56 protein-coding genes are annotated in these 46,167 nt (G+C 50.1%); 8 read left to right on the top strand and 48 right to left on the bottom strand.

The window, feature by feature from the left end; genetic code table 11:
• Window positions 1-151: 151 nt before the first annotated feature.
• The gene (locus INF73_RS21695; RefSeq protein ID WP_063944168.1) at window positions 152-1,420 is read right to left on the bottom strand and encodes a Y-family DNA polymerase; all 1,269 of its coding nucleotides are present in this window, start codon (window positions 1,418-1,420) and stop codon (window positions 152-154) included.
• A gap of 2 nt (window positions 1,421-1,422) precedes the next feature.
• Window positions 1,423-1,842, bottom strand: a complete 420-nt coding sequence (locus INF73_RS21690; RefSeq protein ID WP_063944169.1) for a translesion error-prone DNA polymerase V autoproteolytic subunit — start codon at window positions 1,840-1,842, stop codon at window positions 1,423-1,425.
• A 731-nt stretch (window positions 1,843-2,573) separates the two neighbouring features.
• On the opposite strand from INF73_RS21690, the gene INF73_RS21685 reads away from it, so the two are divergent.
• Complete coding sequence (locus tag INF73_RS21685; protein WP_063944170.1) at window positions 2,574-3,485, top strand: hypothetical protein; 912 nt, start codon at window positions 2,574-2,576, stop codon at window positions 3,483-3,485.
• A gap of 139 nt (window positions 3,486-3,624) precedes the next feature.
• Here the strand turns inward: INF73_RS21685 and INF73_RS21680 are convergent, their stop codons facing one another.
• The 26 genes from INF73_RS21680 to INF73_RS21560 form a co-directional block, all read right to left on the bottom strand.
• Entirely contained in the window at window positions 3,625-5,184 is a 1,560-nt protein-coding gene (locus INF73_RS21680; protein ID WP_080472204.1) for a tail fiber domain-containing protein, read from the bottom strand.
• 58 nt (window positions 5,185-5,242) lie between these two features.
• Window positions 5,243-5,476 carry a hypothetical protein gene (locus INF73_RS22180; protein ID WP_022648875.1) on the bottom strand — a complete coding sequence of 78 codons (234 nt, stop codon included), beginning with the start codon at window positions 5,474-5,476 and terminating at the stop codon, window positions 5,243-5,245.
• Between the two features lie 111 nt (window positions 5,477-5,587).
• Entirely contained in the window at window positions 5,588-6,268 is a 681-nt protein-coding gene (locus INF73_RS21675) for a hypothetical protein (RefSeq protein WP_226857659.1), read from the bottom strand.
• On the bottom strand, window positions 6,265-6,567 hold the full coding sequence (locus INF73_RS21670; RefSeq protein WP_016063576.1) for a hypothetical protein: 303 nt from the start codon (window positions 6,565-6,567) through the stop codon (window positions 6,265-6,267). Before INF73_RS21670 ends, INF73_RS21675 begins: the two co-directional genes overlap by 4 nt.
• A complete protein-coding gene (locus INF73_RS21665) occupies window positions 6,567-10,016 on the bottom strand; it encodes a host specificity protein J (RefSeq protein ID WP_182033728.1) in 3,450 nt (1,149 codons plus the stop codon). The genes INF73_RS21670 and INF73_RS21665 overlap by 1 nt, the downstream gene beginning before the upstream one ends.
• Window positions 10,017-10,066: 50 nt before the next feature.
• Window positions 10,067-10,669, bottom strand: coding sequence for a tail assembly protein (locus INF73_RS21660; protein ID WP_049136375.1), 603 nt, complete (start codon window positions 10,667-10,669; stop codon window positions 10,067-10,069).
• A gap of 94 nt (window positions 10,670-10,763) precedes the next feature.
• Window positions 10,764-11,375, bottom strand: coding sequence for a hypothetical protein (locus INF73_RS21655; protein ID WP_154819683.1), 612 nt, complete (start codon window positions 11,373-11,375; stop codon window positions 10,764-10,766).
• 36 nt (window positions 11,376-11,411) lie between these two features.
• Entirely contained in the window at window positions 11,412-12,125 is a 714-nt protein-coding gene (locus INF73_RS21650) for a C40 family peptidase (RefSeq protein WP_063944172.1), read from the bottom strand.
• A 1-nt stretch (window position 12,126) separates the two neighbouring features.
• Window positions 12,127-12,882, bottom strand: a complete 756-nt coding sequence (locus tag INF73_RS21645) for a phage minor tail protein L (protein WP_193542454.1) — start codon at window positions 12,880-12,882, stop codon at window positions 12,127-12,129.
• Window positions 12,879-13,226, bottom strand: a complete 348-nt coding sequence (locus INF73_RS21640; protein ID WP_136343376.1) for a phage tail protein — start codon at window positions 13,224-13,226, stop codon at window positions 12,879-12,881. Before INF73_RS21640 ends, INF73_RS21645 begins: the two co-directional genes overlap by 4 nt.
• 56 nt (window positions 13,227-13,282) lie before the next feature.
• Window positions 13,283-13,636 (bottom strand): hypothetical protein, encoded by a 354-nt coding sequence (locus INF73_RS21635; protein WP_023617196.1) that lies wholly within the window; start codon window positions 13,634-13,636, stop codon window positions 13,283-13,285.
• A gap of 76 nt (window positions 13,637-13,712) precedes the next feature.
• A complete protein-coding gene (locus INF73_RS21630; RefSeq protein WP_193542456.1) occupies window positions 13,713-16,625 on the bottom strand; it encodes a phage tail tape measure protein in 2,913 nt (970 codons plus the stop codon).
• Window positions 16,622-16,885: a DUF1799 domain-containing protein gene (locus INF73_RS21625; protein WP_050583638.1), complete on the bottom strand. Its 264-nt coding sequence runs from the start codon at window positions 16,883-16,885 to the stop codon at window positions 16,622-16,624. Before INF73_RS21625 ends, INF73_RS21630 begins: the two co-directional genes overlap by 4 nt.
• A gap of 47 nt (window positions 16,886-16,932) precedes the next feature.
• The gene (locus INF73_RS21620; protein ID WP_193542458.1) at window positions 16,933-17,244 is read right to left on the bottom strand and encodes a phage tail assembly chaperone; all 312 of its coding nucleotides are present in this window, start codon (window positions 17,242-17,244) and stop codon (window positions 16,933-16,935) included.
• Between the two features lie 64 nt (window positions 17,245-17,308).
• On the bottom strand, window positions 17,309-17,980 hold the full coding sequence (locus INF73_RS21615) for a phage tail protein (RefSeq protein ID WP_046092062.1): 672 nt from the start codon (window positions 17,978-17,980) through the stop codon (window positions 17,309-17,311).
• Between the two features lie 66 nt (window positions 17,981-18,046).
• Window positions 18,047-18,457 carry a DUF4128 domain-containing protein gene (locus INF73_RS21610; protein WP_193542460.1) on the bottom strand — a complete coding sequence of 137 codons (411 nt, stop codon included), beginning with the start codon at window positions 18,455-18,457 and terminating at the stop codon, window positions 18,047-18,049.
• Complete coding sequence (locus tag INF73_RS21605; protein WP_148400785.1) at window positions 18,454-19,038, bottom strand: hypothetical protein; 585 nt, start codon at window positions 19,036-19,038, stop codon at window positions 18,454-18,456. Before INF73_RS21605 ends, INF73_RS21610 begins: the two co-directional genes overlap by 4 nt.
• Window position 19,039: 1 nt before the next feature.
• Window positions 19,040-19,390, bottom strand: a complete 351-nt coding sequence (locus INF73_RS21600) for a hypothetical protein (RefSeq protein ID WP_193542462.1) — start codon at window positions 19,388-19,390, stop codon at window positions 19,040-19,042.
• 1 nt (window position 19,391) lies between these two features.
• Window positions 19,392-19,874: a DnaT-like ssDNA-binding protein gene (locus INF73_RS21595; RefSeq protein WP_111965030.1), complete on the bottom strand. Its 483-nt coding sequence runs from the start codon at window positions 19,872-19,874 to the stop codon at window positions 19,392-19,394.
• A gap of 36 nt (window positions 19,875-19,910) precedes the next feature.
• The gene (locus INF73_RS21590; protein WP_218834434.1) at window positions 19,911-20,189 is read right to left on the bottom strand and encodes an Ig-like domain-containing protein; all 279 of its coding nucleotides are present in this window, start codon (window positions 20,187-20,189) and stop codon (window positions 19,911-19,913) included.
• Between the two features lie 2 nt (window positions 20,190-20,191).
• The gene (locus INF73_RS21585) at window positions 20,192-21,145 is read right to left on the bottom strand and encodes a major capsid protein (RefSeq protein WP_193542464.1); all 954 of its coding nucleotides are present in this window, start codon (window positions 21,143-21,145) and stop codon (window positions 20,192-20,194) included.
• Window positions 21,146-21,156: 11 nt separating this feature from the next.
• Window positions 21,157-21,927: a hypothetical protein gene (locus INF73_RS21580; protein WP_193542466.1), complete on the bottom strand. Its 771-nt coding sequence runs from the start codon at window positions 21,925-21,927 to the stop codon at window positions 21,157-21,159.
• Between the two features lie 80 nt (window positions 21,928-22,007).
• Window positions 22,008-23,105, bottom strand: coding sequence for a hypothetical protein (locus INF73_RS21575; RefSeq protein WP_193542468.1), 1,098 nt, complete (start codon window positions 23,103-23,105; stop codon window positions 22,008-22,010).
• Between the two features lies 1 nt (window position 23,106).
• A complete protein-coding gene (locus tag INF73_RS21570) occupies window positions 23,107-24,495 on the bottom strand; it encodes a DUF4055 domain-containing protein (protein ID WP_193542470.1) in 1,389 nt (462 codons plus the stop codon).
• A 1-nt stretch (window position 24,496) separates the two neighbouring features.
• The gene (locus INF73_RS21565) at window positions 24,497-25,804 is read right to left on the bottom strand and encodes a terminase large subunit domain-containing protein (RefSeq protein ID WP_193542472.1); all 1,308 of its coding nucleotides are present in this window, start codon (window positions 25,802-25,804) and stop codon (window positions 24,497-24,499) included.
• Complete coding sequence (locus tag INF73_RS21560) at window positions 25,782-26,756, bottom strand: terminase small subunit (RefSeq protein WP_193542474.1); 975 nt, start codon at window positions 26,754-26,756, stop codon at window positions 25,782-25,784. The genes INF73_RS21565 and INF73_RS21560 overlap by 23 nt, the downstream gene beginning before the upstream one ends.
• Before the next feature lie 70 nt (window positions 26,757-26,826).
• Here INF73_RS21560 and INF73_RS21555 point away from each other — a divergent pair, with 70 nt between their 5' ends.
• The gene (locus tag INF73_RS21555) at window positions 26,827-27,279 is read left to right on the top strand and encodes a hypothetical protein (protein WP_193542476.1); all 453 of its coding nucleotides are present in this window, start codon (window positions 26,827-26,829) and stop codon (window positions 27,277-27,279) included.
• Window positions 27,280-27,362: 83 nt separating this feature from the next.
• Here the strand turns inward: INF73_RS21555 and INF73_RS21550 are convergent, their stop codons facing one another.
• The 14 genes from INF73_RS21550 to INF73_RS21490 all read right to left on the bottom strand — a co-directional run bounded on the left by INF73_RS21550 (window position 27,363) and on the right by INF73_RS21490 (window position 35,855).
• A complete protein-coding gene (locus INF73_RS21550) occupies window positions 27,363-27,842 on the bottom strand; it encodes a hypothetical protein (RefSeq protein ID WP_106504038.1) in 480 nt (159 codons plus the stop codon).
• Between the two features lie 136 nt (window positions 27,843-27,978).
• Window positions 27,979-28,440, bottom strand: coding sequence for a lysis protein (locus INF73_RS21545; RefSeq protein ID WP_193542478.1), 462 nt, complete (start codon window positions 28,438-28,440; stop codon window positions 27,979-27,981).
• A complete protein-coding gene (locus INF73_RS21540; protein WP_193542480.1) occupies window positions 28,437-28,931 on the bottom strand; it encodes a lysozyme in 495 nt (164 codons plus the stop codon). The genes INF73_RS21545 and INF73_RS21540 overlap by 4 nt, the downstream gene beginning before the upstream one ends.
• Window positions 28,909-29,133, bottom strand: coding sequence for a class II holin family protein (locus INF73_RS21535; RefSeq protein WP_095451517.1), 225 nt, complete (start codon window positions 29,131-29,133; stop codon window positions 28,909-28,911). Before INF73_RS21535 ends, INF73_RS21540 begins: the two co-directional genes overlap by 23 nt.
• Before the next feature lie 515 nt (window positions 29,134-29,648).
• Window positions 29,649-30,434 (bottom strand): hypothetical protein, encoded by a 786-nt coding sequence (locus tag INF73_RS21530; protein ID WP_193547317.1) that lies wholly within the window; start codon window positions 30,432-30,434, stop codon window positions 29,649-29,651.
• Between the two features lie 201 nt (window positions 30,435-30,635).
• Entirely contained in the window at window positions 30,636-31,418 is a 783-nt protein-coding gene (locus INF73_RS21525) for an antitermination protein (RefSeq protein WP_193542481.1), read from the bottom strand.
• The gene (locus INF73_RS21520; RefSeq protein WP_095451515.1) at window positions 31,415-31,552 is read right to left on the bottom strand and encodes a YlcG family protein; all 138 of its coding nucleotides are present in this window, start codon (window positions 31,550-31,552) and stop codon (window positions 31,415-31,417) included. Before INF73_RS21520 ends, INF73_RS21525 begins: the two co-directional genes overlap by 4 nt.
• Window positions 31,549-31,905 (bottom strand): RusA family crossover junction endodeoxyribonuclease, encoded by a 357-nt coding sequence (locus INF73_RS21515; protein WP_193542483.1) that lies wholly within the window; start codon window positions 31,903-31,905, stop codon window positions 31,549-31,551. The genes INF73_RS21520 and INF73_RS21515 overlap by 4 nt, the downstream gene beginning before the upstream one ends.
• Window positions 31,902-32,195 carry a hypothetical protein gene (locus INF73_RS21510; protein ID WP_193542485.1) on the bottom strand — a complete coding sequence of 98 codons (294 nt, stop codon included), beginning with the start codon at window positions 32,193-32,195 and terminating at the stop codon, window positions 31,902-31,904. Before INF73_RS21510 ends, INF73_RS21515 begins: the two co-directional genes overlap by 4 nt.
• Window positions 32,186-32,392, bottom strand: coding sequence for a hypothetical protein (locus INF73_RS22175; RefSeq protein WP_227413070.1), 207 nt, complete (start codon window positions 32,390-32,392; stop codon window positions 32,186-32,188). Before INF73_RS22175 ends, INF73_RS21510 begins: the two co-directional genes overlap by 10 nt.
• Window positions 32,392-32,994 (bottom strand): DUF1367 family protein, encoded by a 603-nt coding sequence (locus INF73_RS21505; RefSeq protein ID WP_193542487.1) that lies wholly within the window; start codon window positions 32,992-32,994, stop codon window positions 32,392-32,394. Before INF73_RS21505 ends, INF73_RS22175 begins: the two co-directional genes overlap by 1 nt.
• A gap of 388 nt (window positions 32,995-33,382) precedes the next feature.
• The gene (locus INF73_RS21500) at window positions 33,383-33,607 is read right to left on the bottom strand and encodes a DinI family protein (protein ID WP_022651294.1); all 225 of its coding nucleotides are present in this window, start codon (window positions 33,605-33,607) and stop codon (window positions 33,383-33,385) included.
• Between the two features lie 366 nt (window positions 33,608-33,973).
• Complete coding sequence (locus INF73_RS21495; protein WP_193542489.1) at window positions 33,974-34,423, bottom strand: VOC family protein; 450 nt, start codon at window positions 34,421-34,423, stop codon at window positions 33,974-33,976.
• A 490-nt stretch (window positions 34,424-34,913) separates the two neighbouring features.
• On the bottom strand, window positions 34,914-35,855 hold the full coding sequence (locus INF73_RS21490) for a LysR family transcriptional regulator (protein ID WP_193542491.1): 942 nt from the start codon (window positions 35,853-35,855) through the stop codon (window positions 34,914-34,916).
• A 154-nt stretch (window positions 35,856-36,009) separates the two neighbouring features.
• On the opposite strand from INF73_RS21490, the gene INF73_RS21485 reads away from it, so the two are divergent.
• From INF73_RS21485 to INF73_RS21470, 4 genes are all read left to right on the top strand, one after another.
• A complete protein-coding gene (locus INF73_RS21485; protein ID WP_193542493.1) occupies window positions 36,010-37,149 on the top strand; it encodes a metallophosphoesterase in 1,140 nt (379 codons plus the stop codon).
• A 201-nt stretch (window positions 37,150-37,350) separates the two neighbouring features.
• Window positions 37,351-38,553 carry an MFS transporter gene (locus INF73_RS21480; protein WP_193542494.1) on the top strand — a complete coding sequence of 401 codons (1,203 nt, stop codon included), beginning with the start codon at window positions 37,351-37,353 and terminating at the stop codon, window positions 38,551-38,553.
• Entirely contained in the window at window positions 38,550-39,389 is an 840-nt protein-coding gene (locus INF73_RS21475) for an SDR family oxidoreductase (RefSeq protein WP_193542496.1), read from the top strand. Before INF73_RS21480 ends, INF73_RS21475 begins: the two co-directional genes overlap by 4 nt.
• 66 nt (window positions 39,390-39,455) lie before the next feature.
• A complete protein-coding gene (locus INF73_RS21470) occupies window positions 39,456-40,160 on the top strand; it encodes a dienelactone hydrolase family protein (RefSeq protein ID WP_190269370.1) in 705 nt (234 codons plus the stop codon).
• Window positions 40,161-40,179: 19 nt separating this feature from the next.
• Here the strand turns inward: INF73_RS21470 and INF73_RS21465 are convergent, their stop codons facing one another.
• The 6 genes from INF73_RS21465 to INF73_RS21440 form a co-directional block, all read right to left on the bottom strand.
• Window positions 40,180-40,983, bottom strand: coding sequence for an SDR family oxidoreductase (locus tag INF73_RS21465; protein WP_193542498.1), 804 nt, complete (start codon window positions 40,981-40,983; stop codon window positions 40,180-40,182).
• A 59-nt stretch (window positions 40,984-41,042) separates the two neighbouring features.
• Window positions 41,043-41,927, bottom strand: a complete 885-nt coding sequence (locus INF73_RS21460; RefSeq protein ID WP_193542500.1) for an NAD(P)-dependent oxidoreductase — start codon at window positions 41,925-41,927, stop codon at window positions 41,043-41,045.
• Between the two features lie 211 nt (window positions 41,928-42,138).
• Window positions 42,139-42,825, bottom strand: coding sequence for a replication protein P (locus INF73_RS21455; protein ID WP_063444233.1), 687 nt, complete (start codon window positions 42,823-42,825; stop codon window positions 42,139-42,141).
• On the bottom strand, window positions 42,822-43,739 hold the full coding sequence (locus INF73_RS21450) for a replication protein (RefSeq protein WP_193542502.1): 918 nt from the start codon (window positions 43,737-43,739) through the stop codon (window positions 42,822-42,824). Before INF73_RS21450 ends, INF73_RS21455 begins: the two co-directional genes overlap by 4 nt.
• A gap of 84 nt (window positions 43,740-43,823) precedes the next feature.
• The gene (locus INF73_RS21445) at window positions 43,824-44,375 is read right to left on the bottom strand and encodes a toxin YdaT family protein (RefSeq protein ID WP_193542504.1); all 552 of its coding nucleotides are present in this window, start codon (window positions 44,373-44,375) and stop codon (window positions 43,824-43,826) included.
• 2 nt (window positions 44,376-44,377) lie between these two features.
• On the bottom strand, window positions 44,378-44,605 hold the full coding sequence (locus INF73_RS21440) for a YdaS family helix-turn-helix protein (RefSeq protein ID WP_193542505.1): 228 nt from the start codon (window positions 44,603-44,605) through the stop codon (window positions 44,378-44,380).
• A 105-nt stretch (window positions 44,606-44,710) separates the two neighbouring features.
• On the opposite strand from INF73_RS21440, the gene INF73_RS21435 reads away from it, so the two are divergent.
• Both INF73_RS21435 and INF73_RS21430 read left to right on the top strand, forming a co-directional pair.
• Window positions 44,711-45,097: a helix-turn-helix domain-containing protein gene (locus tag INF73_RS21435; protein ID WP_111965839.1), complete on the top strand. Its 387-nt coding sequence runs from the start codon at window positions 44,711-44,713 to the stop codon at window positions 45,095-45,097.
• Between the two features lie 168 nt (window positions 45,098-45,265).
• The coding region (locus INF73_RS21430; RefSeq protein WP_193547316.1) for a hypothetical protein at window positions 45,266-46,167 on the top strand (902 nt) is incomplete at its 3' end.

Below are 46,167 nucleotides of genomic sequence, written 5' to 3'. Positions count from 1 at the left end.
CCCCTACCCCTACCACCAAAAATAAGTTCAGGAAAAAATAATGGAATGAGTTAATCAAAATAATCTAGATATATTAGCGCTCTCTAAAGCAGCTGTTACCTTGCTGAATAACCGCTGCTGATAATTAGCCGAACAAAGTGTCCGATTGAAACTATCTAACTCTTATAATGTCCGAATACCTTGTGGTGTAACGGGGGGATAGCATTTCACGTTTCATCTGCCAATGTTGCTGTATTCCCTGCCCGGCAAAGTAGAGTGTTCCTTTCCCGTCTTTCGCGTTTAGGTGATCGAGCACTTCCATCAACTTGTCGCTTCCGGCTCGCGGCGCGTTTTCATCGAACAGGTTCAACTGGGCCACCCCCTGGCTGAAGAAGTCTCCCAGCATGATTCCAGCCTTTTGATAGCGATGGCCGTCCTTCCAGATTTTGTCCAGGCACTTTACCGCGGCGTTAATGATGTCTCTGGAATCTTGGGTGGGGGTAAGAAGCTTCATGGACGCACTGTTACCGTAATACGGCTCGTTAAGCGCAAAGGGAGAGGTTTTCACGAACGCAGAGATAAAGCGGCAGTACTGATGTTCACCCCGCAGTTTTTCAGCACCACGGGCGGCATAGCTGCAGATAGCTTGGCGCATCTGTTCATAGTCCGTGACGCGCTCGCCGAACGACCGACTGCAGACGATTTCCTGCTTTGCCGGTGCAAACTCTTCAAGATCGAGACAAGGCTCGCCGCGCAGCTCCCGGACTGTCCGCTCGAGTACAACGTTAAAGTGCTTTCTGATTATCCACGTGCTCTGCTCCGAAAGGTCGAGAGCCGTTTTGATGCCCATGGCGTTCAGCTTCTTACTGATGCGCCTGCCGACGCCCCAGACGTCCTCCACCGGAACCAGAGAAAGCAGTCGGCGCTGGCGATCGATATTGGACAGGTCCACTACCCCGCCCGTCTGGCGCTGCCATTTCTTCGCGGCGTGGTTGGCCAGCTTCGCCAGTGTCTTCGTCTGGGCAATGCCAACACCAACGGTAAGGTGAGTACGCTTCAGAACCGTAGCTCGGATCTCTTTGCCGAACTCTGTAAGGTCCCGGCAGTTGCGAACACCAGTCAGATCGCAAAAGGCCTCGTCAATGCTGTAAATTTCTACTCTGGGGCTCATTTCTTCGAGCGTCGTCATTACACGGTTCGACATGTCCGCATAAAGCTCGTAGTTACTGCTGAAGCAAACAACGCCAGCACGCCGGAAAAGCTCTCTTTGTTTGAAGAAAGGCTCTCCCATGGTAATTCCAGCGGCCTTGGCCTCGGCGCTGCGCGCGATTACGCAGCCGTCATTGTTCGACAGAACAACCACTGGCCGCCCTTTCAAATCGGGCCGAAACACCGTCTCGCATGATGCGTAGAACGAATTCACATCACAGAGCGCAAACATACTTAGCTCGCAGATTTAACGATGAAAGTAACAACGCCGAAAACGTCCAGCGTATCTTCGCTGCCAACAACAATCGGGCTGTAGGCGCTGTTCATAGGATTGAGCTGCACCGTCGGGCGAAGCTGCAGACGCTTAACAGTAAATTCCCCTTCCACCGCGGCGATGACAATGTCACCGTGCTCTGCTGTGCGCGAACTGTCCACCACCAGCAGATCACCATCGCTGATCCCGGCTTCGATCATTGAATCACCTGCGGCTTTGACGAAATAGGTGGAGCTCGGATGAGCGACAAGTAACTCATTGAGATCGATACGCTGTTCAACGTAATCAGCTGCGGGGCTTGGGAAACCACACTGTACTAAGTCACTGAAAAGCGGAAGAGCGATAATCTCTCGCAGTTCTGTTGGCCTCATGAATTCCATTGCACTCACCTCAAATACTGTTTTTATATACAGTAGTTTTATTTGTAAGTGTCCGCAAGATGCAGGCCCTATCGTGACTGCTTAAATCTTCGCCGTTTCGTTTCTAAGTTTCTATGTCGCTTCGGATTATAAGTTTTGTAAATTTTCCAATAATGGCTCTGTTTGAGCAGAAATAAATCGGTTTGGGGGTAACAGGTTTGCTTTAGGAAGAAATCCCAGTTCTAAGGGGTGTGAATGAGGTAAAAGCGTTAGCGAGGGAGGTTGAACAATCTAAAGAGATCTCAGACCGCGAATGTTTGAACGGAATGCAACTGCGGCGCTCATATAGATCTGGCTTGAGTTTACAGCACACAATCGAGTCGAATAGTACGCTCTGAGCGAGGATTAGACATTGCAATCAATTAAAATCCATGAATATTCATAAATAATAAAAATTTAAATCTACAAATTTTACTTTAGGCTATTTAATGTTGTCATTTCATCCTCACCAAGATTCATGCCACAATCATCCATCCAACTCTCCTGCTTTCAAGCTCTGAACAAATTTCTTTTGATTATAAATTGCTCACGATATAGCAATCTGGATTTTCTTCACAATACTCAATGTATAGCAGAGGTGATGGAAATAGTGTTAATCTATCCGGATGGTTTTAATGAATAATTCTTGTATCTGAATGCGACAATTAACTACAAGAATCAAGAAGATTTGAACAAGTAAAGATGGTGAAAAGATGAGCAATAAAGATCACAACATACCAATTACCAAACAGGACCTGACAAACGATCCTGAGTTGATAGATTTATTTGGCGTTCCATGGGACATAATAAATCATCGCCACCCAAGCGTCACACCGGAGATAAAAAAAAGGATTTTGAAAGAGAAATATAAAAAAAGAGTAATTGCTGATGGAATTGAGTCTGGTCAATTAACCCTAAACGAGCATGGCTATGTATTTCGCTCCAAATTGAATAGTTCACAATTTGCTGGACTAGTATTTGAGGCTTTTCTTGTTGATCGTTTTAATTCCAATAGAAGTGAAGGCCTTCGAGCTTTTACATGGTGTACAGAAGATAATAGCACAGCTGCGACAAAGCATTTCGAAGAATTTCTTGCCGTTGGAACAGGATTGATATCTACCCAGCGGGAACACATAGGATTTTATGAACCCCATAGCAATGCAGATATTATTTTCCTAAGAAAAAATCATTCACGAAATGAAATGGAGAATGCCCTCGTAAAAGGAACAAACCTCCAAAGTGCCATCCAGGTTAAATGTATAAAATATAATATCATTGAGGAGGTTGTTAAGACTGTCATTTCTGGAAAATACCGAAATGTAATAACAATGTTAAGTGATACTCGAGGCATTCCCTCTTGGGTGACATGCCATTCAGCATTGGCCACTATGAAACGGCGAGGCACTATTACAACTGAACAATATGCTAAAGCAATCGCGGCGATTCATGGCCCAGAATATTTTGGCTTAGCTCAACATGATATAGACGATTATCACGAATATATTTTAGAGTTTTGGAAAGGGAATACAGAAGAGCAAACAAAAAATATAAATGACGCCATAGATCAAGAAATTAACGCCTATACACGCCGCAATGGTTTGCTTGTCCCACTCAGCTTAAAATAGAAACGCAAGTCTAGCGATGTTTATTTCATCGCCGGACTTGATTAAATCTCAAATTCCTTTCCTGCTACAGAGTAATTTATCAAATGAGGTTAGCATTATTATTGTAAGAATATCAAATAGATGTATGCAGCATTATATTTCATGACACTACTAGTCTTCGCTTAAGCTCTTCAAGTTCTTTCTGTGTTTCTTCCAGTTTCGTAATTACATATTTTAGCGCCAGCGTGGTATCAAGCAGCAGCACGTTACTATCCAGTGCTAAAGTACCCTCCCCTCGAATTATCTCACCTTCTTCATTTTCATACGGGCTACCCGGAACCTCTTTCACATAATCCGGATCGATCTGCATGACATCCTGCGCTATAACACCGCGACGTACTCTGCCTTCATCATCATTTTTATAAATGAACGTAGAAGGTTTCAGGGCTTTGATATTGCTATAGGACTGACGGCCATCATTGTAAGTGATCTCTTTTTTCAGCGAGGCATCTGATGTTGGCTGTTTAGAAAATATATAGTTACCAATAAAGCCGCCATTACCTGAGACAGCAATATCGCCTGTGGTCAGGCTGAAGGCAAAGATACGAGTACCTGCCGAGCCACCATCCCCATGAGTAACGATCTGTATCTCAGGCCAGTTCGACGTGCCGCCGCTGATTGACCCCATAGCGGTAGTGGCATGATAACCTCCTGAGCTATACGTACTCCAGCGCAGCGCTGGAACATACCCTGCATCGTTAGGTGTTACCAGGTTAGTACGGGAAAATGCATTATTAACATTGTTCTGGTCATTTATATCGAGATAACCGCCACCGCCACCGAGACCCGGAGCAAGGTGACAATTAGCCTGATATATACCACGAGGGGTCCAGCGGAAATCAGCATTTGAGCTTATACCGTCATAGAGATTCATTTGCACGCGAGATAAATCAGTTCCTGATCCACGTACAGCGCCAAGCCTCCATGTGCCAGCATAGTAGTTACCAGAAAGCCAGTTAACATAATTCTCAACCGGACCGTCTGAAGCAACGTTACCTAAAGTAATAGCCTTATTTCCGCCAGATCCTGAAGCAACTCCCACAATGTTTCCTGCAGATGCGACAACGCCACCAGTAACAGTCCCACCTGCTTTACCTTCTATTGTCTCAAGACGCTCATCGTCCCCTGCTGCCACCGTTCCGTCCGTTGTTCCAACGTTCCTGGTGGAGCTGTCTCCTAAACCGAGGTTTGTGCGACTGCCTTCTGCCGTTGTTGCCCCGGTACCACCCTGGTCAATCGGGAGAGCACCATTGGTACCTTTCTGAGCCAGCTTACCGATGCCCGGGATAGTTACGGAGGTGCCGTTAATCGTAACGTTAATATTCTGGTTGGCTGAGGTTGTGGCGAACGTCTCCCACGCGCCAATGTTCTCGTCATACTCTTTGATGAGCTGCGACATCGCCTGTGCCAGCCCGTCGACAGAGATATTGTCGGACACCAGGATTCCATACTTCTGGCCGCTCAACGCCGGGGAAGCAGCTGGCGTAACCGTCATTGACGTGGCGCTGTTCACGGATGAAATCTGGAACATCTGAACCGGGTTAGACATGACGATAATCGTCTGGCCAGCGCGAACCTGGCTGGCCGGTGCCGTCCAGTTCGTGCCCGTGCCGGTGGCGGTGTTTCCGTTAATGGCGATGGTGCCAGTGTTATAAAGCATATTTTCTCCAGGCAATAAAAAACCCCGCCGAGGCGAGGTTTGCATTCAAATTCGTGAGTTATTTACATGTCGTGCTTGTGAATGTGTTCGCACTTACCCAACGCCAGTTGAAGGGATATCCGGCCCGGTATTGAGTCTGGTTGTTTTGTTTTCTAACGCCGTAAATCATAACGGTATTCTCATGGTCACCCATATATGCCGTGCCGCTGCAAATAGGTTCCTGTTTCTCAAGTACACCAGCACAACCAGACAGCATTAAAGCGATCGCCATGCTGATAATTAGCCTTTTCATTTTGAAAGTATCCAGAGGAATTCAGTAGGTTCGAAGATATCAATACAAAATCGATGGGTATAATTGATTATGTAGATCAATTATTTGTTATTGATCGCTCAAAACGATCAATCAGTCATAGGCTGCGGTGTTGATGGCCGTCAATGCTATTCCTGTGGTTGTCCCTCCCGCTGCAGAACCAGTAGCTGTTGTCGAAGGCGCGGCATTTATCCTGGTCGACGAACCGTTAAAGCGGCAGCCTGCATAGGCTGTTATATTCACGATTGTTGGAGGCTTGGTATTGTTGTTCTGTACGATTTGTGAGCCCAGAATTGCAGGTGCTACCGCATAACTACCCTGCAACGTAACATCAATGTTAATCCCTCCCGTTGAGGCTCCTGGTGTTCCGACAGTAACGAGGTCAGTAAGCACGCGGCTTTCGTTTGTCAGTACCAGCTTTCCGGCTTCATCCCAGACAGCAAATCCCCAGTCGGGCAACGTTTGTGGAAAGATGGCAAAGATGTACGCCGTCAGAGTGTGTGACTGACCATAAGCGTTGCTTGAACCAACAAGAATGTTTCCTCCTGACCGGGTTGCCCCGACTGTAGTGGGCTGGGCTGTATCACTCGTTTTGCAAAAAACCATCGCCGGATAAGAAGCATCCAGAGCTACCGTCGCAGAAGCACCGTGGTATGCCCCATTTGCCACTGAGTTAACCACTACCTTTCTGTACAGACAAAACGGCGTTGACTGAGGAGTAATAAACGGATTTCCGCTTTCCAGCGCAATCAGTGCACCATAATCTGCCATCATGCATTCTCCACGAAGACCACCAGTTCACATTCCGAGGCCGGATAATTACCAATACCAACTTCGCTGGCAGTGCTGAGAGTGATGGTGTTCCCGTTAGCGATAATGCGTCGACCCACCGAGACCGCGCCTTTATCAAGGGACACCGCAAATCCGACCTTCATCCCCGCCGGAATGGTAAAGGACCAGTTGCCCGAGGTTTGCCCCTCGGAAAGCTGAATACGCCCTACCACTGATACGGGTTTGATACCGTAGTTGTTCGGGATGCCGTTGGCGTCCCAGGTCTGAATACCCCAGGCCATTAAAACACTCCTGTAAGTTTGCCTATCTGAACACGGAGCCTGTTAGCATCCCGAATGCTGATGGTGACGTTAGTCTGCTTCATGCCTCCGGAACTGTCGCTCCCGTAGTTCTGCATCGTTCCGTCTTTACCCCAGCGCCAGCCAGCGCTTCCGGCAACATAATTATTAGACTGCAGAGAATCCGTAATTTTGCCGAACTGGATACTCGCATCACGGAAGAACGCATCATTGATGAATGTCTGCCCGTTCTGGATAACAAATGGCAAAGAAACAGTGCTGCCAGCTTGGGAGGTAACGGCAAAACGGTCGGCCAGGAAGATAACCTGTGACTGCATCCCTGATGGCGTATTCTCCACCCCGATCCCCATTCCTGCAGCGTAATACTGGCCATTACTCGTTACCCCAACTTTGATGTTGTACATCGCGCTGAGCTGGCCGTTTACGTTCGCAATGGCCTGGGCGTTCGTGGTGATAGAGGCAGTATGTCCATTGACTGTCGCCGTAATAGCATTTATCTGCGTGGCTGTAGACTGCTGATAATTCGAAACCGTATCGCTCAGGCTGTTGATGGATGCCGTATTACCGTTGACGTTCGTTTGCAGACTCAGCAATGCGCGTGCCGTTGCCTCCCTGTCATTGACGATCACCTCATCAATGCGGTCTAGCTGCGCGCTGTTACCGGCAACCGAAGCCGACAGGGTTTTACGTGTGGCCACCTGAGCGAGGTTGGCCTGGATTATCGCAATTGCCGAGTTCTTCACGCCTCCTGTCATGCCGTCCATCGAAACAGAAATCTCGTCTATCTTCACTTCGGCCTGCGCCAGCCCGTCAGCGTTCTCCTGGATGTCTTTCGCCTGCTGCTCGAGCTCGTCGGCATGCTTTTTAATGTCATCCGCCATGCCTGCAACTTTTTCGTTGCTGTCCACTGCGTTCTCGATCAGGTCTTTGAAGGTATCAGAGTCTTTCATTCCCTCCAGAATCACATCGGTGATGTCAGAAACATCGATACTTGCCTGTCCTCGCACCCATTCTGTGTACCCTGATTCGTTGCCGCTGCGGTCCACCAGCTGCGCGCGGTACCAGAAAATCTGCCCAGCCTTAAGGCCCATCTGCTGATATTTGCGCTGCGGGTAAGGCACATCGGCCAGCAGCATCGCATCTTCTTCGGTACCAGTCAGGCTGTACTGAATTTCCGTCTTCAGCGTGTCGTCGGTATTCGCCGGGAATCCCCAGTTGAGCTCGATACCGAATACCACGCTTTCAGAAGCGATGAAGCCAACCGGCTTCGGTGGATTGCCCACTTTACCCGTCAGCGTTTTCTCTTCTGAATAGCCCCAGCCTGACGAAATTTCGGCAGCATTGATGGCGCGCACGCGCACCAGGTAGCGCCCGGCATAAATCCCCGGGACGTCGAATGATGTGGTGGAGCTGCGCGGCACGTTAACCCAGTTCCCGTCGTTGCGGCGCCATTGCGCTTCATAGGCGATAGCGTTCTGCGCCTGGTCCCAGCTCACGCGCATCGTTTCGACACTGATATTTTGCTGCACCACAGAAAACGAGCTGATGACGATGTTCGCAGGCGGCGACTGGTTGCCCGGCGGGATCACGCTCACCGGCCGCTGGTCAATGATGGCTCCGGTATCAATGCGATCGAATTTATCCGGATCGTGATTTGCACCGACGATTGTGAACGTGCCGTCATTATTATCAGTTACTGTAATAACGCGATACTGCTGTGCGTAGAGCTCATCAGACTCAATGACCCATACGGCCTCGGCCTGTGGAAGCTCGCTAAAGGCGGTTGTCACGGTAACCATTCCACCTGACAGGGACTGAATCGTCCGGGATTGGGTAATACCCGACGGCAGGTTTACCATTATCCTGTCACCGGCCTTAGCACTTGGCACCCGGTCAAGTTTGAGTACACGACCATTAACCGCGGATAATCGACCGCCTAAATCTCGGCCAGAGAGATTTCGGTCAGCGACAGCAATTATGTAGCCAGGCTGAGGAATATTGCCGTCCAGACCAACGTCAAACGTTACAATCCTATCTTTATTGTTGGTCAGGATCCCCCAGCGCCCTTTCCTGTTAGCCTCAGATTGCCGGGTGCATCCGATAGCGGTGATCTCAAGCTGGTTGAAACCATAGCGCGCCACCAGAGCCTGCTCGAAGACGGGCTCCATTGCGTCAGCATAGCCATTTGCCGGATCCGACCAGGAAACAAGAGCGTTTGTGTAGCGACTTTTAGTTGTGCTACTGGAATACACAAATTTGCCGTCAACTACGTTAGCGTGCGTGTAGGTAAAATCGACATCTCTGGGCATGTCTGCAAGGGCAACAATCTGGTCGTCTCCCCAGTAGGTCATACCTCGAAAAATGGCGGCAAAGTCTCGCAGCACAGTGTAAGCGTCATTTCGATCTTGAATGTATACGTTGCAGGTGTAACGCGGTTCAGTTCCGCTCCCCCCCTTACCATCCGGTACCAGTTGATCACAATACTGAGCGACCTGATAAAGGGTCCATTTATCAATATTGGCTGCTGTTAGCCGATTACCAAGGCCGAAGCGGTCAGTGACTACCAGATCGTAAAATATCCACGCAGGGTTATCCGTCCATGCCCACTTAAATGCTCCCGTCCAGGTGCCGCTGTACGTTCGTGTTTCTGGGTCATAGGTATCGGGCACACGAATAACACGCCCGCGGGGCTCGCAAGAAATTTGCGGAATTGAGCCATTGAACTGGCTCGAATCAAATTCGATGTACAGTAGCGCGGTGTTCGGATAGCGCAATTTGGCGTCGATTACTTCTGTGAAGCTTTGCAGCGTCATCGTGTCGCCAATCTTAGCGCTATTTGCGTCTGCGGTAATCTTGCGCAGCCTGATGGTCCAGGTGCTGCCCGCCTGAGGTAAATCAATACGGTGGCTGCGTTCATAACCAGAGGTGGTTTTCCCGGTCACGCTGGTATTTAGCACCGTCTGCCAGGTACCGCCATCTGTCTGCAGGTCAAATGCGTAGTTGACCGAATAGCCAACCAGATCGCCATCGTCCTCCTGTTTGAAGAGAGAAGGCCATTTTAGACGCAGGCGAACAGCTGAAAGCTGCGTATTGGTGAACGTGCGCGTCCACGCTGTAGAGCTGGAAACTTCGGAACCTACATTGATTTCATTTTCGGTACCTGGGATCCCTTGAATGTATTTTTGCGCCTGAGTTCCAGAACGAAACTCCCACGCCACGCCGCTGAAGTTCTGTGAACCATCTGCGTTCTCAAGTGCGGTGCCATCGAGATAAATATCGCGCGCAGTAAGTCCACCAGCAAACTCCCCCTCTCCCAGCGCGAGAAGGATTTTTGCCTTGGCAACTGACTGCAGGTCGTCTGGCTGTTCTGTAGGAGTTCTTGAGCTTGAACTGCCGCCCTTGCGGCCTTTAATAGCGGTTGCTATAGCCATATTGCGCCCATAAAAAAAGCCACCGGGAGGTGGCTTGTTGATAAATCTATTTACTGTTGGTCTTCTACATAGATACCGGCGGAGATGATCGCGCCACCTATACGGCGCCGTCCGTACAAGAGTGGTACCGGATTGCCCTGAGCTGTCGTATTTGTTACTCCACCAAAGGCATAACTGGCCTTGTTGTCTGCCGATTGCTTGCTGGCAAGTCCGGTTGTCTGTGGAGAAAGCATTTGAACGACACCGCCAAGGGCCATCGCAGCGCCAAATTGCATTAGAGGAACGCCGACAGCACCACCGCCAAAGTATGACGCCACAGCACCAACTGCGACCAAAGCCACACCTAAGATGGTCTGGAATACTCCACCACGTTTACTCCCGAGGATAACCGGCGCGATACGGATATCAGCGGTACTCTGATCCATAGAGAGTTCATCATCGTTCAGGTTACGCTTACCGCTGAATACAGCGTAAGTAAGCCCACGCTGCTTGCTGGTATTCAAAAACCGCTCGAAGCCTGGCACTATAACGCACAATGCACGGATGGCTTCTTTAGGCGAAGCAACAGAAAGTTTGAATTCACGACCAAATGTTGAGCCAAGTATTCCATAGAGGCGTATGGTTCTCATCGGCTGACCAGTTAAAAATGTCATACATGCCTCCAAAGTCTCTCTTGACTAAGAGAGACTATTAATGTTGATAGACTTTTTGATGTTTTTAACACGCAATCCAAGAATTCAAATCAACTTACTTATTTTTGGCTGACGGATTAGCAACTTCTGGGTGTTTTTTATTGAATTCTATAAAGCTACTTGGGCATTCCTTTGAAAGTAAATAATAATTTACTAAACATGCATCCGCCTTAGCTTCATCGCTCGAATGATACACACCATCTGCCAAAGATAATGTCGGAGCTAAATACCTGGCTTTAATCAACTCTTGCCCCAACGCCAAAGCATCCTTAGAAGTAGCTGCTGAACAAGACGTAACAGCACCGTCAAATAACGTCTTATTACCTTTGCAATTTAAGGACGCATCTAAGAAGGACTCGTGTAAATCGGTGCGCACTTGAATAAATGCAGGATCAGTAATATTTGAACCAGCCAAGATCCCTATCAGACCTAACCCACCTCCGATTGTAGCAATGGCTGAACCATTGGCGAGGTTCAAATCTCCCAATACCAACCATCGCAACAGGAAAAAACTCACTGCTACGGACGTTATCAAATATCCAAACCCAGTCCATAGATTGTGACTGTGCCCGAAGAAACTCAAGCATGCAAGCCCGACCCCAACGACAAATGGAACGCAGACAACGACCATTTTAATATAAAAAGTATTCAAGTTGACAAATGCCACATTAATATCCGTTAATGAAGTACCTTGGGCTCATTATTATCTAAACTTCGATTGATGGCGAAGGATTTTGTTTGTCCTCTCACGCCAATACCCACCATAGGGTACTCGCTGGCTAAGATGTCCATATAGATGATGCAGAAGCATGTTCCCCTCCAGTAAGATTCCTGAATGGTTCCACTTATTCGATTCCACCTGCATGATGATCAGATCGCCCGACATCGGTGATCCACTGAATTCACGGAAACCACACTCGTACCAGCAATCCTGATAGAAGTTGTCCGGGTAGTCGTTCTCCCACCAAGGATAATCTACACGGTAATCCTTAAGCTCGATCCCATGCTCCTGCCGGAAATAGCTCATCACTAGGCCCCAACAGTCGTAGTGTCCGAGCACAAACGGGCGCCCGAGCAACGGTAATTCACCGCGGGGAGTAATGGTGCGAAAGTCTCCTTCAGGCCAACTGACAATATGCCAGGGCAGCAACGTTGCATCGCATTGAGCCTTGTCCAGTTCGCTTGGTTGGGTCGTCGCGTCGGGGTGGCTATGTACGATTCCCGTTATCGTCCCCCAGTCTTCAGCAGCAGCGTAATCCTCTGGCGAAAGGTGAAACTGTTCCGTTGGTTCGGCAGCCAGATTACGGCATGGGAAATAGCGTTCCACCCGACTTTTCTGCGCTATTACACCACAGCATTCGCGGGGATATTCTTTCGCGGCATGCACCAGGATGTCCTGAATTGTTTTCTGACGCATGTTAACTCCTGATCAAAGATGTTCCAGGAAAACCACCGAAAGGAAGTTCATTGTGTTCACCAAACCGAAGCTTGCAGGCGGTGAGCGTGCCGTTACATTCATCCAATGAGGGATCGCTTACCGGATTGTTGTTTTTGTCGAAGTAAAGCGTGCCCGTATAATCGCACCCATCGCCGGTGCGGTACTTATTCCGGATGCACCAGGTACACAGGGAATGAAGCTGCCTGGTCGGGATCATCAACCCCTGCAGATCCATCGGGCTGGTAAGAACAAACTCGATACTTTCACCGGGAAGCTCGCTATTTTTACCGTCGATATAGAAAACCCGCTTTCTCACCTGCAAGGGATCTGCTGTTGGATTTCCATCCGGGAAATTGCGCTCATCCAGGTAATGCGCAAAAGTGTCATGAATCGTAACTTTGGCCTGCAGCATATCGTCATAGGCCAGACAGAGCGCAGTGATAGAACTGTCAATGTTGGCAACGGTGAGCGTCGGCTGGGCGCTACTGCCATCGGTTGAAGCTTCCAGTCCCTCGAGCTTATATGGCCAGGCACCATACTCTTCGCCCTGCCACCAGATACTCTTCGCCTTTAACTTTGATTCGTCGCCACCAGCAGCCGCAATCTCTTCTTCAGTATGCGGGAGGTTATAAGCGTGAAAGCGCAGAACGTCGTCCAGACCAAACGCAGAACCGTCTACTTCAAGAAGACGTATTTTTTCACCCGGTTCGAGGCGTTGATAATCTTCAGTAATCATGGTGCGTATGCCTGTTTGAAGGTTGCTTTTATGGTCATCACTTTGCTGGATAGCGGCTGGGCTTTAATGGAATCAGCTTCAATCCGGTATAAACCGGTTTCGCCAACAGGAGAGGTCCAGATAAAGGATTTTGTGATGTGCTTGCGGCAAAAACTCAGCGCATCGAGCATCTCTGCCTTTTTTCCCGTTAAGGTCATCGGCCATGACTGTTTTTCAGGGTTGATGCCTTCACCGGCGATCTGTTCAAAGCCGTCTCCAAAGGATGCAGAGCGTGTAGTGTAAGTGAGCTCCCCTTCCATTCCCGCCTGAATCTGGGTTCGCCAGGTGAACGTTTCTAAGGCCATGTTTGCTCCATAAAAAAAGCCACCCGAGGGTGGCTTGTGACAGTATGAGAAGGAAATTAGCGGGTTTCACAACCAAGCTGAGATTTGTCGATAATCTGCGTGCCTTCAACACGGTAACCATATGTGCCGAACAGAAATGCGTGGTTTAATTGATAAATAACAACGTCGCTTAAGCCTACGGAACACTTATCTTTTTCAATAGCCCGATCCATTGCAGTTTTAACGCTTGGAATGCCCAACGGGAAAATAACAATTGGAGCTTTGTCTTCACCAGTCACACGTTGACCTTTTTCAAACTTAGCTGCGTTCAGGTTGTAATTTTTGGTACTACCAACGGTCATATCAGCAACACGAACAGTACAGCCAGACAACATTAAAGCCCCAACAGCTAAAGCCACTACCTTCTTCATTTTGCGTTTCCTTTGATTGCAATCGGAAACATCTTAACATGATGAATAATATGATCAAAAAAAACACCGATTCGTCTTATCTTGATTTTGTTGCATTCCAGATGAGACCACCAGGCTGGAGCTGTTTGGCAATACCTGCGCGCACTGACTGATCAATGGTCTGCTTGTAGGCCCGCGAAATAGCGTCGTTGTCACCAGAAGTCTGCTGCTGAGTGTTCTGGTTATGAACGATCACGGAAGTTTGAACGGTTACGCCACCAGCTGCATTCGATTGCAGCCCATACATTGGGGCTGTGCCAACATAACCGCCGTTTGCATACCCCTGAGCTCCACGCATAAGCGCATAGAGATTGCCGACACCCAGCGCACTGGTCGCTTCCTTCGTAAAGACAAACTCACCACCGTGAACTACGCCTTTCGGTTGGTATTTACCGCCACCACCGGTGTAACCGCCGCTATCGAATCTCGGCACCAGACCGCCACCAGAGAAACCAAAAAACGCCCCGATACCCGTTCCACCAAAGGCTGACTTCATTCCATTAACCAGAGCCAGTTGCGTCAGCATCTGGGCGATGCCCTTCAGGAAGGTAGTCAGAAAATCTGAGAAGTTAGATTTACCAGTAGTAAAAAAGTCAGTAAGTGTGCTGGCCATCCCGGTGAACGCATTGCTGGTAATCGTCTGCACCTGCGAGTAAACATTAGTCGCGCTGTCCTCAAATTCAGCCCAGCCCTTTTTCGCGCCGGTCAACCAGTCGTCACGCAACCTGTCCTCTGCATCATAGTAATCATTCGCCGCTTTGAGCTGCTTCTGGTATCCCTCATCATCAAGCGAACCTCCAGCATTCTTCCAGCCAGCGGCAAGCTGACTTTTCGCGAGTTCACGTTGTGCCTGACGGTCACTCATCCCGGCACCGTTCACTAATGAAGCCTGCTTCTCTGCCATCTGAGTGACGTATTTCTGTGAGGTATCCATTCGCTTGTTCAGCTGTTCCTGTGCGGTAATCTGATCACCTAGCAGTGCTTTCTGCCGTGCCAACTGAAGCACCAGGTCTTTACTCGCCAGCAGGGATTTCTCCTGCTTTGTCAGTGAACGTGAACGCGTGGCCTCCTCCAGCACCTGAAATTTTGCTTCAGTCGTCCACAGATCTTTGCGCTGCTGGCTGATAGTGTCGTTCAGCCCTTTATGCTGCTGCAGCGCGCGTAATTGTGCCTGAAGCGCCAGCAGCTCGGCCTGGGCAGCATCCGTGCTGCGATCGCCAGCCGATAATGTGCCCTGCTTTCCGGTTTTGGTCTTTTTACCAAAAGAAGCGACTCCTTCCCGATCCTTCTGGGTGGTTGCGGTACTTATCTTTATGGTCGTATCGAGGTATTTACCTGCACTTATATCAGCCGCATCCCAGTCTTTTTTCAGCTGAGAAATGCTGTCGCCATAAGCGCCGGCCATTTGTTCGTTGTAGTCCTGCCATCCCTGCAAGGTATCTGTTTTCGCCCAGTCGGGAACGAGGTTAATCGCGGCAGCGATAGAGGAAGAAATGATCTGGTTCAGCTTCTGGAAAACGATCGCAACGCTGTAATAAATTGCGTTGAATTCCTTCAGTGTGTTTGATGCCAGCTCTGCTACCCACTGACCGATACTCTGCATGGCCTCAGACGCCCAGCCCTTGATATCCAGCCACAGGCGGCCAAACGGCGTCAGCGATTCGTAAGCCTGCTCTCCGCGTTTTGCCATCGTATCGCCAAACAGGTCCATAGCGTGCGTAACGGCCGCGGTCTGGTCCTTTTGCTTGATCAGATCGTCAACATGCTTAAGTTGTGAAACTGTCAGGAAATTATATTGTTCGTTGAGACTTTGCAGCGCTTTAACAGGGTCTTTTTCGATGTCCTTATAGGCTTTGGTGATGTCCTGCGCCGAGACTATACCGGTCTGAACCGCCAGCGCCGTGGAGCCCGCTGCTTTTTCAAGTTGCTTCTGTGTCAGCGATCCCATGCCAACCAGCTCAGTCATCAAACTTTGAACGGTTCCTACAGTCGCGCCAGTAGAGGCAGCAATAGACTGAGAGGAAGCCAAAACCTGAAGCGCTGACGTGCCGGCAATGTTGCCAGTCCTGATAATGGCCTTGTTGATTTCGTCGTAGGCGGTGAAGTAGTCCGACCCCGCTTTCGCCGCAATCAGTACAGCACCGGCCAGGCCGCCAATTGCCACTCGTGCAGGGGTCACCATCGACAACATCGCTTTCAGCGCATTGCCTACACCGCCAAACGAGTCACGGAGCTGACCGCCCTGCTGAATAGCAACCATATAAACCGGCATACCGGAAGCCAGTGAAGTCACAATGTCGGTCATTTGCATCGGTAGATAACGCATAGCATTGCGATATTGGCCCGCGCTGATAGCCCCAGACTTCCATGCTTCTTCCTGCTCTTTCAGCTTTGCGATCATTGGTGCAGCACGATCGGATACGCCGAGTTGGGCTGCTTTTAGCTCTAACAGTTCTGCGCGAGTTTTTCCGATTGCTGTGACCTGCTCTTCCAGCGAATCGATAAAGGTTTTGCCCGCCGCAGCGGCACGCTGCGCTGCCTGAGCCTGCTCAATGCGAGCCCGCCCCTCTGCGGTCTCAGACTCCATGACCTGCGCCAGTTTAGCTCGGGTCGTCTCAAGCACGCTGTTGTAGCGAGTAAAGTCTTCATCCCCTACCAGCCCTTTGCTGCGAAACTTCGCCAGGCTCTCTTGGATAGTGTCCAGTTCATCCAGTGCCTTGTTTACCGGGCTGATTTTATTCAGCAGGTTCTGCAATTCCTGACGCTGCTGCTTCAGGCTTTCGCTGTTTTTCTTCTGGTTATCGATACCGGTGCGGAACGTGCTGTTCAGGTCATCCGCTTTGCCTGCCGCGGCGGACGCGGTCTCCTGAAAGCGATCCAGTGCCTGGTTACCGCGCTCCAGCTCAGTGGTATTTACGCGCAGGGAAATCGTGGCGATATCGTTACTCATTCCGCCCTCTCTTTATGCATAACTTTTAGTGCGGCGCTCTCCATGATTCGGATGTCCGAAAGTGCGGTTGCCTCGTCCTCGACGTGGTGCAGGCGCATTACCCAGGGCAGCACGTTGTAATCAAGCCCTGATGCACCACCCATGCCCGTGCGCCACTGCGTACTGACAGCCTGAAACACCAGGAATGAAGGCCATACATCTGGCCAGACATCTACGAAATGATCGTCATAGTCATCCGGCGTAAGCCCGTAAGGCGCCAGGTCTGCCGCTGTGGGTTCAGGCGTATAGAACGCAGAGGCAACCGCTATCAGTTTTTTTCGCGCTGCCCCATCAGCTCGCGGTAGTAGGTTTCCGGGATTGCCTTCATTGCCGCCGGATAGTTTTCCAGCAGCACCGACAGGTTTTCCGCGTTGAAAGCATCGGGAAGTGCCCAGCCTGAAATGATTTCCATCAGAAAATCAGTGGCGGTTTTGCCTTCGAGTTTTTCCAGGTCAGCCAGATCTTTAAGTGGTTTGTGATTAAACGTGAACGTCAGCACGCCATCCTCATCGCCGGCCCGGGGGATCGAGACATTGGCCTTAAATGTTGGTTTGGGCTGAAGAGTGAATTTGGTCGCCATCGATACCTCTTAACGGAAAAAAGCCTCCACAATGGGAGGCATGGAATAGTAAAAGCTCTGACGGCTAGGCGGCAGCGTCAGTCACCTTGTAGAACGTCATCGCCGGTGACTGCAGGTTCAGTACCACACTTACTGTCTCTACCTCGTTAACCGCAGTAGTTGGCGTATCGTCAAAGGACGCCGTGGCCGCCCAGTAACGGTTTTCCTTCGCCTTCGGCACGTACATGTAAGCCGCAACCGTCTCTTCGTCTTCGTCCAGTTGGCGCAGCAACGGATATACCGGGAGAGTTGAGTCGTGAGCGATCGAGTAGGTCTGAGAGACAGCGGATTTATAAGTATTCAGGTTGCGCTGGCGATCATCGCTCAGGAACTGAATCTGTGTGGTGTTCTGATCGCCACCAGATTTCGAGACCTCAGTAATTTGCGGCAGTTCGGTCCATTCAAGCACCTTGCGGATCGAACCGGTACCGCCACCAGCGGCATATTTGTTTTTGTTGGTGGTATTGATATTGCGAAGAGTTACGGCGCTTTCGGCAATCGCATCAATTTTTGCAATGACGTTATCAACACCGGACCAGTTGCAGTTCACATGAACAATATCACCCACCTTGAGTGCGTCCGCTTCACTCACGGTGATCACCATATTTTCGGCGTTCGTCGCCCCGGTGAAAGTAATGGCTGGGCCATAACCCGATGCCAGATAGACGTGAGCGCCGTTAGGCAATGCAAAGCCCATATTGGTTACTCCTTTAGAAACGGGAAAACCGGCAAAGTGCCGGTCAGGTTTAGAAGGTTGCAAGGATTAGCTGGAGATATCAGCTCGATAATTGAGACTCACGGGAACAGTATAAGAGACAGATGTAGTGATCCCGCGGAAAACACCAGGCGTTTGATCTATCCAGCATGCAAAACCCCTGCCTTCAATCTCCTGCCCCTCGGGGAACAATTCAGCCACGCGATCAGCCAGGGCCACAACATCGGTACGGCCTGTACCGGCTGGGGCCACAACGTTAATCTGGTATACACCTGAATAAATGCGGCAGCGCAACCCAAGGTCTACCGTACGCGGCGTGGCGGGCATGTCATGGACAGCAAGATAGAGCCCATCAGATGGCGGTGTGAAAGGCACGTTTTCCCAGGCAACTGGGATCCCTTCAGCATCAGCCCACTCGCCGAGCCTGGCGGCCAGCGCCGTCGCGATATCGGGGATCATTTAGTCACCTCCCTTACTGCATCCTCAAAAAATCGCTGAAACTCAGCTGCAGTTATGCGGACCATGCCGCCCGGAGCCTGTGTGGAATGCCCCATTTCAAGCGGGTAGGCATAGGGCACGTTGTTGCAGAAATAAATGGCCTTCATCCCGACTTTGAAGAGCGACAGCGTGTAGTTCCCGGCCGCTTTGGTCAGGTCGCCGGTCTTGTCTATTCGCCCTGTTTCGTCAGTTGTCGGAGCATCAAACGATATCTGCCAGTTACCGCGAAAGCGTCCGCCCGTATACCCCGGCGGTGCTTTGATATCCATCCCATCCACCACCCGGGCTTTTTTCTTCAGTCGCCCGGTTTTGGTCAGGTTGTCGGGATTGGCGCGCTGCGCCTCGTTGTGGTCGAAAACAGCGCGATTATAGGAAACGGATGTCTGGTTAACTTCCCACAACTCCGGGTTGCCCACTGGAGACATCACCACCAGCTGGTTAAGAATTTTGATTCCGACGGCGCGCACCACTGCTTCCTGATTCGTTTTCGCCTTGTTAACGAAAGCCGTGATTTCAGCCAGGAAAGCCGCGTTCTCGCCCATGCTAAGCCCTCAGTTGCACTTTGTAGCAGAGCACCAGCACGGCAGGTTTTACCGGATTCGGTTTGACAACACGGTAGGCTGTGCCGTCAATATCAACCACATCGCCGATTTTAATTTCCTGCTCTGACGTAAAAACAATCTGCACGTCGCCGTTAACGATGACCGTTCCATCAATTTCGCCCGGCGCGTATTCGGTCTTCACGCCCACAGCAGTAAAACGGACCGCTTCAGTTTTATGCTCAACGCCGCCGATAACCGTTACCGAGCCTTTACGGTTGACGTTGTACGTCGCGCCGTTCTGCCTGAGCATGCGGGTCGTTCTGGCCTGCATACGTTGGTAATCAATCGCCATATCAGGCCCTCTCAGCAAATGCATTGATGGCGTAACCACGACCACCAGCGAGGTCGCCCAGCAGCGCCATAACGGCAGGATAGGACGGCGTGAAGACTTCACCATCTGCGACCGCATAGGTCATGGTGACAGCACCTTCCACACGTTCAGTTTTCACAGCGGCTTCGCGCACGCTGGAGAGTAAATCGCCGTCGATTGCCTCTACCGCCAGCATGCACTGTGCGGTTATAACCTGCCGTGGAACTTCATCCGGCGGGAAATCATGTTCATCCAGAACGACATTCACGCGTGGCCATGCCAGAGCCTGTCTCGGGTCAGCTTTTGAGCCAACCCAGTCCAGACCGTCCAGGTAATCCATGGCCTTAATCAACAAAGGTGTGAGCTTGTCAGGCAGTTCAATGCCGCGTATTTCCGCAAATGAGGCAAGATCCTCTTCACTGGCGTAGCTGTTGGCATCAGGAGAGGTGATATCGGTATTGACCATCGAATCATCCTGTTTATGGGGCTTTCGCCCCATTCGTTATTCCCCGGAAGGCGCAGTGAAGGTGATCTCTTCAGTGGTTTTCGCCACTCCATCTACAGTACCGGTTACCGTGAAGGTTCCAGCTGCGTCTGATGTGAGTTTCACCGTTGCACCACCAGCTGATCCAGTCTGAGAACTGGCCGTGCTAAGCGTGCCACCTGTGGACGTCCACGCGACGGTTTTACCGGATACACCGGAGCCATTCAGCGTGTACTTTAGAGAAACAGTTACCGCGTCTGTGCTGTCAGCAGTTGCGGAGGTTTTATCCGCTGACAGCGTTACTCCCCCACCGCGGATTCCAGTTTGATCAGCACGCCTGCCGTAGATTTGTTGCTGGTGAAGTGTTTCTTCCAGTTGCCAGCAGTGCCGATGGCGGTCAGGTCAGGGTTATCACCTTTGGCGGTATCCCAGCTGTAGCCCAGCAGATCAACGTTCACCACGCCTTCAGCACGATAGCCAACCGCAAGGTTTTCCTGATCGTTGATATCGTAGGAACGGAAGCCCGGCGCCTGAGACTCGGTGACGGTAACCGCACCAGCCACCAGCCCAAGGATCGCATCAGCGTCCATGGTGTCGGTCACCAGCACAGGTTTACCCAGCGTGCCTGGCTGCCCGCCGTAAACCACCACGCCCGCTTCTTCGTAGATTTTGTTGGCAATCGCCTCATCAACAATGTCGAAGTAGGTGGCAGAGTGCATAACGAACAGGACCACGCGGTTAAACTTGTCCCCGTATTTGCGCAGGCCGCGTGTCAGGGTCTTTTTACCGTCGGTCTCAATATCGGCGGTTACGACCATGTCGGCGTTAGCACCAATCGCCGCAGTCAGCGCTTTCAGGCCGTATTTCACGTAGCCCTCCAGCGTTGCATCTGCGACATCCACGCCGATCACTTCGGAGAACTCATCAACGGAGCGGCCGCGGCGTTTAAAGGCCTCTTCCGTGGTTTCATATGGGCCGTATTTCCATGGCGCCTTAACGGATACCGCTTCACCGGCACCGATTTTTTTACCTGTGACTTTATCGACAGAGTTCACATTGCGCGATTCAATAGAGCCGCCCACCTTGTAGAACGCTCGCTTGCGGAAATCGCCTTCAATCAGCTCGTTATCCAGAAGGATCGCTCCGTTGGAGGACGCGTTGAAAATTGCCAAGTTGTCCTGGCGGCGCTCAAGGAAAGCGGTCTGCGCCAGGTCGTCATAAATAATCAGGTCGGTATTAACAGTGGTAGACATGGGTTAATCCCTTATTTCGGAAGTTTGAGGAAGGCCTGCTGGCCGTGTTTGCGGATGTAGTCCGCTTTATCGCTGGCGCTCATTTCGGAACGTTTGAGGCTGCCACCACTGTTTGGTTTGTGTCCGCCCGCGCCGGTACCTTCTGCGCGTGGGAACAGATGCGGAGCCGTCTCCTTAAGGGACTCCGCCCACTCAAGCGGGCTCAGTGGGGTTTTGCCGTCTTTACCGAACAGAACATCGCCATTTGCATCAACTGCTACGGCCTCGCCTTCGTCGTTGAGCTGGAATGTGCCTTTGGCACGCAGAATCAGATCGTCCGATGCTTCCGGCAGCGCGCCAGCTTTTGACGCTGCTGCACGGATTGCATCGCCCAGAACTCGATCCCGGAATTTGTTGGAGAACGCTTCGGCTTTGTCCGCGCGTTCATTTGCGGCTTTAATCTGCTTATCAACGTCAGCACGCAGACGCTCGGTGCGCTTATCGAGCACCTCATCGATTTTTCCGGCGGCAATCAGCTTTGCCTCTTCGTCGTCGGAAAAACGCTGGAGAATGCCGCGCACAGCGTCTGGATCGATACCTTCAAAGCGGGACAGGTTTTCTTTCTGCTGTTTAATGGTGCCCAGCAGTTCACTATTTTTCGTTTTGAGGCCAGTGACTTCGCTGGTCACGCGCTCATCAATCAGCTTCTGGATTTCAGGAGTGATTTCGATACCACCGCCACCGCCGCCCTCACCGCCGCTTTCAGGTGCGTAATATTTCAGAAGCATGTTTCGGATTAACATAATTTCCCCTCGGGATTTTGCCGGGCCTCGCCCATAAAAAAGCCCCGGCGGATGCCAGGGCGTGAAGTAAGATGTGATTATTAGTTGTCTGTGCCTGAGAGCTGCTTCAGACGTTCCAGGCTAATCCATTCGCCTTTGTCAGTGAACATATCAGCCAGGTCGATTTCACCCGCGCGGAACAGACGGCCACGCTCGGCACCCAGAACCTGATCCTGGCGTTGTGCCGACTGGCGTGCGAGCCATTCCAGATACGAGGTTTTCCCCGGTACCTGTCCATCCATGCTGGCACGAGTCCCCTCGTCCATCTCGTCGATATCGATGCCGAGTTCTCGCCATGACTTGAGGATCAGGGTTTCAGTAGAACGGCAGCAGAAATGAATCTTCCCGGGTCCCTGTAGATAAGGCACCTTATGCCCGACCGGTTTGTTATCGAGGGTGTAGCGCAGCAGGTCACGAATAATGCAGTCATGGCTTGTTTTATTGTCCAGCGTAGATAGCCACTGTTTACCTTTCACAATATCGCTGTTGGCACTGGTGAAGCTGTTGCGTGCTGTGGCAGCCAGATGATTCACGGCTGTTTTAGCGATGCTGGCGGCATTTGCCCTGCTTATCTGCAGTGCGCCGTCGCGATAATCTTTATTGGCGTGGCCGCGAACACTGCGCGCGATAGTCTCTACCGTGTCGCCGGCAAGATACCCCCGACGTACGGCATTCACGATCCGCGCCAGCCTGTCCGATTCCAGATTATCCGCCCACTCACTCAGCAGTCGCCCCTGAAAGGGCTGCGCCATCGCTGCGGCATACACCATATCGGCGGTGATGCCCTGCAGCGGGTAGTGAGACAGGACCTGTGATGGCAGAAGGGAATCGAACAGGCTCAGCTGATAACTGGCCTCGCTCTTTGCCAGCGCCACCAGCTCATTCTCGAGCCCTGACTGCATTGTGGCTACGGCCTGATGGTTAAGCTCGCGCACGCTGCCCAGTAAACTCTGCAAACGGCTAACGGTGAAGCTCTCAAGAGGCAATCTGTCCAGCGCATCGAGCAGACGTGCCGACAGGTCAGCATCCGTCTCGTTAAGCGACTTCACCATCCGGTTTGCCACGCCCGTAGCGTAGCGGCTAATCCAGACGGAATGAGCAATAGCCTCATCCCGCAGGCTTTCGTTCACGGTTGCCATATTAGCCCTCGGTCAGCGTTGGTGCCTGATTGCGAAGCGTATCAATAACCTCGTCAGGACTGTCGGCCGGGTCAATGAGATCGAGCTTCTGTAATGCTCGAATCATATCGCTATCGCGCAGCGCACCGGACTGCCAGGCATTGACGATTGCCGTCACCATGCCTGACTCGGCTACTTTCGCGATGAATTCCTGGTTGATCGTGTAGCTCGTCGATTCACCCTTGATGCCGAGATATTTTGCACACAAGCCAAGCGCCAGCGTGTAGGCCTCAGAAACGTTTGAAACGCAGATACCGAGCACGGATGTTGATGATGTTTGCTCACCGCTTGCCTGGGTGGCAGTCTTCGCCGTGGCGTTCTGCTCAATCAGGCGGGCGCCAAGCTGCACCATGTAATCGCGCTTGCTGTCCATGGCCTCTTTAGCCAGCATGTTGGGCTGCGCCTGGGCATAGCCAAACGAGCCCTCCTTGGGAAGCAAAAGCGGTGATCGGGAACCAATTTTCACGCCCTTCTTCTCGAGGTGATCGCGCCAGTTGGTATCAAGCCCGGTCATGTACGGCTGCACCTGGCCACAGAACCACACGCTGTCTTCATAGTCAGCACTGTTACGGTAATGACCGTGGTTTATTTCCACCAGCGCAGCCAGCGGAGAGTCATCAATAGTGGGATCGTTGTTCTGGGCGCCGACAAAGGTGAACGGGATTTCATCCCAGAAGTCATTTCCTTTCGGCTTAGGGTGGTACTCACTATCAACGGTGTAGGTTCCGCTTGCGGTGCCACCAGCCCGGCGCCATACGCGGCATATGAACCGCCCTTCTTCCAGCGCCAGCTCGCGGTACTGTATTTCATCCTTGTAAGCATAACCATCCGGCTCTTCTACGCATTCGCGCAGGACCACCAGCACCAGTTGATCGCGCCCGTTGATACGCTTCGTCCGCCAGTTAATGATGTTCTCTGCCGGGTAGCGAAGGATGATTGCTTCATCGGATTCTGCAGCGTAATCGACATAAAGCCCCTCACGCGCAACTTCCAGCACGTTCTCGGCCACCAGCTGTGACTGCTGATAGATGCTGGTTCCGGCCCCGTCAGCGTTGTCCAGCAGGTACTTCAGCTTGTCCGGACCGTTAAACGTGGGGTCCTTGCGATACGCCATCCCAAGCATGCCGATCTTCGTATTACCTGCAATGGCGTAGAACACCGCACGGCTTAGATAGTCCTCATTGCGCTTGCGATTGCGTGTGGATTTATCGGTTGGGTCGAGATAAGGCAGATACTTATTACCCGCCGCTTTTACGGCCTCAGCTCCTTTGCAGAAGTCCCTGTATTTCCTCCAGGCAGCAGAAGCCGCCCGGTGTTCTGGTCGAACCCAGGTGATGTCGTCGTTTGCCATATCAGAAAGTGGTATCCATGGTGATTGAGTATGCCGGTTTCACGATGGGGTAATCCTTCACGATGAAGTACCCACCAGCATCATTGGGGTGATCGTTATCAGCTGATTTGTCTGGTTCGCCATTGGCCGCCCAGATTTGCTGCTCGAGGCTCTCGGTGTAAACCGGGCAGTTCTGAACGTTCACCAGATAGCGGCGTTCTCCGTTGGCGTTGCAGAACATGGCGTTCATTGAGTTGATACGGTCTTTAACCGGCGGGTTGGCATCATCAACAATGACGCTAAACCCGGCATCATTAAGCTGGGCAATATCGGTCTTGCTGGCGTTCTGCGATTTGCGTGAGTCGCCAGAGGCATCCGGATAGATGTAAATCTCCCTGCTTTTAACGTAGCGACCATCCTCGTAGCGCCAGAACTCTTCCTGAATGCGCTTAATCATCGCCGGCGTGTCGTAGACCTTCACCAGCTCACGAACCGCACGCGGCAGACCGTTACGCTTAACGTGAACAATCGCGGCCATTTTTCCCACGTTGAAGTCCATACCAATGAACAGCGGATCCACATCCTGAATCTCGTCAGAACAGTTATTCAGTTTACGGTTGAATGTGTGGTAAATGGTCCCGCTATTAAGGTTCGTGAACTTCCCGCGCAGATACGCCTGAATCAGTTCATCTGGATAAGAGCTCAGCAGCGACGGGATGTAATCAGGTGGTAAATTCTTCGCATTGTCGAACGTGCTGGCCTGAATCAGACCGTACAGAGCAGAAAGCTCAGGTTTTTCACGCACCGCCTTTACGAACTGCTGGTAGACGAACTTGAACCCTTCCGGCGTTGTCGTTACGTCAATTCCATTTCTTAGACCGGGAATGTTGTAACGCATTCGAGCGATGATTTTTCGCCACGCCTGCTGCGCTTTGGCAGCTGCCATGACGTCCAGCTCATCCACCATCGCGTTACCGATTTTGAAACCGACTATCGAGCCGGGTTTCTCCATCGAGCGGCAGATTGTGGTCCCGCGGAATCGTCGCCCCTCGTAGAAGTGAACCTCTTTGTTCCCCTCGTTGATTTTGACGTTTAAGCCCCAGTCAAAGGCCACCTCTTCAATCGTCGGGTAGAAGATGTCACGAATCTGCGGGTACGTCGGCGCGAAATAACCCTGGTTTATTTTAGGGTGTTCCCACATCCCCTTACAGATGCCGCCACAACCCACCCACGTCTTACCGGAACCGAACCCGGCAACATAGGCTTTGAATTTGTGCTGCATCGCGAGGAAACGCGCCTGAGGAATGTTAAGTGTCGGGCTGATCCCCATCTTCCGCCCTCGCGTCCACTACGTTGATATTGATTTGAACTGGGGTTGGTTCGTCGTCGTCACTATCACCGGCCAGCTCTTTACGGAGTTTCTCAATCTCCAGCTGCCGGCGCTCGATTTCAATCTGCTGCAGGCGCTGGGCGAACTCGCTATCGGCCAGGCCAAGGCGCTTCATTACCGCTTCGAACATCCGCTCGCGGCTGATTGCTGTGATTTCGACGCCGTTTTTGCCAACCTTCACGCCGGAGTAAGCGAGCCGTGAGACTTGAGGGAGTTTCCGGGTGTCCGGGAAGTAAGGCTGGCCAATACCATCGCCGTTGCAGCGCGGGCATTCAGGGTTAGGCTCTCTGTTGTGGTCGTAGCCGTAACCGCCAGAATCTTCAGGTTCACGTCTGTCACGTTCAACAGCCTCGAGCCTCTTCTCTTCGAACTCAACTGCATCGCGCCACTGATACTGGTGACCGAAGCCCCAGCAGTAACGACACGCTCCGCGGCGATACTGCGAAAGCTGATTGGCATCGAAGGTAGCAAGCTGCCACATTTGCGCGAGCACTTCATCGGCACTACCAATCGTGCGCGCAATAGACGCTTTTTGCTGCTGCGCAATGGCCTGAGCAACGTTAGGATTCGCTATTAGCTGACGCCCGTAGTTTGGGTCACTATAACCAGCACGTGCAGCGGCTGCCGTGGCGTTATTGTCCTTCAGATATTCAGCAATAAAGCGCTTTACCTTCGCGCTAAGCATTATCTCCACCAGCTCTTCTGCGCTTTGTTCTTTCTGCGCAGTGCTCAATATCTTCTGCGCAGTTTGCGCTGAAGGCTTTTTGATGTATCGGCGCGCAGTCGCGTAGTTCAGTCCCTGCGCTTCACACCATTCTCTTGGTGATACGCCGGTTGCGGCATGTTCGGACAGGAACCGTTGCTGAAGCACGCCCCAGTCCGGTTTTGCCATAATGTTTAACCTTTATTAATGTTTCCAAAAAATGAGACGATAAATATTGAACCAATTGAAAGGAAAAAATATGAATCATCAACCTACTTCACGCCGAACAGTAGTAGAGCACTTGCTAGGTAAGTACCTTGTATGCGCTGGAGAGATCGACATGTTTATCACTATGTCTCAATCTTTCTTCACTGGTAAAAAAGTTAGTAACACTTGGTTAGATAAATCGCTAGCAGAAAAGCTGAAATGGTACAATGTGAATCTTGACCCAAATATTGGTGAACATGCCACCCTTTTGAGTCTTCTTAACATATTCGACACAACTCACCGCCTATTCAGAAATACTTTGGCGCATTCAGCTTTATCCTTAGATGAAACCGGTTCATTTAATGTTTTAGCAGCGAATGGATCTACAAACCCTATTCCCATTCAGGAATTACAAACAAGGGTAAATGATTTGATAAAACTTAAAGATGACATCAATGAAGCGTTACCATTAGCGTATTCGGCATCCAACAAACCGACCAACTAATTTTTTTAGACCTTCAAGTAATCTCAATGCCATCATTATCGACAACTTTATGATGATGGCAATAAATAACCGCCCTGAGGCGGTTAGAAATAATCGTTTAACTCAGGTGGGAAAACATACAACTCCTGAACTTTCATTAGAATTTGATCTCTTGTTGATTTCCCTTCTTCATAATTATCGAACATTTCTATGAATTCCAAGTAGGCCTTAGCGTATTTTTCTAACAAATTTCGCCTTAGTCGAGGATTCTGCTCCAAAGTCACTAGAAGTGACGACCAGCAAGCAACCGACGCATCAATGAGAGCGCGGAGGTCTTCTTTATGATATTCATCATAAGCCTTTGACCTCTGATGGGTTACAGTTCCGAAAGCTGAACTCAATCTCATAGTAAGATTAATTATCGATTTTTTCCATTCTCGTTTTGCTGTTTCAATAGCCTCATCCCTCCATGTTCGCAAAGCAAAGAATGCTACTATAGCGGTTATTAAACTGATGAATGCAGCGCCAGCTGAAACCACAACAGACCAAAACGCCCATCTTGCAGATTCGAACGCAGCGACCATTGAACCTACTGAAACTGGGTCTATCTCCATGTTTACACTATACCAATCAAAAAAGTAAGGGGAGAACATTATCACCAAACAAAATGATTTGTTTACAGCGTTTTTCCCTTTTTATTTGAATCCCTTCAGTCCTAGCTTATCTGAGGCACTGCCCTTTGATATAATCCTGCAAATAGCCAACCTGCTTCGTCACTGTGATAATTCGCTCTCTGAGGGTAAAATAATCCCGTTCAGCGGAGTCAGTAAGTCGGGGGCTGGTAGCATCGCCCAGGCCGCCGGTGTCGGCAGTTCCGTTCGCGGGACATCTCGCGTTGACGTGCAGCCCACACTTACCAGAGCTAACGCAACGCTGCAGATCTTCAAGCTGAGATTTCGCATCGGCTAACTCCTTCGTGTATTTAGCATCCAGTGCAGCGACATCTCGCTGCCGAGTCTGCATATCTTTGATGGTGGCATTCGCCAGGCTGAGTTTCTCAGTAGTCTTATCGCGCTGGTCTTTGTAGGTGATGGCGTTGCCGCGGTAGTGTTCAATCGCCCATGTCATGGAAACCAGCAGACAGATAACGACAGCGCAGATGATTGCTGTTAACCGGCTCATTTCTGGCCCCACTCGCAAACTTCACGCTCAATCTCACGCCGAGTGATCAGCCCCTTCCACTGCTTGCCACCGGCATATGTCCAGCGCTGCAGCTCTTTGCAGGCTCCCGGCACATCACCGGAGTTAAGCTTCTTCAGCAGCGTGGATCTGGCGAAAGCACCAGAGCCAACGTTATAGGCGAAGGAGTAAAGCGCGGCACGGGTAGGTTCAGGGATGCGAACCTTGATCAGCGGGTCGATGGAATTTGCCACCTTTCGCAGATCTGCCTTCAGTAGGTTGTCGCACTCTTTGTCGGTGTAGCGGTGACCGCGGCGAATGTCGGCACCGGTGTGCCCATCGCAAACAGTCCAGACACCAACGACATCCTGATAAGCGTAATATCGTCGCCCTTCCAGACCATCAGCATTACCCAGCATCACAGCTGCAATAGTGATTGCTCCGGAGCCGCCTAATATTGCACCCACCAGCTTATTTCTGAGTGTCGTATTCATCTTGGCTCCTGCTGCTGCGGTTATCTTCGCGGATCTTGAAATAGAGATTTGTCAGGTACGTCAGTACAGCAACGATGATACCCACCAGCACACCGATAGCATTCCACTGCTCGGGACTGAAGGCATTCAGTATGCTGTTGAGGATGCTGCCGAATGAAGCACCGTAAGCAACACCCGTGGTTAATTTATCCATGCGATACATACTCTCACCTCGCGATATTAGCGGGTGCTATGCTGGAGAATAAAAAAACCCGCTCTTTTAAAGCGGGCAAATGAGTGACTATTAGTAAGTAAGGTAGGTAGTCGTGAGTTTTGCTAACTGACCAGAGTGAGACAGTATCGGGCTGATTCACAATGGTTCAGGAGAACCATCAGGCAGTTACCTTCAACACACATTTCAAGCGTAGCAGCATTTTGCAAATTCATAAAAAGAGCCTGCTTTTTAGGCACACTTTCAAGGAGTTTGAAACTGTATTGTTGCTATCATGGCACCGGGTACTTCCCGGTGCCCTTACCCCAGTCAGCAAAGACGTGTGCATACCTGCAGAGAGAAGTTGACTGGAACGCACCTTCAATTAACAGATAATTCATCGCATCCACTCTATTCGGAGAATTCAAGCACATAGCCTGTTAATTATTTCACCATAAACATTCATAGCCTAATGGCGCTTAAAAAACACCATTTATTTGCATCCTTAGTTTCCATCTTATAAAAATTTATCTTGGAAGGTGATCTTTAGGACCTTCCCATTCAAAAGAATTGAAAACTTCTTGAATTACTAATTGCAATTTATGTAATGATTCAGCCGATATATCAACTTCACCATAGTGTCCATCTGCCATGGTGCATCCAAATTTGGAACCGAATAAGTTATTAAGCATCAGCGCACCTTGAGGAGCATTAATAAACCCATTATCTAATGGTTTTAATTCTAAAGGTTTAGGTATTCGGCCTGCGCCAAGTCCACGAGCTCTATCTTCAAGATGCTGGGCAGAATTTCTTACAGCTCGTAAATCAGGGAAATCTTTTCCAATTTGGGCATGTAAATCTCGAATTTTGTGGGGGGAACCAGGTTCTTCGGATAAAACTTTCAGAAACTTGTCGATAGTATCCATCGCATACAGAAAAGATTTAGCATGCAAAAAGATAAACTGATGCTGGTGATTCAAAGGAATACTACCGCGTCCCCACTTTTCTCTTTTTAATCGAACTTCAGCTTCAAACCTTACAACATCTTGATTTTCATAAGGTTGATAACCAAACTCCTCACGTACCTGTTGCTCTAAGATTTGTCGTCTTTGGAAATCACTTGTCCACTGTTCGTGTGATGAAGCATCGCGATGCGATTGAGAGTTTCTTTCATGCTCAAAAAAATTTAACGAAATATTTGCGTCATAGAAAGCAGTTTCCAAATGCCTTAGCAGGCTCTCAAATTTCCAAGCAAACTCTCTATCTTCAGACTTAATACGGCTGCCCGGTTTTACCAATTCAAAAATGTACATTTGCTCGACCCTCAATAAGGTAATCAAGCAATTGTATTACATATCGATGGAACTCATCTATTTTTGAGTTCACAAAAAACCGCGCAGAAGCGTGTATGATATGGTGTAGGCGTAATAACCCACGTTGGAAAGCATACGGGACACTTTTATGCAAAGTCAACACTTACGTGCAAAAAAGTGTCGCCATTTGTTCCGATCACATTAGCAAGCTGTTGCCTTCTCGAATTCTTTAGCAGCGTGACGCTCACCCTGGAGCAGCGTGTCCACCAGCAGTTCAAAGAATGGTTTCCAGTTACGCGACCATGAGGATTGATGCAGGTCCGGGAGACGCTTCAGAATGGCACGGTGTACCGTCGCCGAGGAGATAGCAGAGAAGCCATTACCAGAGCACCGTTCACAAGTTTTGAAAACCGGCGCGCCGCGGTCTTTAGTCGCTTTGCGGTCCAACACTTCGCCTTTACCACCACACCTGCACCGGGCAAGGATCACTTTCTTCCCTCCGCATGTTCTGCAAACCCTTTTCACCAGCTCATTTTTAATCTTCGGGGCCACCACTTCGGCACCGTCGGCGTCGAAAATACCAGGATGTTTAACCACATCCTCATTCTCGGAGATAAACCCGGTACCACTGCAACTGTGACACGTCACGCTGGTAGCCGCAGAACGTGAGTAATCAGCAAAGGCAAATTGTGCCAGCATCTGCATACACCATCCGAACTGCTCACCAGCTGCTTTGCGAACATTCTTCGGTGCGACATCTATCGCATATCGCGCCAGCGCTTGAACTGCGAGCTGTTCATCCGTTTTGCTGATTCCCGCTTTACCGAAGAAGGCAGCCAAGCCGAATCGCGCACGACTGCTGGTGGTACCAATGGCCACCATTACATCGGTGCCGTTGAGGCGATCCGGAGAAGTACTTTTTACACTATCGCTGATGTGCATTCCCTGAGGGCTGAAGTGTTTTAATGTTGATTCTAGTTTCATGTGCCCCTCTGCTTCGATTCAATTCTGATGTAATTACGGAAGATGCGATAATCCACCAGCACCGATCCCCGGTAGCGGTAAATTCGAAGGCGCTGCCAGCGCGCGCGGATTACCTCAAGCGTTTCTGGCTTCATGTGGCCTCCCCGATGATAATTTGCCCGGTTTCTCCCCAGATTTTCGTAACCCGCCCATCCCAGACATGGCTATCCTCGTCAAACACTGCATCCAGCAGAGCTTTTTCCAGATTGTCTTTGTCCGGCTTTTGTTGATGAGGCCGGCCAACATATTGCGCCCGCTTCGTCTTACTCCAGCTCTTTGGCATGGGGATAACGAACGTGAGGTGATATCCAGATTCTGGCAGGCAGATGCCCAGCAACCGTACCTGTTCTTTGTATGCCCAGTAAGCTGCTGTTGCTGGCCGTTTATGCCATCGATCACGCTGAGTCATTCGGGGTTTGCCAATCGGCGTAATTTCGTAAATTTTCATGCGGGCACCACCAGCCCGCGGCGGGCAACTTCAATCACTGTCAGAACAATCGCGCGGTCCATAAGCTGCCGGCGCTCTTCCCTGTTCCGCTTATTCCCGTTATCAATGCTGTCATGACAGCAAACGCAGAGCGCAGCTGTCGCACAGTCATCGGTTTTTAATCCCATGCCTTTCCCTTCGTTCCTGTGTGCCACCTGCGTTCCCCATGCTCCACAAAGAACACAACGCTCGATCTGCCCGACGGCGGCGAGCCATTTTTTGCTGCGATTAATAGCCACGCTCACCCCCATATCCGGTTTTGCCAGCGACTATCCGGGTGCGCTGGTGTGTTAGATGTCGGAAGGAATGCACTGACAGTCCATGTCACGTAATCCTGATTAAGGCTACGCTCAACTCGTACCCCGCGAGCTTTGTAACGCTTAACCAGTTCGTCGGCCTGTTCGGTGCTGCAGTCGGTATGATGAAACCAGGTATTTTTCATGGCCATCACCCCGCAAAGCCAAGCAGCTGCGCGGCGACATTTTCTGCCTCATCACGACTGCGGAATGAACGGGACAGGATCCAGCGCCAGAGGACATCGAGCGCAGCTTTATAGAGTTGCTGAAACTCGAGCTCGTCCATGTTAGCGAATGAGATGCTACGAGGATGCTTTTTGAGTGTGCCGTCAGGCAGCTGAATGGCATCAAAGTGCCCTGCTTCGACGATCACCCAAGAGCGGTAAGCGTCAAAGGATTTGCACAGGCTAATGCCATTTGTGACCCGGCGGTATGCAACCTGCTCAAGATAATGCTCAGCAGCATCGATCAGCGCGCCCTCATTGCCGGCATACGAAGCTAGGAACTTGGCGTAGCCAGTAATCAGCTTCCTCTCGTTACTCGAGATAGCCCCGCCGGTTGGTTCCCAGTATTCAAAACCGAGATTGAGAAGCGCGAAAAAGCGCCGGTGAAATGCCGGGTTTCGGACCCGTCTGAACTCGGCAACAAGAACATCGCCGAGTCGGGTTTTTGATTGCAGGATATAGCTGGTCTCGGGCGTAGCCGGGATCAGTATTCCTAAATGGTGTTTGATAAGTTGTAATTCTAGCGCCATGGTTCTCTCCGTGGCGCATCAGGTATAGGTTGTTCAGGCCTATGAAAGAATAATATCAGACGGTGGTGTAATTCGGTACCCCAGTCGTTTTGCAAATTGCATAAACCCGTTGAGAGTGAATATTTCTTCCTCTTCGAGCAACGGTCGTAATGAAACTATTCCATTTACTCGATAAACCAGATATCTGCCCTCAGCCGGGAAGCTATAGATAACTGCTTTATCGGCCCTTCTGACCACGTCGTACCATTGATCATCTGCATTAAAGGCATCTGCACTACACACTATTTCCCCCAGAGCGACTTATTGACGCGGTAAACAGTAATCGGGAACAGCCAGGGGAACGCAAACAGCGATACTCTTTGAAACTGCTCCAGTGAAATTCACGCGATTAATAAAACCACTCGTCGGCGCTTTCCCAGGTCTCCTGCACGATTTGCTCAACCTCTTTCTTGTCGCCCCCGAAAACACTCAGACCATCATTGCTGTCACGCTTGATCGTTAGCTGACAATTATCAAACTGCTTGCTGAGCCTTTTGAGCAGTTCTGACTCTAGTGCAGGTATAGCTCCATCAGGAAGTTTCTTCATGCGATCAATGGCTAACTCGATTTTCATTTTTCCCTCCGCAATGAACACCTGTATGCATATACAGTATATTTATAAACGTATCTTACGGATTTTGCAACGATTAAAGAGTGTTAGAAGGATGAAGCGCTTCCAAGCTTGCAGGTATCGGTTTTAAGAACGATTTGGGACAGATCTCAGATTTGGTGGTCTACACAATAGTTATGTTGAATAGATTTCAGAGGAGTTTAGTGCAGTTTCACTACTAAATTGTGGTTTCGATATGAGATTTATAAAATGAAAATTCGTAAAGGCTATTATGGAGCTTGCTGTTACTAAGCAACAAATTTGTCAGCAAGCTCTAAAACGACATGAAACATTACCAGTGCGTAATGTAATCCAACCGGTTATCGAAATTTACTGAGATGCAGGCACTTTATCATCCTGACGGAAAGCCTCGATCCCGACTTTCTGACCAAAAGAAAGTTCAAGTGTGTTACCATCAGGATCAGCGAAGAAGACATAATAACCTACCGGTTCGCCTGCCTGAACCGGTTCTTTTCGCAAGATGCCTTCCATTCTGGCCATCGCTACCTTATTGTCGATTTCTTCAATGCTTGAACAAGCTACTCCCAAGTGACCGAAATTACCTAGAGGGGTGTCAGTAACAGCATCAACCTGAACAAGGACAAGTGCAAAAGGGCGAGTTCGGTCACTTAACCACGCGACTTTACGTGCCTCCGGAAGGTCAGGCTCTCGCCTGTGTACGACTTCCATGCCAGCATAACGGCTGTAGAAATCAATACTTTTTTCCAAATTTCTAACAACAAACGCAACGTGCGTAAAACCTACATCAATATCTTTCATTAGGCTAATCCTTTGACTATCTCCAGAGTCGCCATCTTAAAAACTCAAGTTAACTTGAGGTCAAGAGCTTTTCAATCTATGCTTTTGCTGGATTTCTTGCACGTATTGTTCAATGCCGTTCAGGGTTGCGGCGTATGCTAACTCCAGCTAAATGAAGATTTAGCCTGCTACGCAAAGAAAAAAGAACTCAGTTGAGATGCGGTAAACGGAGCAGGCTTAAATAGTTGGTCTCATTTTCGCTCACACATCCCCTTACCCTCCTACCAGCTTTCATCCAATCATATTTGGCTTTTAAAGCTCAGCTGGTATCGAGCAGTCAGCGATACTTACGCAGCAAACGTGCCGCGCAATTTGGTTTTCCAGTAAGTCACACAAGCGCCTCGTCATTACCCGAAGCGGCTTATCACGTGAAGGTAGTTTTTACAGTCATACAAAGGCTGGAATGCCAGCTTTGTGCCAAAAGCGGACATACCTATAGCAATGAATTAAATTATTTATCAGCTACTCCATTTTCATTTTTTATCTCTTCTCTGAGCACCTCAATCAGCTCCTTCAGCCCTTGTGGAACCCGCCGGTGACCGGGATAGTAAAGATACATAGGCTCTTCAACGGGCGCCCATTCCGGGAGCACAATCCTCAGACTGCCGTCACGAATGTGGTCACGAACCCTGTCTTCAAGGCAGTAGGCAATGCCGGCGCCAGACAGTGCCAGTTCAATGGCCAGTGCAGTTTCACTCACGCAGATCTGTCCCCTTACGTCGATCACGCGATAGTCTTCTCCTTTACGGAATTCCCATTTGTAAATAACGCCCTGTCCGGTGCGCAGCTGAATGCACTCATGCAGGCGCAGGTCTTCAGGTACGGCAGGAAGGGTGTGCTGATAAAGATAGCGTGGGGATGCAACTGCTACCCATCTGAGCTCACCCCCCAGCCGGACTGCAACGAGATCTTCAGGAACAGTTCCACCAAAGCGGATACCGGCATCAAATCCCTCCTGAATGATGTCGACCATCCTGTCATCAACGCAGATTTCAATTTCCATTTCCGGGTACTTGCTGATAAAGCGAGGAAGATGTCTGGAGATGATGAGGCGGGCACCATCACTCAACACGTTAAGCCTGAGCCTTCCCACTGGCCGATCGCGCATACTGTTGATTTCCTCTAACGCGTCGCCTATTTCTTTAAAGCCGGTTTCCAGGCGCAGCGCAAGGCTCGCGCCCGCTTCAGTGGGAGAGACAGTACGGCTTGTTCTGTTCAGCAACCTGACGCCCAGGCGTGTCTCGAGATTGCGTATGGTATGGCTCAGGGCAGAGGTAGTAATACCGAGTTCTATGGCGGCTTTGGTAAAGCTGCGCATTTTTTCGGTTACAAGAAAAGCGTTGAGCTCGGCTAGATCGCTTCGGGTAAGCGTGGCAGAAAGTCGGGTTGGCATGGCGTTAGACCGTTGAGTTAAATTCAATGCAATGTGAAAAATTATTGTAAGAAAACGTACCGCAGGAATGGTAAGTTTAGATTCATTCAACGATACGTTGCAAACTGACGTCACATAAAACTAAAAGGTTTACCATTCACCGGGAGATCGCCGCGTGTTTCATATCTGGACAATCATTCCAGCGCTTTATGTGCTGTTTCGCTTTATCAGACCGCTACCCGCTCCATTTTCAGTAAAATTTGTTGTCGCAGGCGTAATGCTCGTCGCCTCGGAGTTTCATCTCCTTACGAAATTTTTTACGGGGAATATGTTTTCCCCTGAGATACCAAGACCGCTGATGTTACTTACTACCTGGTTATTCGGCATGACCATATTTATGGCTGTCCTGCTTTTATTGCGTGACATAGTCGGAATGGTACACCGTCTGCTGTCAGGTCGCTGGTTGAAATGGCATTCAGCTTTCTGGTTTATTCTGCCTGCAGCGGCAGCCATCTTTACAACACAGGCACTGAAAAATGGCACAGCCACTCCTGAAGTGAAAAACGTAGCCTTAACGCTCAAGGGGCTACCCTCGCACTTTGAAGGCTACCGGATTGTCCAGTTGACGGACCTGCACGCCAGCAGACTTCTGCCGCGCAACTGGATACAGGATGTTGTTACCCGAACCCGCTCGTTAGATGCGGATATGATCGTTATTACCGGCGATATGATTGATGGCTGGCCGGATGCGCGTTTCTCCGATATTGAGCCGCTTGGCCAGTTGCGGGCTAAAGACGGCGTTTTTGCCGTAACGGGTAATCATGAATACTATTTTGGAGCTGAAGACTGGATCCAGACATTTGAAAAACTGGGTCTTCACTTTCTAAATAATGACGGATACCGCGTTAGCCACAACGGCGACTCGCTGTATCTGGCGGGTGTGACCGATGCCGTTGCGCCATCCTACGGTCTGCCTGGCCCTGACCTGGCCGAGGCTCTTAAGTCTTCCCGCTCTGGTGAAACCGTGATCCTTCTTGACCACAGACCAGAAAATGCCAGAGTAGCCGCAGAAAAAGGGGTTGCCCTTCAGCTCTCCGGGCATACACATGGTGGCATGATCGCAGGGCTGGACAGCCTGATTGCGCCTGCCAATAACGGTTTCGTGTCCGGACTTTATAAAGAAGGCTCCATGTCGCTTTACGTCAGCAACGGATCCGGTATCTGGAATGGCTTCCCTTTCCGGCTGGGAAAACCTGCTGAAATAACGCTAATTACACTTCATGGTGAAACCAGCAACAAAATCGTTGAGAAATAATCAACGTTGCTGGCGAAAGGATTCATCATTAACCCTAAATAAGGGCTTATAGTTTACTTCAGTTCAATATACCACTGCCTGTTGCCGTTCTTTCCGGTACGTTGTCATCCTAAGCTGTACCTGGCTGAGAGCCGTTGCCCGACAGGTACCGGTTCTTCTTTTTTTGCATCCGGCAGCTGGAACGATCGGGAGTTAAAATCAATGTCTGAACAAATGCTTTCACGCCAGGATGAGCGTGTTCACCCCCCTGTGGGTCTTTTCCCCGCCATGCTTGCACTGGGCGCCGGGGGATTGTGCATCGGTACGGGAGAGTTCGCACCGATGAGTCTTCTGCCGGACCTGGCGCAGGGTACCGGCGTTTCCATACCTGCAGCTGGAGCCTATATCAGCGCCTATGCTGCGGGCGTTGTGTTCGGTGCTCCGGCGATCGCGGTGCTTGGCGCGCGGCAGGGCCGTAAAACTCTGCTACTGATACTGTTAATCATAGCGCTTGCCGGCTATGCCCTTAGCGCACTGGCTACAGGCTATAACTCCATGCTGGCAGCGCGCTTTATTTCCGGCATGCCTCACGGTGCCTGGTATGGTGTATCGGCGCTCGTGGCGGCTTCGATGGTGTCGCCACAGCATAGAGCCCGTTATATCGGTTACGTTATGCTGGGACTTGCCGTAGCAAACATTGCCGGCGTCCCGCTTGTCACATGGGCAGGGCAGGTGCTGGGCTGGAGAATTTCCTTCTGGATGGTAGCTACGGGTCTGGTGCTGACGGGCATAATGGTGCTGCTTTTTGTTCCTTCCTTAGTGGCGAACAGATCCGCTTCACCGCTGAAGGAACTTGGCGCGCTGAAGAGTCCCAGGATTCTGATGACGTTTGCCGTCGCTTCAGTCAGCTTTGCCGGCATGTTTGCCGTATACAGTTTTATCACCCCGGCACTGACGGAAGCGGCCGGATTTTCAATTTCATCCGTGCCGTGGATCCTGGTTCTCTGGGGAGCCGGCATGGTTACCGGCAACATTATCGGGGGCAGACTGGCAGACATTGCGCTGATCCCTTCGATATTTGGCATCATCGCCTGGAATATCGTTTTTCTGGGACTGTTTTCCCTTACGGGAACGCTGCAAATTCCGGTACTCATCGTGCTGTTTATGCTGGGATGCGGGTTTTCTCTCGTACCGGCACTTCAGGCGCATATGATGAACATTGCCGGTGAAGCTCAAACTCTCGCCTCCTCACTTACCCACAGCGCGTTTAATATTTCCAATGCGCTTGGCGCAGCTGCAGGCGGTTTCGTCATCGTTTCGGGAGGAAGCTGGATCTCTACAGGATGGGTAGGCGCTGCTTTTTCCCTCCTGGCACTTATTCTTATGTTCATATCGGTACGCATTACTGACGGGAGCAAATCATGAACGATAAAGTCATCTGTGCGGATAGCGTTGCCGTAATAACCGGTGCGGCAAAAGGAATCGGTGCTGCAGCGGCAAGGGCGCTGGCACTAAAAGGTATGAAACTTTGCCTTTTTGACCGGAACAGACAGGCGCTCGCGCAGCTGGCCGGTGAACTGGAGGCTCAAACGCTAATCGTCACTGGCGATGTCACACGAGATGAAGACCTGCGTCAGCTCAAGGACACCGTTTACAGCGCCTGGGGAAAAGTGAATCTTCTGTTAAATAATGCCGGCGTGAAAATAGCCGCCGGCGCCTGTGATTCACCCACTCTCTGGCGACAGCAGCTGGAGGTAAACCTGCTTTCTATGGTTGCCACGCAGCATATTTTTCTACCAGAAATGTTAAAAATGGAAGATAAAGGTGCAATTGTTAATCTGGGCTCGAAGGAGGGTATTACCACTCCGCCTGGGTTCGCGGCCTATAATGCCTCAAAGGCAGCCGTAAAGGTGCTGACAGAGCAACTGTCTCATCAGCTTCTTAAGGAAACCGGTACCAGGCTCACTGCTCATCTTCTGGTGCCTGGCTATACCTGGACCGATATGAACGATCCTGGCATGGATGAGCACAGCGGTAACAAGCCCGATGAAGCGTGGACGGCCGCCCAGGTAATCGATTATTTCCTCCCGCGCTTTGAACGCGGTGATTTCTATATCATCTGCCCTGACAACGCCGTTACCAGCGAAATGGATGCCAAGCGCATCATGTGGGCCGCCCGGGATATGCTGGACAACCGTCCTGCACTGTCGCGCTGGCACCCTGACTGGAAGACGGCTTTTGAACAGTGGATGAAAAGCTGAGATGTTGACGGCAGCCTGCACAGAGGCAGGTTGCCGGGATAACAGGAACTTACAGAGGCCAGAGCGATGCCGCTTAGTGAAGAATTAATTCAATATCAAGCTGTGGAAAAAACCTTTACGGGTGTACTAGTTCGAGATTCAATGAATGCAACGCTTCCCGGAATTCTTCTTGCCCCGAATATGATGGGTACCGCAGCATCAAGCATTGAACATGCACGCACTATTGCAAAAAAAGGCTACGTTGTGCTCGTTGCCGATCTGTACGGCCATCTGCCTGATTCTGCAGAGGAGGCTGCTAACTGTATGCATTCTGTCAAAGACTCGCCGGCCGAGCGGCTCATACTTAACGCCGCGCTGGTGCGACTGGCGGAACTCCGGTACGTAAATGCTGATAAGCTCGCTGCCGTAGGGTTCTGCTATGGTGGGCATTGCGTGCTCGAGCTGGCGCGCAGCGGAGCGCCTCTGGCTCTCACGGCGTGTTTTCACGGTACACTTGATACGCAGATCCCTGCTGAAAAAGGGAATATCAGAGGCAAGATCGCTGTATTAAACGGGGCCGACGATCCTTTTGTAACTGGTGAGCAGATACAAGCTTTCGCCGGTGAAATGGCGTCCTGCGGATGTGATTTTCAGCTGACGAGTTATGCCGGCGCGGTTCACTCTTTTACCTATCCCAGGGCCGATGTTCCGGGTAAAACGCATTACAACGAGGCCGTCAGCAACCATGCTTTTGGTATTGTATTTACCCTGTTGAAAGAGGCGCTGGGCTGATGCCCGGCGCCGTGCGGATTTACTTTTTCGTGGCAGAATTGGGTTCAGAAATGATGCGGTGACGCTGAGCTTTGTGCGATTCACTCATCATTCTGTTCATTACCTCGCCCTCATATTCGGCATACTCGCTGCCGTAGACAAATTCATGCCCTGTCATCAGGGCATACCAAGCGCGTTTGGCCACTTCTTTCGGATCATCCTTTTTCATGGATCCTACCGTCGTACTTGCCTGTCCTGCATTTTTGAAGAAATTGGTTTCCGTTGCCCCGGGCATCAAAAGCGTCATCGATAAACCGCTTCCCATCAACTCGTTACGTATGGCGTAAAAGAAGGAGTTGACGAAAGCCTTCGACGCCCCGTAAACCGCTTCAAAAGGTATCGGTGCCGAGCCGGACAAGGAGGAGGTGATAAGAACGTGCCCGTTGCCCTTTTCAACAAGCCGCGGAATAAATATTTTAGAAAGATGGACCACAGCATCAACGTTAAGCCGGATTAACCTGAGCTCTTTTTCAAGATCGGTACCACCAATAAAGGCGCCGCCGAGGCCCTGACCGGCATTGATGACCAGCGCACTGAGGTCTAAACCGGCCGTATCCATTCTGGCCTGCAGGTCAGTTATCTGATCATACTCACTCAGGTCGGCACTGAATGCGTGTACGTTAACTGAGAAGTGTTTTTGCAGATGTTCGCGTGTGGCTGATAGCTTTTTTTCATCCCGGGCCACGATGGCAAGATCGTATCCGTTAGCCGCAAATTCTTCCGCAAGCGCCAGGCCGATACCGTTACTTGCGCCGGTTATGAGAGCCAGTTTTTTCTCACTCATATAATTCTCCAGTTAAAAGGGGCTACCCGGCCCTATACAGGCCGGTAACAAAGGGATTATCAGACGCTGTCGGTCCAGCGGTGAGCCGGACGGTAACCCAGGACGCGCATTGCCTTTTCGCTGCTCAGCACCGATTCATTGCCTGCAAATTGTTTACGCTGCTCAACGTCAGGGTAGTAGCGGTCGAGAAGCTCCTGTGTAGGGGTTCGCATGCAGGTGACATCGCTGGTAATAAAGAACTCATCTTTACCGCTGACGTCATATTCGAGGGCTCTTTCAATCGCCTGGGCAACGTCCCGGACGTCAACGTAGGTCCACATATTCCATAACCTGACGGCCGGATCGTCCTGCCAGCTTTCAAACTGGGCGTATTCTTCCGGTTCCATAACATTAGAAAGCCGGAGACAGGTAATGCGCATATCAGGGTTATTAAGGCAGAACTGGCGGGCCAATTCTTCACCCAGCACTTTCGTCAGCGCGTAAATGCTAATCCCCCGTGCCGGGTAGTGTTCATCAACCGGAACATAGGGGGGCTCCCACTTATCGTAAGGCACGCCGGTAGGAACCTCGCTCGATGACCAGATGATATTTTTAATCCCCAGGCGCCTGGATGCCTCAAATACGTTGAAGGTGGCCAGCATATTGTTTCTGAACTCGTCAGAATCGGGGATCATCCGGGGATGGGGGATACTGGCGAGGTGAACTACGGCATCAAAGGCTGCAGGTTCGGGTCGTGAATAGACGTCTTCCCCGATGGAGGAAAGGGCATCAAGCGTTGCGCCAAAATCCTCTAAATCCGCAATCATCGCCGGATGTTCGCTGGTTAACGGTTCTTTCTTATCAATGAGGAACAGCTCATACCCTGCTTTTTCAAGCCACTCTACTGTGACCCTGCCAATTTTCCCTGACGCACCGGTAATGGCTATACGTTTTTTTACTGACATACTTCGTCCTTATGGTTGAGGTGCAAATCAACCTTAAGTTTTGACGACAACAGAAAATAAGCGATGAGACTGTCTAAAAGCTACGGTTACTTTAATTCATCAATCTAAGTTTTTTTCCATAACAGGCGGAATCCATCAATCGGCAAGGGTGCTTACAATAAGGCTTCATAACTGAATGTCCGCTCTTCGCTCATAGCGGACCATTTCTTTCCTATGCCCTTCCTTCAGCCTTCATCCGCTCGTATTTGGCTTTGAGACGCTCTGCAGGTGTCGGTCCCTTCGACGATACTGGTGCTGCCAACGCTCTACGGACAGGCGGAATCGGCTTCCCGGCCAGCACCCGCTTTTCCCACACATCCAGAATGTCACTGGCTTCACGCTCGAGTTCTTTAAGACTCAACTGACCATTTGTTCCACGGCGCCGCAGTTCAAGGCAAATGTGGTAATAAACCGCCTTTGGCCACGGATATAGCTCGCTGCTCGGGTACCTATAAACCAGCTTCCTCCACTTCCAGTATTCAGCCATGACGTCAGCAGTGGTGATCCCCAGCACGCAGCGCCCTTCCCTGCACCACTTGATGAACTGGCCTGGCGAAGGCAGAAATGGACGCTCCTGTCGGCGTACCATGCGCATGCCGGCTTCGACCTGCGCCATGGTTGTGATCCCGTTTTCTTTAAAGGCCAGCACCCATTGCCGGCGGATCTCGTTCACGTCTTCCTGGCTGCGATTAACCAGGCTTGCCGGGAACGCGGCCGCCAGCTGTACGAACAGCCCGTTGATAATCTGAGCCACCTGCTGCGTTTGTTCGCGTTCGGTGTACTGCTCAGGCATGTTGTGCGCTACCCGGCAAGCCTGTTCCCGGTCAAAATCGCGAATGCTCTCTGCGAGGTTTTTCATTCCAGCACCCCTTCAATCCAGTCGGTATTATGCAGGTCGATGCCGCTCCGGGATGGCTTTGCCGTTCCGGTTGCACGCAGCCGCTTGGTAGTGAGCTGATCCCACTGTTTGCGCAGACTCGAGGGGCTCAGGATGTTGTCCTTCCAGAACTCGTCCCGGTTGGCCCACTGGAACAGGTCACAGATTTCGTAGTGAGTACGCTTGTCCTGGACACGCATCAGCCTGATGGTGTTTGCCCATTCAGCCCAGTTGGGTTCGGATAGCGAGGCGTTGACCGTAAGAAGCCTGTCGTAAATCCAGCGAGCGGCCTTGAGGTCATCAGCGGATCCCCATGATTTACCTGCAGGGGTGTATATCCCGGCGGCAGCTTCTGGATGGCGTGAGAGAAACTGTTGAGTTTTCTGGTTTCGGGATTCGTCAGAATTCCGAGACGAGGATCTTTTAATATTGTTCTTGTTATAGTCTTGGGTGTCTACCGTTTCCGGGAAGGTTTTTCCCGTTTTCGGTAACACTTTTCCCGATTTCGGGAAGACTTTTCCCGTTTTCGGCTTGTCTAAAATCCAGGCAGAAAGGTCAGTATTTATACCGACCGTTTTCATCACGCCCTGCTTCTGATTGAAGATAATTTTGCGTTCTGCGAGCGATTTGAGCGCATCAGAAACATGCGAATCACTCAATCCTGTAAGTTCGGCGATCACCGTGTTCGTAACGCGGTCCTGTTTCTTGTTCCAGCCGTAGGTAAGCCAGATCACCGCCTCAAAACATTGCCACTCCCGGCCTGACATTCTCAGACGAGGCTTAAGCTGTTGGATCTCGTTAGCGACCTTGGTATACCCGTTCGACAGGTCGGCCATACGACCTCCCGGTTGTTCGGTTCTGTGGGGGAAATTGATAATTTCAGCTGTGTTTGACATACTTAGCTCCGCAATTACACTCCGTTTTTGCACCTGAAAGCCGTTGGTGTTCGAGCACCGCGGCTTTCGCCTTTTCTGAAGTCTTCACATTGCCCCCAGCATGGTTGTGACCATCGCCAGCAGCGGTGCCGTAAGGTCCGGATCGACACGGAACATCTCAAAAATCCCCTCGCCTAACTCCTTCAGCTTTTCCTTCTTCGGTGCATCGAGCATCAGAGCTTGCTTCGCCTCACTCACTTCTTTTTCCAACCTGGCCATCCGGTAGGCAAACGAGTCGTTCTTTACGACACGGTCGCGGTACCGAATCGGTAATACAGACATGATCGCAGGCACAAGCTGTTCGACGTTCTTTCGGTAAGATGCGGAGTCTTCTTTGTTGTCGAGCCAGCGGAACAGCTTCACGTTCCAGACATCGGCCTGACCTGAGAAATCCACTCCATCAAGTTGAAATTCTTCCGCCGCTTCCTGGATTTGAAGTGCAACAGCTACGCGCCCTTCTGCCGCCGCCCAAGCTCGTACCGCTGAGCAGAGATCACGATGAGCAATATCCTGCGCTGTAGATTCGCTTTGATGACACTGGAATATCAGAGGATTAGAGGAAGCTCTGCTACTCTGTTGAAATGAAACAGTTTGCATAGTTAAGGCTCCTGTTTAGGTAAGCCGTCTGTTGGGTTTGGGTAGAGATCAGGGCGAAGCTCGTGGGGAGTTACGCCAGTCGTGTTGTATATTTGGAGCACTCTTTCTGCCGGTACAACTCCCTTGTAGCGGTTTTTCCAACGACTTATAGACATTGGTTTTATTCCCAACATATTTGCTAGCTTTGTAGCAGTACCAACAATCTGGATAGCTTTAGTTAAACCGTTCATTGCGATCTCCATTCAAAATGACAAACAAATTAAGCCTGGGACTTACTTAAAAGTCAAGCTCAAGGCGAATTTCCAAGTTTAAGCAAAAGACTTATTCTTCTAACTATGAAAGAGAAAACCTTACTTAATCCGACACTTGTCGAGCGCCTTACAGAACTGAATGGGCGTGGTATGAGCAAATCAGATATGGCGAGGATTGCTGGAGTAACTCCGCAATCTGTAAATGGCTGGTTCAAAAAAGGGGTGATTAGCAAAAAATCGGCTCTAGCTGTAGCTGACGCTGCTGGTGTCTCTGTGCCATGGCTACTCGGTGAAGACGTTAATGAGAAAAATGGACTGAAGGCTGACGAGCAACGCCTGTTAGAACTTTACAGGCAACTCCCTGAAGAAGAACAAAAGAATATGCTTCGTATTTTTGCGCTTAGACTTAAAGAATTAGATGAGCTCTATGAGAAGTACATCAAAGGGCGTATCCGAACGAGTGAAGATTAGGTCTTCAAGCATGGCTTGCATGTTCAGCAGGATAAACCTTGCTTATGAAGTGGTGTCGTTTCGGGTGAGTAAGATTGTAATATCATTCCATTTGTAAGAGATTGTAAGAATCACTTGGTATTGAAGTTAGTGTTTGGTAATCAATNNTTTAACTTAAGGAAGAATTGCATGACAGCAGAAATAGCAGTTTTCAATAGATCTGGGGTAGCCCTCGCGGCAGATTCAGCAGTAACTACGACGAATGGATTTTCAGAAAAAATCTACAATAACGCTGATAAACTCTTCGAACTTTCCAAGGATCATCCAGTTGCAGTAATGATCTATAATAATGCTGTATTATGTCACGCTCCCTGGGAAGTTCTTATTAAAGCCTACCGTAAAACTTTAACTTCAACCCCCTTAAAAACAATAAAAGAATATAGCGATAGTTTTTTCTCTTTTATTGAGAACTGCAACAATATAATTACATCTGAAATGCAAAGTGAATATTTCAAACAATTATATAGAAATGCAATTTTACCCGACATTCTAAATAAAGTTCAAAACGAAGATGTAACTGCTTTCTTACAATCACAAAACACTTTCCCCTCAAATGATCAATACCAGCAGTTTATAGAAAACAGAGCAAATACGCTTTCATCAAAGATAAATCAAAATAGTTTTTATAAAGACTTTGATAACAATGACTTAGTGCTAGCAAGGCAGTTTGCATCACAATTTATTGTTGAAATTTGTAGTCAGTGTATAGTTCCAATTAATGTAAATGGCCAACCCCCGTACCTACAATCCTTGCTAGATTCATTGATTGAGTTGTTTGCTCTTTACACATGTAAAGAAAGTGACCTTGAGACCTATTCAGGAATAGTAATTGCTGGTTACGGGGATGATGAATATTATCCTGCCATTCAGTCTCATCATATTTATGGCTTATTCAATAAAAAAGTGATGAGACCAGTTAACACACATCAAAATAACGCTGACAGCTGTAGTGGAATAATGCCTTTTGCGCAAGATGATGAGGTACATACATTCATGAAAGGATGTAGCAAAGGTATTATTAATTGCGTAAA

It is taken from the genome of Enterobacter cloacae complex sp. P6RS (assembly GCF_014982245.1).
Lineage (GTDB): Bacteria > Pseudomonadota > Gammaproteobacteria > Enterobacterales > Enterobacteriaceae > Enterobacter > Enterobacter bugandensis.
This window is presented reverse-complemented; position numbering and strand designations above follow the sequence as displayed.

What these genes read in the sequence shown, in the direction of transcription:
- INF73_RS21695 (WP_063944168.1), bottom strand. Translation starts at nt 1,420, where the DNA reads ATGTTTGCGCTCTGTGATGTGAATTCGTTCTACGCATCATGCGAGACG.
- INF73_RS21690 (WP_063944169.1), bottom strand. Translation starts at nt 1,842, where the DNA reads ATGGAATTCATGAGGCCAACAGAACTGCGAGAGATTATCGCTCTTCCG.
- INF73_RS21685 (WP_063944170.1), top strand. Translation starts at nt 2,574, where the DNA reads ATGAGCAATAAAGATCACAACATACCAATTACCAAACAGGACCTGACA.
- INF73_RS21680 (WP_080472204.1), bottom strand. Translation starts at nt 5,184, where the DNA reads ATGCTTTATAACACTGGCACCATCGCCATTAACGGAAACACCGCCACC.
- INF73_RS22180 (WP_022648875.1), bottom strand. Translation starts at nt 5,476, where the DNA reads ATGAAAAGGCTAATTATCAGCATGGCGATCGCTTTAATGCTGTCTGGT.
- INF73_RS21675 (WP_226857659.1), bottom strand. Translation starts at nt 6,268, where the DNA reads ATGATGGCAGATTATGGTGCACTGATTGCGCTGGAAAGCGGAAATCCG.
- INF73_RS21670 (WP_016063576.1), bottom strand. Translation starts at nt 6,567, where the DNA reads ATGGCCTGGGGTATTCAGACCTGGGACGCCAACGGCATCCCGAACAAC.
- INF73_RS21665 (WP_182033728.1), bottom strand. Translation starts at nt 10,016, where the DNA reads ATGGCTATAGCAACCGCTATTAAAGGCCGCAAGGGCGGCAGTTCAAGC.
- INF73_RS21660 (WP_049136375.1), bottom strand. Translation starts at nt 10,669, where the DNA reads ATGACATTTTTAACTGGTCAGCCGATGAGAACCATACGCCTCTATGGA.
- INF73_RS21650 (WP_063944172.1), bottom strand. Translation starts at nt 12,125, where the DNA reads ATGCGTCAGAAAACAATTCAGGACATCCTGGTGCATGCCGCGAAAGAA.
- INF73_RS21645 (WP_193542454.1), bottom strand. Translation starts at nt 12,882, where the DNA reads ATGATTACTGAAGATTATCAACGCCTCGAACCGGGTGAAAAAATACGT.
- INF73_RS21640 (WP_136343376.1), bottom strand. Translation starts at nt 13,226, where the DNA reads ATGGCCTTAGAAACGTTCACCTGGCGAACCCAGATTCAGGCGGGAATG.
- INF73_RS21635 (WP_023617196.1), bottom strand. Translation starts at nt 13,636, where the DNA reads ATGAAGAAGGTAGTGGCTTTAGCTGTTGGGGCTTTAATGTTGTCTGGC.
- INF73_RS21630 (WP_193542456.1), bottom strand. Translation starts at nt 16,625, where the DNA reads ATGAGTAACGATATCGCCACGATTTCCCTGCGCGTAAATACCACTGAG.
- INF73_RS21620 (WP_193542458.1), bottom strand. Translation starts at nt 17,244, where the DNA reads ATGGCGACCAAATTCACTCTTCAGCCCAAACCAACATTTAAGGCCAAT.
- INF73_RS21615 (WP_046092062.1), bottom strand. Translation starts at nt 17,980, where the DNA reads ATGGGCTTTGCATTGCCTAACGGCGCTCACGTCTATCTGGCATCGGGT.
- INF73_RS21610 (WP_193542460.1), bottom strand. Translation starts at nt 18,457, where the DNA reads ATGATCCCCGATATCGCGACGGCGCTGGCCGCCAGGCTCGGCGAGTGG.
- INF73_RS21605 (WP_148400785.1), bottom strand. Translation starts at nt 19,038, where the DNA reads ATGGGCGAGAACGCGGCTTTCCTGGCTGAAATCACGGCTTTCGTTAAC.
- INF73_RS21600 (WP_193542462.1), bottom strand. Translation starts at nt 19,390, where the DNA reads ATGGCGATTGATTACCAACGTATGCAGGCCAGAACGACCCGCATGCTC.
- INF73_RS21595 (WP_111965030.1), bottom strand. Translation starts at nt 19,874, where the DNA reads ATGGTCAATACCGATATCACCTCTCCTGATGCCAACAGCTACGCCAGT.
- INF73_RS21585 (WP_193542464.1), bottom strand. Translation starts at nt 21,145, where the DNA reads ATGTCTACCACTGTTAATACCGACCTGATTATTTATGACGACCTGGCG.
- INF73_RS21580 (WP_193542466.1), bottom strand. Translation starts at nt 21,927, where the DNA reads ATGTTAATCCGAAACATGCTTCTGAAATATTACGCACCTGAAAGCGGC.
- INF73_RS21575 (WP_193542468.1), bottom strand. Translation starts at nt 23,105, where the DNA reads ATGGCAACCGTGAACGAAAGCCTGCGGGATGAGGCTATTGCTCATTCC.
- INF73_RS21570 (WP_193542470.1), bottom strand. Translation starts at nt 24,495, where the DNA reads ATGGCAAACGACGACATCACCTGGGTTCGACCAGAACACCGGGCGGCT.
- INF73_RS21565 (WP_193542472.1), bottom strand. Translation starts at nt 25,804, where the DNA reads ATGGGGATCAGCCCGACACTTAACATTCCTCAGGCGCGTTTCCTCGCG.
- INF73_RS21560 (WP_193542474.1), bottom strand. Translation starts at nt 26,756, where the DNA reads ATGGCAAAACCGGACTGGGGCGTGCTTCAGCAACGGTTCCTGTCCGAA.
- INF73_RS21555 (WP_193542476.1), top strand. Translation starts at nt 26,827, where the DNA reads ATGAATCATCAACCTACTTCACGCCGAACAGTAGTAGAGCACTTGCTA.
- INF73_RS21550 (WP_106504038.1), bottom strand. Translation starts at nt 27,842, where the DNA reads ATGGTCGCTGCGTTCGAATCTGCAAGATGGGCGTTTTGGTCTGTTGTG.
- INF73_RS21545 (WP_193542478.1), bottom strand. Translation starts at nt 28,440, where the DNA reads ATGAGCCGGTTAACAGCAATCATCTGCGCTGTCGTTATCTGTCTGCTG.
- INF73_RS21540 (WP_193542480.1), bottom strand. Translation starts at nt 28,931, where the DNA reads ATGAATACGACACTCAGAAATAAGCTGGTGGGTGCAATATTAGGCGGC.
- INF73_RS21535 (WP_095451517.1), bottom strand. Translation starts at nt 29,133, where the DNA reads ATGTATCGCATGGATAAATTAACCACGGGTGTTGCTTACGGTGCTTCA.
- INF73_RS21530 (WP_193547317.1), bottom strand. Translation starts at nt 30,434, where the DNA reads ATGTACATTTTTGAATTGGTAAAACCGGGCAGCCGTATTAAGTCTGAA.
- INF73_RS21525 (WP_193542481.1), bottom strand. Translation starts at nt 31,418, where the DNA reads ATGAAACTAGAATCAACATTAAAACACTTCAGCCCTCAGGGAATGCAC.
- INF73_RS21520 (WP_095451515.1), bottom strand. Translation starts at nt 31,552, where the DNA reads ATGAAGCCAGAAACGCTTGAGGTAATCCGCGCGCGCTGGCAGCGCCTT.
- INF73_RS21515 (WP_193542483.1), bottom strand. Translation starts at nt 31,905, where the DNA reads ATGAAAATTTACGAAATTACGCCGATTGGCAAACCCCGAATGACTCAG.
- INF73_RS21510 (WP_193542485.1), bottom strand. Translation starts at nt 32,195, where the DNA reads ATGGGGGTGAGCGTGGCTATTAATCGCAGCAAAAAATGGCTCGCCGCC.
- INF73_RS22175 (WP_227413070.1), bottom strand. Translation starts at nt 32,392, where the DNA reads ATGGCCATGAAAAATACCTGGTTTCATCATACCGACTGCAGCACCGAA.
- INF73_RS21505 (WP_193542487.1), bottom strand. Translation starts at nt 32,994, where the DNA reads ATGGCGCTAGAATTACAACTTATCAAACACCATTTAGGAATACTGATC.
- INF73_RS21500 (WP_022651294.1), bottom strand. Translation starts at nt 33,607, where the DNA reads ATGAAAATCGAGTTAGCCATTGATCGCATGAAGAAACTTCCTGATGGA.
- INF73_RS21495 (WP_193542489.1), bottom strand. Translation starts at nt 34,423, where the DNA reads ATGAAAGATATTGATGTAGGTTTTACGCACGTTGCGTTTGTTGTTAGA.
- INF73_RS21490 (WP_193542491.1), bottom strand. Translation starts at nt 35,855, where the DNA reads ATGCCAACCCGACTTTCTGCCACGCTTACCCGAAGCGATCTAGCCGAG.
- INF73_RS21480 (WP_193542494.1), top strand. Translation starts at nt 37,351, where the DNA reads ATGTCTGAACAAATGCTTTCACGCCAGGATGAGCGTGTTCACCCCCCT.
- INF73_RS21475 (WP_193542496.1), top strand. Translation starts at nt 38,550, where the DNA reads ATGAACGATAAAGTCATCTGTGCGGATAGCGTTGCCGTAATAACCGGT.
- INF73_RS21470 (WP_190269370.1), top strand. Translation starts at nt 39,456, where the DNA reads ATGCCGCTTAGTGAAGAATTAATTCAATATCAAGCTGTGGAAAAAACC.
- INF73_RS21465 (WP_193542498.1), bottom strand. Translation starts at nt 40,983, where the DNA reads ATGAGTGAGAAAAAACTGGCTCTCATAACCGGCGCAAGTAACGGTATC.
- INF73_RS21460 (WP_193542500.1), bottom strand. Translation starts at nt 41,927, where the DNA reads ATGTCAGTAAAAAAACGTATAGCCATTACCGGTGCGTCAGGGAAAATT.
- INF73_RS21455 (WP_063444233.1), bottom strand. Translation starts at nt 42,825, where the DNA reads ATGAAAAACCTCGCAGAGAGCATTCGCGATTTTGACCGGGAACAGGCT.
- INF73_RS21450 (WP_193542502.1), bottom strand. Translation starts at nt 43,739, where the DNA reads ATGTCAAACACAGCTGAAATTATCAATTTCCCCCACAGAACCGAACAA.
- INF73_RS21445 (WP_193542504.1), bottom strand. Translation starts at nt 44,375, where the DNA reads ATGCAAACTGTTTCATTTCAACAGAGTAGCAGAGCTTCCTCTAATCCT.
- INF73_RS21440 (WP_193542505.1), bottom strand. Translation starts at nt 44,605, where the DNA reads ATGAACGGTTTAACTAAAGCTATCCAGATTGTTGGTACTGCTACAAAG.
- INF73_RS21435 (WP_111965839.1), top strand. Translation starts at nt 44,711, where the DNA reads ATGAAAGAGAAAACCTTACTTAATCCGACACTTGTCGAGCGCCTTACA.